Consider the following 56,843-nt stretch of genomic DNA (forward strand, 5'->3'; position numbering starts at 1 on the left):
GCGCCGATGTAGGAGCCGGTCACCCGGGCGATCCGCCCCGCCGACAGCAGCACCGCCAGGCCGGACTCCATCGCCCCGCAGTTGTTCGAGACGACCGACAGCCCGGACACGCCACGCTCGTACAACGCCTGGATCAGTACGTTCGGCACACCGCTCAGCCCGAAGCCACCGACCGCGAGCGATACGCCGTCGCCGACATCGGCCACCGCCTCCAGGGCCGTGGCGACCACCTTGTCCATCCGAGAAGCCCCATCTCTTCCGAGCTCCCAGCACCCGAATTAGTCAGGGCACTGATTATTTCCGCGAGGTTCTCCCTCACGCTGTCACTGGAGCGGGAAACCGTCAAGACCTCGGTAAATGTGAGGCCGTCAGGGTCGGAAGTGCCGCAGACAGTCATGGTCAGGTCAGGTATTGTTCAGTGCACCGACGAAAACGACCAGGGGAGCGCGCATGGCCGCCGTGGACCTCACCACCCACCCCGGGCACCTGGCCCGGCGGCTCCAGCAGGCGCACTACCTGCTGTGGAACACGATGGTCTCCGAGGAGATCACCTCGCCCCAGTTCGCCGTGCTCAACACCCTGGTGGCCGAGCCGGGCCTGGATCAGCGGACGGTGGGGGAGCGGGTCGGGCTCGACCGGTCCACCATCGCCGAGGTGATCAGCCGGCTGGGCCGGCGCGGGCTCCTCGACAAGGTCCGCGACCCCCAGGACGGCCGCCGCTTCCTGCTGCGCCTCACGGACGAGGGCCTGCGCACCCACAAGAAGCTGACCGTGCGCACGGCCCGGATGAACCAGGTCTTCCTGGCCCCGCTCTCCGCCGAGGAGCAGACGCTGTTCTTCGACCTGATCCGGCGTGTCGCGGACGCGGCCGAGGGGCTGCGCAACCCGGCGGAACCCCTCGTCGCACAGTCCTGATCCCGGCGCTCTGCGCGAAGCTCAGCGCGCCGTCGCGAACACCACCCACACCTGGCCGTGCTGGAAGTTCATCCGCTTGCCGTTGCTCGTCGTGAACGTCGTGCCGTCCGCGGCCTTCGGACGCTTCCACCTGACGTCGTAGGCGCGCCCGTCCCGCAGCACCCGCGCCTTCCCGGAGCCCACCGTCTCGGTGTACGGCGTGTAGTTGCCGAGCTTGTCGTGGAACGGGGACTTGCGCACCTTCACGTACTGCACGACGACCGTGCCGGCCATGACCCGCTTGCCGTCCGTCGTCGCGGCGGCCTTGCCGTCCATGCCGACCATCCAGCGGTCCCGGCTCTTGGACCAGGTGAACGAGTACTGGGCCGCCTTGAAGCGCACCGACTGTACGGCCGTGGTCTTCCCGCCCGCCGGGGCGGCGCCGAAGCGGAAGCCCGTCGTCAGGACGGACGTGCCCGGCGCGGTGGCCATCAGTCGCTGGGGCCGCAGATAGAGGTTGTGCGGCGCGGGCCGGAAATTGCCGCGGAAGTACGCGTCCTGCTCCTTCTCCGGCGGCGCCGCCTGCAACGGAGCCTTGTCGATCAGCGGCAGGAGCTTGCCCTGCGCCCCCGAGAAGGCGAGCACCGGCCGGTCGAACTGGCGTAGCAGCTCCAGATCGGTCTCGCGTGCGCTGCGCACCGGGCCGACGACCTTGGGCAGCTTCTGCGCGTACACCGCCATCAGGCGGCTGAGCCCGCCCTCGACCTGCTCGACGTACACGATGTCCGCCTCGTTCAGGCCGGTGTGGGGCCGTGCGGGGCGGGAGTTGTCGATCTTCACGGCGAGCACCGCGCCCTTCGCCCGGCTCTCGCCGTCGCCGGGCGCCGACGAACGCCCCTGGCCGCGGCCGTCGTCGCTGGCGCCGTCGGACGTCGTGCAGCCCGCGGCCAGGGCGGCCGCCACCACGGCGGCCAGCAGTCCGGTCATGGTCGTGGCGCGCCTTGTGCGCGCCGCTCGTCGTCTGCCCACCGTCGTCACCCGCAGCCACCCGCCCAGTTCATGTCATCAATTGTGCGCTTATCTGTTCATAGGTGCACATACCCGGTCGGTTCCGGTGCTCCTCGCGAATCCGTCGATCGGCCCTGGCGCCGACAACCGGTCGGCCCACACCGCGCACCGTCCGTCCCGGCGATTCGGCGGGGGAGCGCAGGGGTACCCGGGGCCCACCGTACGAGCGCCATGCGCGGGCGACCGGAGGGAGCGCGGGCGATGAGGGCAGTGACCTGGCAGGGCAAGCGGGACGTACGGGTGGAGAACGTGCCCGATCCCGGGATCCAGGAGCCGACGGACGCGGTCGTCCGCATCACCTCCACCGCGCTGTGCGGCTCCGACCTGCATCTGTACGAGGTGCTCACCCCGTTCATGACGCCGGGGGACATCCTCGGCCACGAGCCGATCGGCATCGTCGAGGAGGTCGGTGCCGGGGTGCCGGACCTTCAGGCGGGGGACCGGGTCGTGGTGCCGTTCCAGATCGCCTGCGGCAACTGCTGGATGTGCCTGACCGGGCTGCCCACGCAGTGCGAGACCACCCAGGTCACCGGCGAGGGCATGGGCGCCGCCCTATTCGGCTACACCCGCCTGTACGGCTCGGTGCCGGGCGCCCAGGCCGAGTACCTGCGGGTCCCGCAGGCGCAGTTCGGACCGATCAAGATCCCCGAGGGGCCGCCCGACGACCGGTTCGTGTACCTCTCCGACGTGCTGCCCACCGCCTGGCAGGCGGTCCAGTACGCCGAGGTCCCCGAGGGTGGCAGCATCGCCGTGCTCGGCCTCGGCCCCATCGGCGACATGGCCTGCCGCGTCGCCCAAGTGCGGGGCGCCGGGCAGGTGTTCGGAGTGGACCTGGTGACCGAGCGGCTGAAGCGGGCGCGCGAGCGGGGCGTCGAGACCTTCGACCTGAGGAGCTTCGACCACGAGAAGGAACTCGTCGCCGCCATCCGCGACCGGACCGCCGGACGCGGCCCCGACGCCGTGGTCGACGCGGTCGGTACCGAGGCCCACGGCAGCGCCGCCGCCCGGCTGGCGCAACAGGCCGCGGCGATGCTGCCCCGAAGGCTGAGCGCCCCCCTCGCCGAACGCCTCACCTTCGACCGGCTCGCCGCCCTGCACACCGCCATCGACCTGGTGCGGCGCGGCGGCACGATCTCGCTGTCCGGTGTCTACGGCGGCACCGCGGACCCGGTTCCGCTGCTCACCCTCTTCGACAAGCAGATCCAGATCCGGATGGGGCAGGCCAACGTACGCCGCTGGAGCGACGACATCCTGCCGTATCTGACGGACGAGGACCCGCTCGGCGTGGACGACTTCGCCACGCACCGCCTGTCCCTCAACGACGCCCCGCACGCGTACGAGATGTTCCAGCACAAGCAGGACGGCGCGGTGAAGGTGTTGATGAAGCCCTGACCCGCGCCCGCGCGAGACGCGCCGTCGGTCAGGCCTGCGGTCCGAAGATCGCCGCGAGGTCGTAGCGCACCGGCTCCTCCAGCTGGGCGTACGTGCAGCTGTCGGGGGTCCGGTCCGGGCGCCAGCGGCGGAAGCGGGCCGTGTGCCGGAAGCGCGCGCCGTTCTCCATGTGGTCGTACGCCACCTCGGCCACCCACTCCGGTCGGAGCGGCACCCAGGACAGGTCCTTCTTGCCCGACCAACGGCTCGGCGCGCCCGGCAGCCGGGCCGACTCGTGCGCCGCCTCGTCGGACCACGCCGCCCAGGGATGCCCGGCGGTCTCCGCCATACGCAGCGGCTCCAGCTCGTCGATCAGCTCGGCGCGCCGCTTCATCGAGAACGCGGCCGACACGCCCACGTGCTGGAGGGTGCCCCGGTCGTCGTAGAGGCCCAGCAGCAGGGAACCCACGATCGGTCCGCTCTTGTGCAGGCGGTAGCCCGCGACGACGACGTCCGCCGTGCGCTCGTGCTTGATCTTGAACATGGCGCGCTCGTCCTGGAGGTAGCGCAGCGTCAGCGGCTTGGCGATCACCCCGTCAAGACCGGCCCCCTCGTACTGCTCGAACCACCCCTGGGCCGTCGCGACGTCGGTCGTCGCCGGCGCCACATGCACCGGCTCCGTCACCCCGGACAGCGCCATGGTGAGCAGCGCCCGCCGGTCCGCGAGCGGAGTCTCCACCAGGGACTCGTCCGCCAGCGCGAGCAGGTCGAAGGCCACGAACGACGCCGGGGTCCGCTCGGCCAGCATCCGCACCCGGGAGTCGGCCGGGTGGATGCGCTCGGTGAGCGCGTCGAAGTCCAGCCGGCCCTCCCGCGCGATCACGATCTCCCCGTCCAGCACGCACCGCTTCGGCAGCCGCTCCTTCAGCCCCGCCACCAGCTCGGGAAAGTACCTGGTCAGCGACTTCGTGGTACGGCTGCCGAGCTCGACCTCGTCGCCGTCGCGGAACACGATCGCCCGGAACCCGTCCCACTTCGCCTCGTACTGCATGCCCGGCGGGATCTTCGCCACCGACTTGGCGAGCATCGGCTTCACGGGCGGCATCACCGGAAGGTCCATGGTCCGATTCTGCGCGCATAAGGCGGCCGCCGCCCAGTGTGCGCGGGGTGGACAGTGGGCCTACCGTGGCTCGCATGGGTGAAGCGGTGGAGCTGGAGGCGGGCGGCCGGAAGGTACGCCTGTCCAGTCCCGGCAAGATCTTCTTCCCGGAGCGGGGCTTCACCAAGCTGGACCTCGCCCAGTACTACATCGCCGTCGGCCCCGGCATCCTGCGCGCCCTGCGCGACCGCCCCACCACCCTGGAGCGCTACCCGGACGGCGTGACCGGCGAGAACTTCTTCCAGAAGCGGGCGCCCAAGAACATGCCCGACTGGATCCCCACCGCCCACATCACCTTCCCCAGCGGCCGCAGCGCCGACGAGATGTGCCCCACCGAGGAGGCCGCAGTCCTGTGGGCCGCCCAGTACGGCACGCTCACCTTCCACCCCTGGCCGGTCCGCCGCGACGACGTCGACAGCCCCGACGAACTGCGCATCGACCTCGACCCGCAGCCCGGCACCGACTTCGACGACGCCGTGCGCGCCGCCCACGAACTGCGTGCCGTCCTGGAGGAGTTCGGCGGCCTGCAGGGCTGGCCCAAGACGTCCGGCGGCCGCGGACTGCACGTCTTCGTGCCGATCGAGCCGCGCTGGACCTTCACCCAGGTCAGACGGGCCGCGATCGCCGTCGGACGCGAGCTGGAACGCCGGATGCCGGACCAGGTGACGATCAAGTGGTGGAAGGAGGAGCGCGGCGAGCGCATCTTCGTCGACTACAACCAGACGGCCCGGGACCGGACCATCGCCTCGGCGTACTCCGTACGGCCCCGCCCGCACGCCCCGGTCTCCGCCCCCCTGAGCTGGGACGAGGTCGGCGTCGCGCATCCCCAGGACTTCGACATCGCGACCATGCCCGCGCGCTTCGCCGAACTCGGCGATGTGCACGCGGGCATGGACGACCACCGCTTCTCGCTGGACGCGCTGCTGGAGCTGGCCAACAAGGACGAGCGCGATCACGGGCTCGGCGATCTGCCGTACCCGCCCGAGTATCCGAAGATGCCGGGGGAACCCAAGCGGGTACAGCCGAGCAGGGCCCGCAAAGAGGGACCTACAACTCCTTGATCCGGATGTCCCGGTAGGAGACCACGTCCGTCGTGCCGTGCACCTGGAGCCCGACGTAGCCGGAGGCGAACCGCCGCCCGTCCGTGCCCGGGTCGTCCGAGCGCGGCGGGACGAAGTCCTGGCCACCGGTGTTGTCGAACTCGTTGATCAGCACGCCGTTGCGGTAGACCGAGTAGTGCTGGTCGACCACCCGGATCTCGTAGTCGTTCCACGTCCCCTTCTGGGTGACGCCGGCACCGGCCAGCCCCACCCGGTCGAAGCCGTAGATCGAACCGGTCTTGTACATGTCGCCGTCGGGCCGGTCGAGCACCTGCACCTCGTGCCCGTACTTGATGGCGACCCACTCCGGCCGCGTCTCCTCGGGGTGGTCGTGCACCCAGGGGAACCGCACGAACACACCGGAGTTGGCGTTGCCGGTGCCCGGGGCGTCGTCACGCCACTGGAGCTTGAGGGAGAAGTCGCCGTACTTGCGCTCGGGGAACCACAGCATGCCCAGGCCGGCCTTGCTGGTGCCGCTCGTGATCGAGCCATCGGCGTTCTGCGCGAACGAACCGCCGCCCACCTGCTGCCACTTGGCGAACGACCCCGCGCTGCCGTCGAGGATCGTCCGGTAGCCCTCGGTCTGCCCGGGCGTGCCGATCCCGGACTCGCGGGCGGCCTTGCGGACGGCGTCGTACTCGCGCTGGTCGACGACCCCGTCCTTCAGGAGCTGGTCCAGGACCGTCTTCACATGCTTGAGGAACAGCGCCTGGGACGTCCACTCCTTCTCGTCCTCGATCAACTCGTTGATCCGGCACCGGCTGTTGGTGAGCCGGTTCGGGACCCCCGAGTCGACCGTGCCGACGATCACCGTCAACCGCTCGTCGAACTCCGGGCAGTTGGGCGCCGGGACCTGGCCGGTCACCACGGTGAAGGTCACCGTACGGGCCGCGGAGGTGTTGCCCGCCTTGTCCGTCGCCCGGTAGGCGAGTGTGTGCGTGCCCGCACGGTCGACGACCAGCGGGGCGCCGTACGCGAGGTACGGCCCGCCGTCGATCGAGTACTCGATCCGGTCGACGCCCGAGCCGTGGTGCTCGTCGGTCGCCGTGACGGTCACCTTGGCGTTGCCGACGTAGGCCCCGGACGAGTTCTTCGTGCCGTCGACGGTCACGCCCGTCACCGGCGCGGTCGTGTCCGGCTGGGGCGCCGCCACGACCGTGAACTGCACACTCTTCTCGGCGGCGACGTTCCCCGCCTTGTCGGTGGCCCGGTAACGCACCGTGTGAGCCCCGACCTCGTGCACCATCACCGGCGCGGTGTACGGCTGCCATGCCCCGGTGCCGATGGCGTACTCGATGGTGTTGACGCCGGAACCGGTGTCGGAGGCGGTCACGGTGACGGTCGCCATGTCGATGTACGTCCCGTCTGGGTTCTGCTCGCCGCTGACCGTCGCCGAAGTCTCCGGCGCGGTCGTGTCATCGGTCGGCGGCGCTACGACCGTGAACGTGGCGTTCTTCTCCGCCGAGACGTTCCCCGCCTTGTCGAAGGCGCGGTAGCGGATCTTGTGGTCGCCGACCTGGTCGACGACGACCGGGGTGGTGTACGGCGTCCAGGCGCCCGCGTCACCGACCGCGTACTCGACGCGGTCGACCCCGGAGCCGCCCTCGTTGTCGGTGGCATGGAGCGCCACGCTCGCCGAACCGACGTACTGGCCCTGCGAGTTCTGCGTCCCGCTCACGTGCGCCGACGCCTCGGGCGCCGTGGTGTCCTCGCCGCTGCCCTCGGTCACCACCAGGATGCCCTGCATCTGCCCGTGCCCGGGAATCGTGCAGTAGTAGCGGTAGCGGCCGGGGGTGAGCGTGACCTCGGCGGTGTGCTTGCCGCCCTGGTCGTCGTTCGGGTTGGCGAGGATGTTCAGCTGGACGTCGTTGTTGTACTCGGGGTCCGAGGTGTCGAACGTCAACGTGTGCGGCATTCCGGTGGTGTTGCCGGTCGCCGTGCTGTTCTCGAAGACGATCGTCGTCGCGCCCGCCACGGCCGTGGCGGGGGCCGAGGCGTACTTCGTGATGTCGTCGCCGGCCGTCCAGGTGAGGACCTGTGCGGCGGCCGCCTCCGGCTGTGGTTGCGGCTGCCCGGTCGCGGGCAGTGCCTGCAGCCCCAGCACCACCAGCAGTGCGGCCAGCAGGGCCGCCCACATTCTTCGTTGCCGTGTCACTGCGCCCCCTTCGCCAGCTGGTCGGCGGCCGGCGTCGGGCCGCCGCCCGTGTAGGTGACGCGCCACAGCGCAGACTTGGCGTCCGAGGTGAAGAAGCCCCGGCCGTAGTCGAGCACGTACAGCGCGCCGTCCGGACCGAACTTCCAGTCCATGAGGTTCTTGATGCCGTCGTTGCCGATCGGCACGATCTTCTTCAGCGACTCGGAGTGGACCGGAAGACCGCCGTCCCCGTGTGTCTTGGGGTCGGTGATCACCGCGTTGCGCGGCTGGTCGGCGTCGTAGAAGTCACCGACGAACCACTTGCCGTCCCAGTAGGCCAGCCACTTGGTCCCACTCGCGCTCGCCGCGTCGTACCGGTAGACCGGCCCGTTCATCGCGGCCTGCCCACCGCCCTTGAGCCAAGGCAGCCCGTACGTGGCCTCCTCCTGCTTGTACGACGGCACACCGTTCGCGTCGCGCGGGAAGTCCGGGGCGCCGCCCTGGGGCGAGTACCAGATGTTGTTGCCGGTGACCGGCGGGAGGTTGACGAGGCCGTCGTTGTTCGGCGACTCGTTCTTCGGGTGGTTGCAGTCGTACCAGCCCAGCGGCTTGCTCGGGTCCGGCAGATTGCGGTCGCGGTAGGGCTGCTTGTTGCCCATGCAGTACGGCCAACCCCGGTTGCCCGCCTTGGTGATGACGGCGAACGTGTCGTACTTGGCCGGACCCCAGGTCGTCGAGGGCGCGCCCGCGTCGGGGCCGACCCAGCCCGCGTACAGGGTGTCGGTCTGCCGGTCGACGAAGATGCGCGCCGGATTCCTGACGCCCATCACATAGATCTCGCCGCGCGTCTTGCCGCCGCCCTCGTCGGTCTCCCGGCCCGTGAAGAGGTTGCCGTCCGGGAGCGTGTACGTGCCGTCCGGCTCCGGGTGGATGCGCAGGATCTTGCCGTTGAGGTTGTTGGTGTTGCCGGCGGTGCGGCGCGCGTCGGCGAAGGACACGCCCTTGTAGTTGGGCTCGGGGTTGTTGCCCGAGTAACCGCCGCTGAACCCACTGGAGTTGTTGTCGCCGGTCGCGATGTACAGGTTGCCCTTGGAGTCCCAGGTCATCCCGCCGCCCGAGTGGCAGCAACTGTGCACCTGCACCGGCCACTTGAGCAGCACCTTCTCACTGCCCAGGTCCAGCTTGTCGGTGGCGAGATCGAGCGTGAAGCGGGAGACGCGCCGCTCGGCCATCCTCGTGTCGCGGTTGACCTGCGAGTGCGGGGTGTAGTGCAGATACACCCAGCCGTTCTCCTCGAAGCGCGGGTCGAGCTCGATGCCGAGGAGCCCTTCCTCGACCTTGATCAGCTCGTCGCCGCCGCCCTTGTTGCCGAAGACCGTCAACGCCCCGGCCAGGGTGACCTTCTTGGTCTTCGGGTCGTAGACATGGATCTCGCCCTTGCCCTTGCCGATGTCCGGGTTGTTCCAGTCGGTGACCACGGGCTGGGAGGAGTCGGCGCCGCCCCGGCCGATGTAGAGCACACGGCCGTCGGGGGCGGTGACCAGGCCGTGCGGTTCGCCGATCTGGTCGTTCTGGCCGGGCTGGTTGGCCTGGGTGAGCCGCTCGGCCTTGTAGTTGCCGGTGATGGTGGCCTTGCAGTCGGCCTGGACCAGCCGGGTCGTCCACAGCAGGGCGCCGCGCAGATGCGCACGGAAGTCGGTCTCGTCGTACGACGACGCCGTGCCGCCCATGCCCGTGTAGAAGGAACGGCCGCCGTCGTAGTCGCGGCACCAACTCACCGGGTGATCCCAGCCGTTGGCTCCCGACCCCGGCTGGTAGCTCGACTCCCGCACCCGGGCGACGGTGTGTACCGCACCCGACGGGTTCTTCACCCAGTTCAGCCACTTGTCCGGCCGCTTCCACTGAACCGGCAGATCCTTGGTGGCCGGATGCCGCCGGTCGCCGACCTCGACGACCGCTCGCTGGGCATTCGTCGGTCCGCCGGCCGCCGGGCGGGCGCCGACGAGGCCGGTGAACCAGTCCGAGTACGGCTCGGCGCGGGCCGCGTCATGGACGCCGACGAAACCGCCGCCCGCCTCCATGTAGGCCTCCAGGCCCGCCTCCTGCTCCGGATCCAGGACGTCGCCGCCACCGGTGAGGAAGACGATCGTGTGGAAACGGCCCAACCTGGTCTCATTGGTGAACACCGAGGCGTCGTTCGTGGCCTCGGTGCTGAAGCGCTGATCGGTCGGGCCCGACAGGCCGATCTTCTCGATCGCCTCGATGCCGGCGTTCACCACGGGCGACTCGTCGCCGCCGGCGGCCGACCCGTAGAAGACCAGCACCCGCACATTGGCGCCGCCCGGTGGCGACTTGATGGACATCGTTGTCAGGGGCGGCTCCGGGGCAGGGCGCGCGTCGGCCGCCGGGGCTGCCATCAGCCCGGCGGCGACGATCCCTGCCGTCACGGTGGCCACCCAAGTCTGTCTTCTCGTGCTCAACCCTCGTAAGTGCATGGGCACCTCCATGGTCACAGCAACAGCGAAAAGGAAGCTAGACCCCTTTGAACGACTCGCCAATACCTATGACCGCACTGGGACGAACTTTGTCCTCAGTGTGGAAAAACGGGAGAGTGGCCGGTACCGTCTCAGCGGTTCATCCCCGTAATTTCCGTACCGCCGTGGGGAGTTCGGCATGGACAGACGCAGCTTTGACCGACGTAGCTTCAACAGACGCGTACTGCTGGGCGGCGCCACCGTCGCGACATCGTTGTCGCTGGCATCGGTACCCGAGGCCGTGGGCGCTGACACACCACCGAGGACCGCCCCGGCCGGCGGCGAGGTCAGACGCATGAAGCTGTACGCCGAGAAGCTCGCCGACGGGCAGATGGGCTACGGCCTGGAGAAGGGCAAGGCGACCATCCCCGGCCCGCTGATCGAGCTCAACGAGGGCGACACGCTGCACGTCGAGTTCGAGAACGCGATGGACGTGCCGGTGAGCCTGCACGTCCACGGCCTCGACTACGAGATCACCAGCGACGGCACGAAGCTCAACAAGAGCGACGTCGAGCCCGGCGGCACCCGCACCTACACCTGGCGCACCCACGCCCCCGGTCGTCGGGGGGACGGCACCTGGCGGGCGGGCAGCGCCGGTTACTGGCACTACCACGACCACGTGGTCGGCACGGAGCACGGCACGGGCGGCATCCGCAAGGGGCTGTACGGGCCGGTGATCGTGCGGCGCAAGGGCGATGTCCTCCCGGACGCGACCCACACGATCGTCTTCAACGACATGCTCATCAACAACAAGCCCGCGCACAGCGGCCCCAACTTCGAGGCCACGGTGGGCGATCGCGTCGAGTTCGTGATGATCACGCACGGTGAGTACTACCACACCTTCCACATGCACGGTCACCGCTGGGCGGACAACCGCACCGGCATGCTCACCGGCCCGGACGACCCCAGCCAGGTCGTCGACAACAAGATCGTGGGCCCGGCGGACTCCTTCGGCTTCCAGGTGATCGCCGGTGAGGGCGTCGGGGCCGGTGCGTGGATGTATCACTGCCATGTGCAGAGCCACTCCGACATGGGGATGGTCGGGCTGTTCCTGGTGAAGAAGGCGGACGGCACGATTCCCGGTTACGAGCCGCATGAGCACGGTCATGAGGCGGCCTCGGGGACCGCGCACGAACACTGAGGGATCATGGACGGGTGACTCTCGTTCTCACGCGTAGTGATCTGGAAGCGGTGCTGGCGCCCGGGGCCTGTCTGGAGGTGCTGCGGGACGGCTTCCTGCGAGCGCGGGACGCGGCGGTCGCGGGGCAACGGGTGCGGACCGACCTGCCCTTCCCCGGCACCGCCACCGCGCTGATCCCCGGCGTGCTGCCCGGCATCGAGGCGTACACCGTGAAGGTCAACGCCAAGTTCCCGGGCGCCCGGCCCGCGCTGCGCGGGGTGATCTGTCTGCACAGCGGTCGGGACGGGGAACTGCTGGCGCTGCTCGACTCCGCCACGGTCACGGCATGGCGTACGGGGCTGGCGGCGGCGTTGGGGACGCATGCACTGGCCGGGCCGGGAGACGTCCTCGGGGTGGTCGGCGCGGGCGCCCAGGCCGAGCTGATGGTGCGGGGGCTGGCGCAGCTGCGGCCGTATCGCGAGCTCGTCGTCCATGACACGGACGCCGGGCGGGCCGAGGCGTTCGCCGCGCGGCACGCGGGCCGGGCCGTGGCCTCGGCGACGGAGGTCGCGGCGGCCGCGGACACGGTACTGCTGGCGACGTGGGCCCGTTCGCCGCTGCTGGGGCTGTCGGACACGCGGGAGGGCCAGCACTTCACGAGCCTGGGCGCGGACGAACCCGGCAAGCAGGAGCTGTCCGCCGATCTGCTGCGCGCCGCGCTGCTCGTCGTGGACGACCGTGAACTCGCCGCAAGCATGGGGGTGTTGGCGGCTGCGGAACTTCCGGCGTCCGCCGCCGATGCCACCCTGGCGGACGTGCTGCGGGGCGACCACCCGGGACGTGCGAGTACCGAGAGCCGTACCGTCTACGCGCCGGTCGGCCTCCCCTGGCAGGACCTGGCGCTGAGCTGGGCGGCCTATCGGGCGGCGGAGCGGGAGGGGTTGGGGCGGCGGGTGGATCTGCTGGGGTGACATTGCCGGATGCCGGATGCCGGATGCCGGTTACGGTCGTTGGTCGCCGCGCGTAAGGGACTTTCGCCGACGCGAGAGCGCTCTCACGTGCCGCTCGCCACGGGGCTATCCTGATCCGCAACCGTCGACGAGGAGCCGCGCAGTGACCGAGACCGCCCCGCGCCCCACCCTTGAGGCCGTCGCCGCGCGGGCCGGGGTCTCGCGGGCCACCGTGTCACGGGTGGTCAACGGCGGGGACGGGGTCCGGGAACCGCTCGTCGAGCGGGTTCGCAAGGCCGTGGAGGAACTCGGATACGTACCGAACCAGGCCGCCCGCAGCCTGGTGACCCGGCGGCACGACGCCGTGGCCGTCGTCGTCGCCGAACCCGAGGCCCGCGTCTTCGCCGACCCGTTCTTCGCGCTGCAACTCCGCGGCATCAGCAAGGAGTTGACCGCCCACGACAACCAGCTCGTGCTGCTGCTCACGGAGGGCCGGGACGACCATGCGCGCGTCGGCCGCTACCTCGCCGGCGGGCATGTCGACGGGGCGCTCGTCTTCTCGCTGCACCTCGACGACCCGCTGCCCGAGCTGATCCAGCGCGCCGGAGTGCCCACCGTGTTCGGCGGACGGCCCGGCTGGAGCGGCGACCGCCGCGGTGTGGTCTACGTCGACGTGGACAACCGCGGCGGTGCCCGCGACGCCGTACGGCACCTCGCCGGACTCGGCCGCACCCGGATCGCGCACATCACCGGCGCCCTCGACCAGACCTCGGCGGTGGACCGGCTCGACGGATACCGGGATGTCATGGTCGACGCCGATCCCCGGCTGATCGTCGAGGGCGACTTCACGCCGGCCGGCGGGGAGCGGGCGATGCGTGAGCTTCTCGACCGCTGCCCGGACCTGGACGCGGTGTTCGCCGCCAACGACCTCACCGCGGCCGGGGCGCTGCGGGTGCTGCGTGAGGCCGGGCGGCGGGTGCCGGACGATGTCGCCGTGGTCGGCTTCGACGACATGCTGCCGGTGACGGAGCGGAGCGAACCGCCGCTCACGACGATCCGTCAGGACATCGAGGAGATGGGCCGGCTGATGGCCCGGCTGCTGCTGCGCGGACTCGAGAGGAACGCCGCCGACCAGGGCATCGGCGCCGCGCCGTCCAGCGTGGTGCTGCCGACCACGCTGGTACGGCGGGCGTCCGCCTAGGCTCGGTTCGCGTCCTGTCAGCTCTGTACGGGTGCGCTCTTGATCACGGCGAAGCGGGCGCCGTACGGGTCGGTGAGTTTGGCGATGCGGCCGACGTCGGGCAGGTCCGTGGCGGGCATGCGGACCGCGCCGCCCAGCTCCTCGGCCTTGGCGACCGTGGCGTCCGTGTCGGTGACCTCGAAGTACGGCAGCCAGTACGCGGAGGCCTGCGCCTCGGCCGGGTCGTCGGCCTTGTCGACGACACCGCCGAACATGGCGTCCTCCCCCTGACCCCCGGGGCTGAACGTCGTGTACGTGCCGCCGTAGAAGTCGAGGGCGAAGGTCTCCATGCCGAGCGTCGCGTTGTAGAACCCCGCCGCGGCCGGCACGTCCGTCGTGTACAGCTCCAACCAGCACAGCGAGCCGGGCTCCTGGACGAGGTCGAGGCCCTTGTTGGTGCCGGGCTGCCACAGGCCGAAGGACACGCCCGCCTTGTCGGCGAGGATGGCCATGCGTCCCAGGTCCATGACGTCCATCGGCTGCACCAGCACCGAGCCGTGCGCCTGCTCGGCCGACTTCGCGGTGGCGTCCGTGTCCGGGGTCTGGAAGTACACCGTCCAGGAGGGCGGGCCCTGCTCCTCGGTGGTCTGCATACCCCCGGCCACCGTCTTCCCGTCGAGCTGGAAGAGGCCGTAACCGCCGGTCTCGGGTCCGCCCGGCTGGAACCGCCAGCCGAACAGGCCGCCGTAGAAGGAACCGGCGCCCTCGATGTCGGGTGTGCCGACGTCGATCCAGTTCGGCGCGCCGGTGACGAAACGGGTGGTGAGCATCATCGCCCTCCTCGGAAAGGTCCCGCTGTCTGCACTGCCGAGTCTTGCACCGCCCACTGACAATCGCTGCCGGAACGCCGCCGTCTGCTGGGGTGCTCGCCATGGTCACCGTCAGTGACGCGTGGGCTTCTCCCTGTTTTCGTCCGGTCCCGCGCGCCGCCGTGCGCCGCGGCGTGGCGAGGGGGACCATCGAGTCGGCCGGAGGCCCTGGGGCGCGGCGTTGATCCCGCGTTGATCGAACGTTTTTCGCCGCCCGGCACGATCCTGCGCATGCACATCGACACGATCACGATGATCACCTCGCCCGACCTGGCCTGGCAGGAGGAGGCGTTGTGCGCACAGACAGGGGCGGACTTCTTCTTCCCCGAGCCGGGCAGTTCCGTGCGCGAGGCGAAGCGGATCTGCGGCATGTGCCCGATCCGCTCCGCCTGCCTGGACTACGCCCTGGACAACGACGAGCGATTCGGCGTCTGGGGTGGCCTCTCGGAGAAGGAGCGCCTGGAGCTCAGGCGTACGGCACGCTGAACCGGCGGGTCGCGTACCGCGCCGGGCCGTCGATGATGCCCGCCTCAGGCGCGCGATGCGCGAAGCGTGCGTGCCGATGTAGTGCCACGCCACAGCGTTGAGTTCCGGATCGTCGTTCTCCAGGATCCGCAGCGTCACGGACGACGGCTCACGCAGGAGCGCGCGCACCGGAAAATGCGACGGCCGGCCCGCGCACTGGCGGACCGGCCGACGAAGACCTTGGGGGCGGCGGTCAGCCGGCCGCCCGGGCCGCCAGGCGGGCCTTGCGCGCCGCCAGCTTCTCGTCGAACTTCAGGGCCTCCGCGTCCAGGCCGTTCATGAACAGCCCCAGCTCCTCCTGCGCCTTCAGCCCCTCGGGGCCGAGGCCGTCGATCTCCAGGACCTTCAGGAAGCGCAGGACGGGCTGGATCACGTCGTCGTGGTGGATGCGCATGTTGTAGACCTCGCCGATCGCCATCTGCGCAGCGGCCCGCTCGAAGCCGGGCATGCCGTGGCCGGGCATTCGGAAGTTCACGATCACGTCGCGCACTGCCATCATCGTCAGGTCGGGCGCGAGCTCGAAGGCGGCCTTCAGCAGGTTGCGGTAGAAGACCATGTGCAGGTTCTCGTCGGTCGCGATGCGCGCCAGCATGCGGTCGCAGACCGGGTCGCCCGACTGGTGGCCGGTGTTGCGGTGCGAGACACGGGTCGCCAGCTCCTGGAAGGAGACGTAGGCCACCGAGTGCAGCATCGAGTGGCGGTTGTCCGACTCGAAGCCCTCGCTCATGTGGGCCATCCGGAACTGCTCCAGCTTGTCCGGGTCCACCGCGCGCGAGGCGAGCAGGTAGTCACGCATCACGATGCCGTGGCGGCCCTCCTCGGCGGTCCAGCGATGCACCCAGGTGCCCCAGGCGCCGTCCCGGCCGAAGAGCGAGGCGATCTCGTGGTGGTAGCTGGGGAGGTTGTCCTCGGTGAGCAGATTCACCACGAGGGCGATCCGGCCGAGCTCGGTGACCTTGGACTGCCCCTTCTCCCAGGCCTCGCCGTCCTCGAAGAAGCCGGGGAAGTTACGGCCGTCGCTCCACGGCACGTACTCGTGCGGCATCCAGTCCTTGGTGACCTTCAGATGCCGGTTGAGTTCCTTCTCGACGACTTCCTCCAACGCGTACAGCAGCTTGGCGTCGGTCCAGACGGAAGGGCTGCCGAGATGAGGGGAAGTGATCGTCACGGGAACTCCAGGGGGACGCACAAGACAGGAAGGGTGACCGGCGAGCGGTTGCCGGAACCTACGGGATCGTAGGCTACGAACCCGTAGGTTACGAAGCCGTAGGTTAAGAGGGGTGTAAAGACCGCTGATCAGCTGCCGTTCCGCCGGGAGTTCGCGGGTTTGCGAAATGCCCCAGGAGGCGCAGGTCCCGGGGCTGAAAAGGGGATCCGTTCAGCCGGTCAGGCGTACAGATCACGCATCCTCACCGAGAGACATGTCACACACCCTTCGAGCTTCTCGAACTCGCTGATGTCGACCAGTACGGGCTCGTGGCCGAGGTCGGCGAGCAGCTCCGCCGTCTTGGGCGCGCTCGCCGCCATGAGGAGCTTGTCGCCGCCGAGCAGCACCACATGTGCCCCGGACTCCTCCGGCACCGGCAGGAAGCGCGGGAACAGCGACGGGGCGTCCAGCTGGGGGATACGGCCCAGGATCGTTCCGTCGGGCAGCGCGGTGATCGCCGACTTCAGGTGCAGCACCTTGCTCACGGGGACGGCGACGACTCGCGCGCCCAGCGGCTCGAACGCGGCGCGCAGCTGCTGGACGCCGGCCGCATTGGTCCGCCCGCCGCGGCCGACGTAGATCGTGTCGCCGACCTTCAGGACGTCGCCGCCGTCCAGCGTGCCCGGCTCCCAGATCCAGTTCACCGAGCAGCCGAGCGAGGCGACGGCCTCCTCGACGCCCTCGATCTCGTCCCGCCGGGACTCGGCGCCGGGCCGGGTGATCAGCGCGACGTTGCGGTACATGACGACGGTGTCCTCGACGAACACCGAGTCGGGGCAGTCGTCGGCCGGGTCCACCTCGATGGTCTCCCAGCCATGGGTGCGCAGGGCCTCCGTGTACGTCTCCCACTGCTCGACCGCGAGATCGAGGTCGACCTTCTCGCGCTCGATGTGCGTGAGCAGCCCTTCGGCGAGGCGCGGGCTCGGGCGGCGGATGAGGGCCTTCTTGCTGGGCACGACGGGATCTCCGGGTCGATGGCTGGATTCGGTGCCCATGATGCATGGGGCACCGATCCGCCATCATGCAGGGCCGGTCCGCCCGGACAACACCCCCGCGGTCAGGCTGTAGCCCTCCTGAGATGCGCCGCGGTGAAGGAGTCGCGGACTTCGAGGAGCTTCCGTGGCGTTCCCTCGAAGCTCCCGCGACCACCGTCCTTGGGGTTGTTCTGCCTGGCTCCGGTGCGAGCTAGGCGGGATCTCCGACAGTTTCTGGCGTGATTTCCTTCAGCTCTCCTTCTTTCACCATCAGCCAGCGCGTGATGCCGATCGACTCCAGGAACGGCAGGTCGTGGCTGGCCACGATCAGCGCCCCCTCGTACGACTCCAGGGCCGAGGTGAGCTGCTGCACGCTCGCCATGTCCAGGTTGTTCGTCGGCTCGTCCAGCATCAGCAGCTGTGGCGCGGGCTCGGCCAGCATCAGTGCGGCCAGCGCCGCACGGAAACGTTCGCCGCCGGACAGCGTCGCCGCCTTCTGGTCGGCGCGGGCGCCCCGGAACAGGAAGCGGGCCAGCCGCGCCCGGATCCGGTTGTTGGTGGCGCCCGGCGCGAAGCGGGCCACGTTCTCGGCGACCGACAGCTCGTCGTCGAGGACGTCCAGCCGCTGCGGCAGGAAGCGCAGCGGGACATGCGCCGTCGCCTCGCCCGCCACCGGCTCCAGCTCACCGGCGATCGTGCGCAGCAGCGTCGTCTTGCCCGAGCCGTTGCGCCCGATCAGCGCGATCCGCTCCGGACCGTGCAGATCGAAGCCTGTGGCCACGCGTGCGCCGTACGCCAGCTCCAGGTCGCGCAGCGTGAGCACGCTGCGGCCCTGCGGTACGGCCGTGTACGGCAGGTCGACGCGGATCTCGTCGTCGTCCCGCACGGCCACCACCGCGTCGTCGAGCCGTTCCTTGGCCTCGGCGAGCTTCTCCTCGTGCATGATCCGGTGCTTGCCCGCGGACTCCTGCGCCGCCCGCTTGCGCGCACCCATGACGATCTTCGGCTCGCGCTTTTGGTCCCACATCTTCTGCCCGTACCGCTTGCGGCGGGCCAACTTGAGCTGGGCGTCGACCAGTTCGCGCTTCTGCTTCTTCAGATCGGCCTCGGCGACCCGCACCATGCGCTCGGCGGCCTCCTGTTCCGTGGCGAGCGCCTCCTCGTACGCCGAGTAGTTGCCGCCGTACCAGCTGATCTCACCGGAGCGCAGATCGGCGATCTGGTCGACGAGGTCCAGGAGTTCGCGGTCGTGGCTGACCACCACCATCACCCCTGGCCAGGACTCGACGGCCGCGTACAGCCGCCTGCGTGCGTACAGGTCGAGGTTGTTGGTGGGCTCGTCCAGCAGCAGGACGTCCGGGCGGCGCAGCAGCAGCGCGGCCAGGCGCAGCAGCACCGACTCGCCGCCGGACACCTCGCCGATCGTGCGGTCCAACTCGACGTGCCCGAGCCCGAGTTCGCCGAGGATGGCGAGGGCGCGCTCCTCCACGTCCCAGTCGTCGCCGAGGGTCTCGAAGTGCTCCTCGGCCACGTCGCCCTCCTCGATGGCGTGCAGCGCGGCCCGCTTGGCGGCGATACCGAGGGCCTCGTCGACCTTGAGGCGGGTGTCGAGTGTGACGTTCTGCGGGAGGTAACCGAACTCGCCCGCGACGCGCACGGCGCCGTCGGACGGAGCGAGTTCACCGGCGATGAGCTTCAACAGGGTTGATTTTCCGGACCCGTTGACGCCGACGAGCCCGGTCCTGCCGGGACCGAACGCGACGTCCAGGCCCTCGAAGACGGTGCCGGCGCCGGGCCAGGTGAAGGACAGGGAAGTAATGCTGATGGATGTAGGCATGGGGGCGCCTCCGCGGTTGCTCGAAACGATCAGGGGCAAACGCGTATCGAGACACCGGCGACCATCGGGCGGCGGGAGGCCCGGGGCATGAGAAAAGCCCTGTTCCGTGAGGACGGCTCGAACGCCGAGGTCGCACGCTGCGCACACACCTCAGGTGTGACGCGGTGTCTCAGACCTCAGACGAGCAACGTCCTTCTCCAATCGACGGCAACAGGACCGCTATACACCGTAGGTTGGGGCTGCGACGGTGTCAACGCAATTAGGGCCCGATGCGGGAACCGCAGCGAGAGGGCCCTACGGCTCGCCCGGCCGGGGAGGCCCGGCGGCCGGCCCCGTCAAGGGCGCCCGGCGGGAGGCCTCAGCAGGCGTCCCGCATCAGTTCCGCCAGGTCGCGGTCCAGGTCGAGCTGCAGGTGCTCCAGGCCGAGGGGCACCAGGTCGCTCGTGGCCTGGAGGAAACGGCGCACCTCGCCCGTGCGGATGTGCACGACCGCGGTGCCCTCGGGGGCGTGGAACTCCAGGACGGTCCGGTCGAAGCCGTACGGCCGCACCCGGACGTCGCCGTCGCCCTCGGGACCCTCGAGCCCGGCCAGGAGCAGCTCCCGGCTGAAGGTCCAGCAGACCTCGACACCCTCCAGGGTGGCCGGGGCGGGGAAGGTCATACAGACGGCGAACGGGTCGCTCCGGTCGTAGTGAAGGGTCGCGGGAATGCTCTGCATCCGCGGCGCGGCGGCGACAAGACGGGCCTCGACGGGCTGCTCGATGACAGTGGACAACGCCTTGCTCCCTTGTGACGGCTGGACGAACATCCGGGTGGACGAGACCGGGCACTCGTAGAGACGATGGAATCGGCCAATCCGTGCACCCCGATGGCGAGTGACCTCTGTCACCGCCTTCATGCACGGGAGTGGGGCGTTCGTCCTCCTGTGACCGGATGGTCTGCTGTGGCAGGTGCGGACATCTGGACGGCGCCGGTGCGGTGCACTAGCTTCGCCCGCCATGAGACGTTCGGGGAGCACGCGACGGGTGGGGCGTACGTTTCGGACAATGTCCGCCGGGATGGCGTGCGGGGCGGCGCTGGCCGCGCTGACGGCCGTACCCGCGCAGGCGCACGAGCCGCAGGGGCACGCGCCGCACTGGGAGCTCAAGGACAGCGGGACGCCCGAGGTGCGCTTCCGGGGCCTGTCCGCGGTCAGCCGCAGCACGGCATGGCTGGCCGGGACCGCGGGCACCGTCCTGCGTACCACCGACGGCGGCGCCACCTGGCGGAACGTCTCGCCGCCGGGCGCGGCCGAGCTCCAGTTCCGGGACATCGAGGCGTTCGACGCGCGGCGTGCCGTGGTGCTGGCCATCGGGGAGGGCGAGGCGTCGCGGGTGTACCGCACGGACGACGGCGGCGCGACCTGGACCGAGTCCTTCCGCAACACCGACACGCGGGCCTTCTACGACTGCCTCACCTTCCTCGACCGCCGGCACGGCCTGGCGATGAGCGACCCGGTCGACGGCAGGTTCCGCATCCTGTCGACGAGCGACGGCGGCCGCTCCTGGAAGGTGCTGCCGAGCGCCGGGATGCCCGCCGCGCTGGAGGGCGAGGCCGGGTTCGCGGCGAGCGGGCAGTGCCTGGTCGGCTCCGGACCGAAGGACGTCTGGCTGGCCACCGGCGGGGCGGCACACGCGCGTGTCCTGCACTCCGCCGACCGAGGGCTGACCTGGACGGCCACCGACACGCCGATCCCGGCCGGCGACCCGGCCCGGGGTGTCTTCGCCCTCGCCTTCCGCGACCGTACCCACGGGCTCGCGGTCGGCGGCGACTACCGCCCCGAGCAGGCCTCCCCGCAGGCGGCGGCCCGCACGGCCGACGCCGGGCGCGGCTGGACGTCCGCCGAGACGCCGCCGCCCGCCTACCGCTCCGGCGTCGCCTGGCTCCCGCACAGCCGCACCGCCGCCCTCGCGGTCGGCCCCACGGGCACGGACCTGACGACCGACGCCGGGCGCACCTGGCGGACGGTCGACAGCGGTTCCTACGACACGGTGGACTGCACGCCCGACCTGAGCTGCTGGGCCGCGGGGGAGAAGGGGCGGGTCGCGCGGCTGGAGAGGTGACCGGCGGATTGCGGGTACTCGGACGCCGACCGCGTGAGCAGTCCGCGAGAGGAGTGACGCACATGCCGGCCGGTTCGAGCCCGAAGCGGGAACGCCAGTACGAGCACATCAAGAAAAGCGCCCGGGACCGGGGCGAGAGCGTCTCGCGCGCCGAGGAGATCGCGGCGCGGACGGTGAACAAGGAGCGCGCCCGGTCCGGCGAGTCGAAGACCGCCGGCCGCACGTCCACCGAAGACATGTCCTCCGGCAGGCGGGGCGGCCTGCGCTCGGGCAAGGGCTCCCAGGGCCCCACTTACGACCAGCTGTACCAGGAGGCCAAGCAGCGCAACATCCACGGGCGTTCGGATATGAACAAGGGCCAACTCAAGCGTGCGCTGGGGAAGTGACCGAGCGGGCCCTCAGCCGAGCGTCTCGCGGTACCGCTCCAGGGCCGGCGCGGTCTTCGTGGCGACGAACTCGGTGATGCGGTAGGCGCAGACGCCGGCGCCGACGAACGGATCGGTCGCGGCGATCCCCTCGATCCGCGCACGGTCCTCGGCGACAGCCAGGATGACGCCACCGTCGCGGGGGTTCTTGCGCCCGGACGCGAGGAAGACCCCCTGCTCGTACTGCTCGTCGAGCCACGCCACATGGGCCTCCAGCACGGCGTCGACGTCCTCGATCGGTGCGGTGTAGGTCAGCTCCAGTACGAACATGATCGCGACCCTACCGCCGGGCCCGTACGCTCGTGCCCACCATGACGACCGTACGCATTCCCGCGGGCTGGCCCGCGACCGAGGAGGAGGCCCGCGCCGTCCAGGACGAGCTGCGGGAGCGAGTGGTGCTCGACGAGCCGGGGCCACCGCCCGGGTCCGGGCACGTGACCGGCGTGGACGTGGCCTACGACGACGATCGGGACGTGGTCGCCGCCGCGGCGGTCGTCCTCGACGCGGCGACCCTGGAGGTCGTGGCCGAGGCCACGGCCGTAGGCCGGATCTCCTTCCCGTACGTCCCCGGCCTCCTCGCCTTCCGCGAGATCCCCACGGTGCTGGCCGCCCTCGACGCCCTGCCCTGCCCGCCCGGCCTGGTCGTCTGCGACGGCTACGGCCGAGCCCACCCCCGCCGCTTCGGCCTCGCCAGCCACCTCGGCGTCCTCACCGGCCTGCCCACGATCGGCGTCGCCAAGAACCCGTTCACCTTCACCTACGACGCCCCCGCCACGCCACGCGGCTCCTCCACCCCGCTCATGGCCTCCGACGAGGAGGTCGGCCGCGCCCTGCGCACCCGCGACTCCGTCAAGCCGGTGTTCGTCTCGGTGGGCCACCGCACGAGCCTGACCAACGCCTGTGCCCACACGCTTGCACTGGCCCCCGAATACCGACTCCCGGAAACGACCCGGCACGCGGACTCGCTGTGTCGCCGGGCGCTGAAGGAGGCGACCGCTCCGAGGAAGGAGCTCGCGGACCGAGCGGCGGCAGACCCGACCCGTACGTGGGGGAGAGCTCTGTTCGAGCGCCAGGCCGATCCGGTGACCTGGGCCGGTCGAGTGCTCGAAGCGGCGGCCGGGCGCTCGGGGCGCACACCGGAGATCGAAGCGGCCCTGGCACTGGCGGCCGACTGTGACCGTTGGAGCCTGGGGCGCGGGGTGTTCGACCAGGTCCGGGGGCGCGCAGTCGCCGAGGGGGAGGGGCTCGCCGAGGAACGGTGCGCGCTCGGCCGCCTCGCCGAACTGGTCGCCAAGCTCGCCCACAACGCGGCCGCTCCGCCGCCGTTCTTCGACCACGATGCGGGCTGGCAGGTCGGGCCTCTCGCCGTCCGGCTCGCCGGGATCAGCCACGACCCTGCCGCACGGGACCGGATCGCCGAGGCGCTGGGGGAGTGGCCACCGGCTAGATCCGACGGCATGTCTCAACGAGCGGACTGAGTACGCCGACTGAGTACCCGTACGGATGCCCCAGCCATGCCGTGATCGGCAGGCTGGGACGCATGACGACGCACCGCTCCCCGAAGCCCCTCGCCAACCCCGACCGTCCCGTCGAGCGTGCCGTGACGGTTGCGCTGGTTCTGGCCACCTTGGCCGGGCTGGGGTGGATCGTCGGGATGATCTACACCATCGCGGGGTGGCCGCTGTAGGGCAGGCGGTTCAGCGGACGGCGGCCACCCGGAAGGTGATGCCCGCCGTGCGCAGGCGCTCGATCAGGGCGTCTCCCATCGCGACCGCCGTGGTGACCTGGCCGGCTGTCGGCGGCAGTTCGTCGAAGGCCAGGGAGAGGGCCGACTCGGCGAACATCTTCGCCGTCTCGCCGTAGCCGGGGTCGCCTCCGGCCACCTCCGTGAAGACCCGGCGGCCGCCGCCCTCGCCCACGAAGCGGACGGAGAACCAGCTCTTCGCGCGCTTCTCGGGGCCGGGACCCTCGCCCGGCTTGAGTCGGTCGGACAACCAGCGCCGGGCGGGCGGCAGTTGGGCGGCCGTGAAGAGCCCGCCCATCGCCGCGACGCCGCCGAGCACGACGGGGAGGTGCTTTACGGCGGCGTAGTGGCGGTAGCGGAAGTCGGGGCCGTAGCGGTCCAGGGCCCTCGCGGACCGCTTCACGATCTGCGGGTCGATCGTCGGCAAGGGCACCGCCCACGCTCCGACTTCCCCCGCGAACCGGGGCACGCCCGTGGGTGCCATCGCCCGGCGCCCCATCAGCCGCGGTTCATGGCGGGCCCGGTCGCGTGCGGCGGCGATCATCTGGGGGCCGCGCGCGAACTGGTTGAGCGCCGAAGCGAACGTACCGCCCGAGAAGGTGGCGTCGGCCGTCACGAAACCGTCCACCGACAGCGGCACGTCCTCCGGCAGCTGCTGGACCGTGAAATACGCGCCCAGGTCGTGCGGGATCGAGTCGAAGCCGCAGGCGTGCACCAGCCGCGCGCCCGTCTCACGCGCGCGTGCGTCGTGCCGGACGTACGTCAGGTCCACGAACTCCGGCTCACCGGAGAGGTCGAGATAGTCGGCGCCGGTGTCCGCGCAGGCCGCCACCAGGTCCTCGCCGTACTTCACGTAGGGCCCCACCGTGGACGCCACCACGCGCGCGTGCTCGGCGAGCCGGCGCATCGAGGCCGGATCGGCGACGTCCGCCTCCAGCACCCCGATCCCCTCGCCGCCCGGCAGCGACTCGCGCAGCCGCTCCAGCTTCTCCCTGCTGCGGCCCGCGATCGCCCAGCGCAGCCCCTCGGGCGCGTTCTCGGCGAGATACTCCGCGGTGAGTACCCCGACGAACCCCGTCGCTCCGAAGAGAACGATGTCGTACGGACGGTCCGTCCTGCTCAACCTGCTCATGACACCCCTCGGTCCCGCACCACGCGCCGTTGTCGGTGGCCGAGGCTAGCGTGAGGTGTGCGGAGCCCGACGACGAGCCCGGAGGTATGCGGTGGCCGTGCCCAGAACTGCCCTGAAGAAGTGGGAAAAAGTACGTGAGTTCGCCCTCGGGATGCCTGGCGCCGTCGAGGAGTTCCCCTGGGGTGAGACGGTCGCGAAGGTCAACAAGAAGGTGTTCGTCTTCCTGGGCGTCGACGACGGCAGCTATCCGATGGGCGTCACCGTGAAGCTCAAGGACGAGTCGGCCCACGCCCACGCCCTGACCTGTCCGGGCGCCGAGCCCGCCGGATACGGCCTCGGGAAGGCCGGCTGGGTCAGCATCCCGCTGGAGCAGAAGGACGCCCCGACGGCGGAGCTGCTGTGCGACTGGGTGGAGGAGAGCTACCGCACGATCGCGCCGAAGCGGCTGATAGCGGAGCTCGACGCGCGCTGATTGCGACGGGGCGGGTTCGCGGTCCGACTTCCGGCGGGTAACTTCCTAAGCGCTTGCTCTTGTGTCCGTCGGCGCATCTTCTTAGCATCACTGGTGTTACAGCAGTAGTGTCATACCCCTGGGGGCAGGATGGCGACGATGCCAGGACAGGGCCCGCTCACCGGCGTGCGCGTGGTCGAGCTGGCCGGAATCGGGCCCGGCCCGTTCGCCGCCATGCTCCTCGCCGACCTGGGCGCCGACGTGGTGCGCGTGGACCGGCCCGGCGGCACGGGGCTGGCCGTCAACACCCGGTTCGACATCACCAACCGCAACAAGCGCTCGGTGATCGTCGACCTGAAGTCCCCCGACGGCCCCGCGCGCGTACTCGACCTCGCCGCCCGCGCCGACATCCTCATCGAGGGCTACCGCCCCGGCGTCGCCGAGCGCCTCGGCGTCGGCCCCGAAGCCTGCCACGCCCGCAACCCGAAGCTGGTCTACGGCCGCATGACGGGCTGGGGCCAGGAGGGGCCGCTGGCCCACCGTGCCGGGCACGACATCGCCTACATCGCGGTCACCGGCACCCTCGGCATGATCGGCGGCCCCGACGAACCGCCCGCCGTCCCCGCCAACCTGGTCGGCGACTACGCGGGCGGCTCGCTCTACCTCGTCGTCGGCATCCTCGCCGCCCTCCATCACGCGCGCGCGACCGGCACCGGCCAGGTCGTCGACGCCGCCATCGTGGACGGCACCTCCCACCTCTCCGCGATGATCCACGGCATGCTCGCGGCCGGCGGCTGGCAGGACCGGCGCGGTGCGAACCTCCTGGACGGCGGCTGCCCGTACTACGGCACCTACGAGACGGCAGACGGCCAGTACATGGCGGTCGGCGCCCTTGAACCCCAGTTCTACGACGAGTTCCTGCGACTCCTCGGCGTCGAGGACTTCGCCTCCGCCCGCAAGGACATCGCGCGCTGGGGCGAGCTGCGAGAGGTGGTCGCGGCCCGCTTCAAGTCCCGTACGAGGGACGAGTGGACGGCCGTCTTCGAGGGCTCCGACGCCTGTGTGGCCCCCGTCCTGTCCCTGCGCGAGGCGCCGCAGCACCCGCACCTCGCCGCCCGGGGCACCTTCACCGACCACGGCGGCATCACCCAGCCCGCCCCGGCGCCCCGGTTCTCGGCGACCCCCACCGCCGTACGCACCGGCCCGGCACAACCCGGCGCCGACACCGCGGGCGTGGCCCGCGACTGGGACGTACCCGATCTCCTGAAGGGCCTGGACACGGACGGCCCCGCGACGAAGAGCCTCGACGCGAAGGACGCTGACATGAAGGGCCTCGCATGAAGCGGCAGATCTTCGCCCCCGAGCACGACGCGTTCCGCGCGACCGTGCGCAGCTTCCTGGACAAGGAGGTGCTGCCGTACTACGAGCAGTGGGAGAAGGACGGCATCGTCTCCCGCGACGCCTGGCGCGCGGCCGGCAAGCACGGTCTGCTCGGCATGGCCGTGTCCGAGGAGTACGGAGGCGGCGGCACCGACGACTTCCGCTACAGCGCGGTCCTCGCCGAGGAGTTCACGCGTGCGGGCGCCCCGGGACTCGCCCTCGGCCTGCACAACGACATCATCGGCCCGTACCTCACCTCGCTCGCCACCGACGAGCAGAAGCGCCGCTGGCTGCCGGGCTTCTGCGACGGCTCGCTGATCACGGCCATCGCCATGACCGAACCGGGCGCCGGCTCCGACCTCCAGGGCATCCGCACCCACGCCGAGGACCGCGGCGATCACTGGGTCCTGAACGGCTCGAAGACGTTCATCTCCAACGGCATCCTCGCCGACCTGGTGATCGTGGTCGCGAAGACGACCCCCGAGGGCGGCGCGCACGGGCTGTCGCTGCTCGTTGTCGAGCGCGGCATGGACGGCTTCGAGCGCGGCCGCAACCTCGACAAGATCGGCCAGAAGTCGCAGGACACGGCCGAGCTGTTCTTCAACGACGTCCAGGTGCCCAAGGAGAACCTCCTCGGCGAGCTCAACGGCGCGTTTATCCACCTGATGACGAACCTCGCGCAGGAGCGCCTGAGCATCGCCGTCTCCGCGATCGCCGCCGCCGAACACCTGCTGGAGATCACCACCGAGTACGTCAAGGAACGCGAGGCCTTCGGCCGGGCCCTCGCCACCAAGCAGCACATCCGGTTCGAGATAGCCGAGATGGCCACGGAGTGCGCCGTCACCCGCACGTTCCTCGACCGCTGCATCGAGGATCACTCGAACGGAGAGCTCGACGCCGTCCACGCCTCCATGGCCAAGTGGTGGGCGACCGAACTCCAGAAGCGGGTCGCCGACCGCTGCCTGCAACTGCACGGCGGCTACGGCTACATGAGCGAATACCCGGTCGCCCGTGCCTTCACCGACGGCCGTATCCAGACCATCTACGGCGGGACGACCGAGATCATGAAGGAGATCATCGGCCGTTCCCTGCTGGGCTGACCCTCACCCTCGAAAGGCTTACCAGTGAGCACCGAAGCGTACGTGTACGACGCGATCCGCACCCCGCGCGGCCGCGGCAAGGCGAACGGCGCCCTGCACGGCACCAAGCCCATCGACCTGGTCGTCGGCCTCATTCACGAGATCCAGGGCCGCTTCCCGGCCCTCGACCCGGCCGCCATCGACGACATCGTGCTCGGCGTCGTCGGCCCGGTCGGCGACCAGGGCTCCGACATCGCCCGCATCGCCGCGATCGCCGCCGGGCTGCCGGACACGGTCGCGGGCGTCCAGGAGAACCGCTTCTGTGCGTCGGGTCTGGAGGCCGTGAACATGGCCGCCGCCAAGGTCCGTTCGGGCTTCGAGGACCTCGTCCTCGCGGGCGGCGTCGAGTCCATGTCCCGGGTGCCGATGGCCTCGGACGGCGGCGCCTGGTTCAACGACCCGATGACCAACCTCTCCGTCAACTTCGTGCCGCAGGGCATCGGCGCCGACCTCATCGCCACCATCGAGGGCTTCTCGCGCCGGGACGTCGACGAGTACGCGGCGCTCTCGCAGGAGCGGGCGGCGACGGCCTGGAAGGAGGGCCGCTTCGACCGCTCCGTCGTCCCGGTCAAGGACCGCAGCGGCCTCGTCGTCCTCGACCACGACGAGCACATGCGCCCCGGCACCACCGCCGACTCCCTCGCCAAGCTGAAGGCGTCCTTCGCGGACATCGGCGACCTGGGCGGCTTCGACGCCGTCGCCCTGCAGAAGTACCACTGGGTCGAGAAGATCGACCACGTCCACCACGCGGGCAACTCCTCCGGCATCGTCGACGGTGCCTCGCTCGTCGCGATCGGCAACAAGGAGGTCGGCGAGCGCTACGGCCTCACCCCGCGCGCCCGCATCATCGCCGCCGCCGTCTCCGGCTCCGAGCCCACCATCATGCTCACCGGCCCCGCGCCCGCGACCCGCAAGGCGCTCGCCAAGGCCGGGCTGACCATCGACGACATCGACCTCGTCGAGATCAACGAGGCGTTCGCGGCGGTCGTCCTGCGCTTCGTACGGGACATGGGCCTGTCCCTGGACAAGGTCAACGTCAACGGCGGCGCCATCGCCCTCGGCCACCCCCTCGGCGCGACCGGCGCGATGATCCTCGGCTCGCTCGTCGACGAACTGGAGCGCCAGGACAAGCGGTACGGCCTCGCCACGCTGTGCGTGGGCGGCGGCATGGGCATCGCCACCATCGTCGAGCGCATCTGACCCCCTCCCGACGGATCACACGGAGCACCTCCCCATGAGCACTGAATCCACCACCATCCGCTGGGAACAGGACCGCGAAGGCGTCGTCACGCTCGTCCTCGACGACCCCAACCAGTCCGCGAACACCATGAACCAGGCGTTCCGCGACTCGCTCGCCGTGGTCGTCGACCGCCTGGAGGCGGAGAAGGACACCATCCGCGGTGTCATCATCACCTCCGCCAAGAAGACCTTCTTCGCGGGCGGCGACCTGCGCGACCTGATCCGGGTCACCCCGGAGACCGCGCAGGACCTCTTCGAGGGCGGCATGGCGATCAAGCGCCAGCTGCGGCGCATCGAGACCCTGGGCAAGCCGGTCGTCGCCGCGATGAACGGCGCCGCCCTGGGCGGCGGTTACGAGATCGCGCTCGCCTGCCACCACCGCATCGCCCTCGACGCGCCCGGCTCCAAGATCGGCTGCCCCGAGGTCACCCTCGGCCTGCTGCCGGGCGGAGGCGGCGTCGTCCGCACCGTCCGCCTCCTCGGCATCGCCGACGCCCTGCTGAAGGTCCTCCTCCAGGGCACCCAGTACAACCCGCAGCGCGCCCTGCAGAACGGCCTGATCGACGACGTGGCCACCACACAGGACGAACTGCTCGCCAAGGCACGCGCGTTCATCGAGGCCCACCCCGAGTCGCAGCAGCCCTGGGACAAGCCGGGCTACCGCATCCCCGGCGGCACGCCCGCCAACCCCAAGTTCGCGGCGAACCTGCCCGCCTTCCCGGCCAGCCTGCGCAAGCAGACGGGCGGCGCGCCCTACCCGGCGCCGCGTAACATCCTCGCGGCCGCCGTCGAGGGCTCCCAGGTCGACTTCGAGACCGCTCAGGTCATCGAGGCCCGCTACTTCGTGGAGCTGGCCGCGGGCCAGACCTCCAAGAACATGATCCAGGCGTTCTTCTTCGACCTCCAGGCCGTCAACTCCGGCGCGAACCGCCCCAAGGGCATCGAGCCGCGCAAGGTCCGCAAGGTCGCCGTCCTGGGCGCCGGGATGATGGGCGCCGGCATCGCCTACTCGTGCGCCCGCGCGGGCATCGACGTCGTCCTGAAGGACGTGTCGGCGGAGGCCGCCGCCAAGGGCAAGGCCTACTCGGAGAAGCTGTGCGCCAAGGCGGTCTCCCGGGGCCGTACGACGCAGGAGAAGGCCGACGCGCTGCTCGCCCGCATCACACCCACCGGCGACCCGCAGGACGTGGCGGGCTGCGACGCGGTCATCGAGGCCGTCTTCGAGAACCCCGAGCTCAAGCACAAGGTCTTCCAGGAGATCCAGGGGATCGTGGAGCCGGACGCGCTGCTGTGCTCCAACACCTCGACGCTGCCGATCACCGTCCTCGCCGAAGGCGTGGAGCGCCAGGCCGACTTCATCGGACTGCACTTCTTCTCGCCCGTCGACAAGATGCCGCTCGTCGAGATCATCAAGGGCGAGCGGACCGGTGAGGAGGCGCTGGCCCGCGCGTTCGACCTGGTCCGGCAGATCAACAAGACGCCGATCGTCGTCAACGACTCCCGCGGCTTCTTCACCTCCCGTGTCATCGGCAACTTCATCAATGAGGGCGTGGCGATGGTCGGCGAGGGCATCGAGCCCGCGTCGGTGGAGCAGGCGGCGGCGCAGGCCGGCTACCCGGCCAAGGTCCTGTCCCTGATGGACGAGTTGACGCTCACGCTGCCGCGCAAGATCCGGGGCGAGTCCAAGCGGGCCGTCGAAGAGGCGGGCGGCACCTGGACGGCCCACCCCGCCGAGGTCGTCATCGACCGCATGGTCGACGAGTTCGACCGCCCCGGGCGCAGCGGGGGAGCCGGCTTCTACGACTACGACGAGAACGGCAAGCGGGCGGCCCTGTGGCCGGGCCTGCGCGAGCACTTCACCCGTGAGGGCGCGGAGATCCCCTTCCGGGACATGCAGGAACGCATGCTCTTCTCCGAGGCCCTGGACACGGTCCGGCTCCTGGAGGAGGGGGTGCTGACGTCGGTCGCCGACGCCAACATCGGCTCCATCCTCGGCATCGGCTTCCCCGGCTGGACCGGCGGTGTCCTGCAGTACATCAACGGCTACGACGGCGGCGTCGCCGGGTTCGTGGCACGCGCGCGTGAGCTGGCCGAGACGTACGGGGAGCGGTTCGCGCCGCCCGCCCTGCTGGTGGAGAAGGCCCAGAAGGGGGAGACCTTCGGCGACTGACGCAGGGTCCCGCCCCGCCCTCGCCGTGCTGGACATCCTGCGCGGCGAGGGCGAGGTGGCCCTGTCAGGCAGATCCGCGTTCTGCTGCGGTGCCGCCCAGCCACTCCCGAAGTTCCGCGCGCAACGACCGCTGAAAGGTCGTCAACAGGGCCTGAACGATCACGGGTTGCATGTAGGCGGACAGCGACTTCACGTCCTGAGCGGCGCGTTCCGACACCTCGCCGCGGAAGAGCTGCGACAGCTCGTGCGCGGCGGCACGCGAGTGTTCGACGAGGACCGTGCGCGCCGCCAGGATCGCCTCCTGCGAGAGCGGCACGTCCAGCAGGCCGACGCCGAGCCGCAGCAGCCCGAGGTCGACGCGGTATCCGTCGTCGCCGGCCGCCCCGATCACTCCCATCGCGACCAGCCGCTCCACGTCGTCGTCGCCGAGTGCCCGCCCGGCCCGCCGCTCCAGTTCCGCCCTGGTGACCGTCTCGATGGCATCCGGCGCCCAGGAGGCCACGACCGCCCGGTGAAGGGCGAGGTCATGGGCGTCCAGATCCGGCGGCAGCTGCTGCAGATAGCGCTCGATGGCCGCCAGCGTCATGCCCTGCTGCTGAAGCTCATCGATCAGCGCCAGCCGGGCCAGATGCTCCCGCCCGTAGTGCCCCACCCGGCGCGGTCCGATCACCGGAGGCGGCAGTAGCCCCTTGGTGCCGTAGAACCGCACCGTGCGGACCGTCATACCCGCCCGCGCGGCCAGTTCGTCGATCGTGAGGGTGGGTTCCTCGGTGCCGGTCGTCATGTGCAGCAGTATCGCTGTCTCACCACTGCTGTGACACCACTTGCGACCGACCTGGCGAGGGTGGGACCGCCGTGTGAGAAGTAACGCTCTGTGACATACGCCACCGCGTGAGTCGCGTTCCGTGGGGGAAGGTGGCCCCTTGGTCTGTGCCTTTTACGGAAGGCGCAGGCCATACGTTCGTCCGGACACCCGAGCGCGACCCGCTCGGGCGCACCAGAGAGTGGTACCACCCGTGAGCAAGGACGCCGTGAACACGGCAGTGGCCGCATCCCGCACCGACGCGGCCCAGGTGCCCGCGGACGCGGGCGACGCCGGTTACAGCAAGGACCTCAAGGCCCGCCACGTCAACATGATCGCCATCGGCGGTGCGATCGGCACCGGCCTCTTCCTCGGCGCCGGCGGTCGCCTCCACAACGCGGGCCCGGCGCTGGCGATCGCCTACCTGGTCTGCGGTGTATTCGCCTTCTTCGTAGTGCGGGCGTTGGGCGAGCTCGTCTTGTACCGCCCGTCCTCCGGCTCCTTCGTGTCGTACGCGCGCGAGTTCCTCGGCGAGAAGGGCGCGTACGTCGCCGGATGGATGTACTTCCTGAACTGGTCGACGACCGGCATCGCCGACATCACCGCGATCGCGCTCTACACGCACTACTGGAGTCTGTTCACCGACATCCCGCAGTGGGTGCTGGCCCTGATCGCGCTGGCGGTCGTGCTGGCGGTGAACCTGATCTCGGTGAAGATCTTCGGCGAGATGGAGTTCTGGTTCGCGATCATCAAGGTCGCCACGCTGGTGGCCTTCATGTTCGTCGGCATCTTCCTGCTGGCCACTCAGCACGAGGTGGGCGGCACGACGCCCGGCCTGAGCGTGATCAGCGACAACGGCGGTGTCTTCCCGCACGGCCTGATGCCCGTCGTCCTGGTCATGCAGGGCGTGATCTTCGCGTACGCCGCCCTGGAGCTGGTCGGCGTCGCCGCGGGTGAGACCGCGGAGCCGGAGAAGGTCGTCCCGCGCGCGGTGAACTCGATCATGTGGCGCGTCGGCCTCTTCTACGTCGGCTCCGTCGTCCTCCTCGCCCTCCTCCTCCCCGGCTCGGTCTACTCGGCCGACCAGAGCCCCTTCGTCACGGTCCTGTCGAAGATCGGCGTCCCTGCGGCGGGCGACGTGATGAACCTGGTCGTCCTCACGGCCGCGATGTCCTCCCTCAACTCCGGCCTCTACTCCACGGGCCGCATCCTGCGCTCCATGGCCATGGCGGGCTCGGCCCCGAAGTTCACGGCCCGCATGAACCGCAGCCAGGTCCCCTACGGCGGCATCCTGCTCACCTGCGCGGTGTGCGTGCTCGGCGTCGGCCTGAACTACCTCATGCCCAGCCAGGCCTTCGAGATCGTGCTGAACGTGGCCTCGCTCGGCATCATCTCGACCTGGGTGATCATCATGGTCTGCCACCTGGTCTTCGTCCGCCGGGCCAAGGCGGGACTGCTGGACCGCCCCTCCTTCCGCCTCCCCGGCAGCCCGGTCACGGAGATCGCCACGGTCGTCTTCCTGCTGGCCTGCCTCGCCATGATGTGGAACGACCCCGAGGTCGGCCGCAAGACCCTCCTCCTCATCCCGGTCATCGCCCTGATGCTGATCGCCGGCTGGTACGCGATCCGCCGCCGGGTCAACCGCACGGAGGACCAGGAGCTGACCGAGCTCACGAAGTAGTTCCGAGGCCGTTGTCAGTGGCGGCCTCTACGGTGGCGTCATGTCGGAGATCACTTACGTCCGGGGTGACGCCACTGTCCCTTCGGTGAAGGGCGTCAAGGTGATCGCCCATGTCTGCAATGACATCGGGGGATGGGGAAAGGGCTTCGTCCTGGCCGTGTCCCGCCGTTGGCCGGAGCCGGAGAAGTCCTACCGGACATGGCACCGGGAGCGCGCCTCGAACGACTTCGGGCTGGGCGCGGTCCAGTTCGTCCAGGTCGAGCGCTACCTCTGGGTGGCCAACATGGTCGGCCAGCGCGGCATCCGCACGGGCAGCAAGGGTGTTCCCGTGCGCTACGAGGCAATCGGCGCGGCGCTGGAACGGCTGGGCGACAAGGCGGCCGACCTCGGCGCGTCCGTGCACATGCCCCGGATAGGCTGCGGCCTGGCCGGCGGCAAGTGGTCCCGTGTCGAGCCGCTGATAACCGAGCGGCTGGTGAAGCGGGGGATCGCCGTCATGGTCTACGACCATGGGGAGGGCGGAAGTTGAGCCGCGACATCGACGTGCTCGTGCTGGGCGGCGCGGGCGTCGACACCATCGTGTACGTGCCGCAGCTGCCGTTGCCGTACGCCGACAGCTACATGATCGACTCGGGAATCCGTACCCGCGCCGGGCAGACCGGCGACTTCGTCGCCCTGGGCCTGGGCGCCCTCGGCCTGCGGGTCCACCACCTCGACATGCTCGGCGACGACCCCGAGGGCGTCCTGGTCCGCGCCCTGCACCGGGAGAAGGGCATCGCGCTCACGGCGATCCCGCAGCCCGCCGGGACGAAGCGTGCGGTCAACCTCGTCGGCCCCGACGGCAGACGACTGTCGCTGTACGACACCAGCCGCACCCACCCCGACGACCGCTTCCCGGAAGCCATGGTGCGTGAACTGGCCGGCGCGAGCCGCCACGTCCACGTCACCATCACCCAACCCTGCGTCCATTCCCTGCCAGTGCTGCGCGAGTCGGGCGCGACGCTCTCCACCGACCTGCACGACTGGGACGGCGAGAATCCGTACCACGAGCCGTTCGCGTACGCGGCGGACGTCGTCTTCCTGTCCACCACCGCCCTGGCCGACCCCGAGCGGACGATGCGCCGGATCACCGATCGGGGCCGGGCCGAGGTGGTCGTGGCCACGGCAGGCGCGAAGGGCGCGTACGTACTGTCCGACGACGAGCTGACCCGCCTGCCCGCCGTGACGCCGCCCGCGCCGGTGGTGGACTCCAACGGCGCGGGCGACGCCTTCGCCGCCGCGTTCCTCTACGCCTGGCTGAACCGGGAGACACCCCGACGCAGCGCCCTGTACGGCACGATCGCCGGCGCCCACGCGTGCACGGTGCCATCGACGGAAACGGACGCGATAGGCCTGAACCAATTGATCGGGCGAGCCGCAACGCCCTAAGGGGCGCGGGGAACTGCGCGATCAACCACGGCGCACCCGCAGCCGCCCGACAGCATGTCGTGGCAGACCCAATGGCGCACTCAGTGCTCGTGCACGCCATTCGTCGCGGCGATCTTCTTCCACGACTTCGGCTGCGCAGGAACTCCGGACACCTTCGCGATCGAAGCCGCCCGCGCCGTGGCCGCCGCCGGCTTCGACGCCTGGAACAGCCACGTGTCGAACACCGCAGCCAGCGGCTTCCCGGACACCTCCTCGGCGTACCGCACGAAGTCGGCCACCGAGGCGTTGCCGTGGGCGTACTTCTGCGGCCACCCCTTCAGGATGGCGAAGAAGGCCTCGTCCCCGATCTCGTTGCGCAGCGCCTGCAGGGTCAGCGCACCCCGGTCGTACACGGCGATGTGGAACTGGTTCTCCGGCCCGGGGTCACCGGGCTCGACCGTCCAGAACGGATCGTCGGCCGCGCGCGAGGCGTACACGTAGTCGGCGATCTCCTGCGCCGTCCCCTCGCCCTCGTGCTCCGACCACAGCCACTGCGCGTACCGCGCGAAGCCCTCGTTGATCCAGATGTCCTTCCAGCCCTTGACGGACACCAGGTCGCCCCACCACTGATGGGCCAGCTCATGGACGACGACGGAGGTGTTGGACCCGTTGGCGAAGTTCGCCGGGCTGTAGAACGGCCGGGTCTGTGTCTCCAGCGCGTACCCGGTGTTGGTGTTCGGCACATACCCGCCGAGCGCGTTGTACGGATACGGTCCGAAGTACTCGCTCAGCCAGTCCGCGATCTCCCCGGTCCGCTCGATGCTCGCCCGTGCGGCCCCCGCCTTGTCGCCGAGGTCCTTGCTGTAAGCATTGATGACCGGAATTCCACTCTCGGACGTCCCCGTGGTGACGTCGAACTTCCCCGCCGCGAACGTGGCCAGATAGGTGGCCTGCGGCTTGTTCGAACGCCAGTTGTAGCGGGTCCAGCCGGCCCGCGAACTCGTCGACTGGAGCGTTCCGTTGGAGAGGAACTGCGTGCCGTTCGGCACCTGCACCGACACGTCGAACGTCGCCTTGTCGCGCGGGTGGTCATTGCTCGGGTACCACCACCAGGACCCCTCGGGCTCACCCGCGGCGACCCCGCCGTCCGCCGTGCGCAGCCACGCGTTGAAGCCGTACGCCTCCTTCGTCGACGGCACCCCGCGATAGCGCACGACCACGGTGACGTCCGAGCCCTTGGCCAGCGGCTTCTTCGGCGTGATCTCCAACTCGTGCTCGCCCGAGGTCGCGAACGACGCCTTCACGCCATTCACCCGCACCTCGCTGACGTCCAGCAGGAAGTCCAGGTTGAAACGGGACAGGTCCTGCGTGGTCTTCGCCAGCAGGGTCGCCGTACCCTCCAGCACGTCGGTGGCCGGCTGGTACTTCAGCCGGAGGTCGTAGTGGGAGACGTCGTAGCCGCCGTTGCCGTAGGCCGGGTAGTAGGGGTCGCCGATGCCCGGAGTGCCGGGGGAGTGGCTCGCCGCCGACGCCGGGATCGCCAGCATCAGGGAGGCCGCTGCCAGTGCGCCCGGCGCCATGATTCTGCGGTGCACGAAAGCTCCAAGTCGTAGGGGCCGAAGTCTTTTCGGAGCCTATTGAGTACCTGTGCCCCCTGCGTGTCCATGACCACCCGTGTCACACGATCGCCATTCGGCCGACATGAGCGGATCCGCCACAAGGGTGTTTATCGGCCATCTGTGGCCTCATGCGGCGTCAGTCGCCCTCTTCTGCACAGGAGTTGACCGATGTACCGTCCGCGCATGCCCAAACGCATGCGCTTCATGATCTGGAGACCGCTCGCGACGGCGGCCGCGGCCGCCCTGATGGCCGCGTTCCTCGTGCCCACAACGGCACAGGCCGGCCCGCGGGAGAGCACACCCGTCTACTCCTACGACAACGCCGTCCGCGAGGCCGTTTGGGTGGACACCGGACTCGACCTCGACCGCGACGGGAAGCACGACCGCGTCGCCGTCGACATCGTCCGGCCCCGCGAGGCGGCCGCGCAAGGCCGCAAGGTGCCCGTCATCATGGACGCCAGCCCGTACTACTCCTGCTGCGGACGCGGCAACGAGAGCCAGAAGAAGACGTACGACGCCGACGGCGAAGTCGTCCAGATGCCGCTGTTCTACGACAACTACTTCGTACCCCGCGGCTACGCCTTCGTCGGCGTCGACCTCGCCGGAACCAACCGCTCCGACGGCTGCGTGGACGTCGGCGGACGTTCCGACATCCTCTCCGCGAAGGCCGTCGTCGACTGGCTGAACGGACGCGGCAAGGCCTACACGACCCGCACCGGCGCCACCAAGGCCAAGGCGACCTGGACCAACGGCCGCACCGGCATGATCGGCAAGAGCTGGGACGGCACCATCGCCAACGGCGTCGCCGCGACCGGCGTCGAGGGACTGAAGACCATCGTCCCGATCAGCGCCATCTCCTCCTGGTACGACTACTACTTCCAGCAGGGCGCCCCGCTGTACGACTCCGGCCCGGACTGGCTCTCCGACTACGTCGACAGCCCCGATGCCCGCGCCAAGTGCGCCGCCGTCCAGCAGACGCTCGTCGACGGCGCGCCGCGCACCGGTGACTGGACGCCGCTGTGGACCGAGCGCGACTACGTCAAGGACGCGCGCAAGGTGAAGGCGAGCGTGTTCCTGATCCACGGCATGCAGGACCTCAACGTCCGTATGAAGCACGTCGGCCAGTGGTGGGACGCCCTCGCCAAAAACGGCGTCGAGCGCAAGATCTGGCTCTCCCAGACCGGCCACGTCGACCCCTTCGACTTCCGTCGCGCCGACTGGGTGAAGACCCTGCACCGCTGGTTCGACCACGAACTCCTCGGCTACGACAACGGCATCGACCGCGAGCCGATGGCCGACATCGAGCGCCACCCCGACCAGTGGGTCACCTCCCAGGCATGGCCGCCGCGCGGCACCGACACCACCACCCTGCGCCCCGCCAAGGGCGCCGAGGCGGGCGTCGGCACCCTCGGCCTGAACAAGGGCAACGGCACCGAGACCTTCACCGACGACCCGCAGCACAGCGAGACCGACTGGGCCGCGCACATCGACCGGGCCACCCCCGACAAGGCGGGCTTCGTGACGAAGCCGCTCACCCGCGACCTGCGTCTGTCCGGCTCCTCCGAGGTCACCGTCACCGCCACCCCGAGCACCTCGACGGCCCACCTGTCCGCCGTCCTCGTCGACCTCGGACCCGACACCATCCGCGACTACGCGGCCAGCGGCGAGGGCATCAGCACGCTCACCGACCGCACCTGCTGGGGCGCGAGCACCTCCGGCGACAGCGCCTGCTTCAAGGAGACCAAGGCCAAGACCGCCGACGTCGACTACACGGTCGTCAGCAGGGGTTGGGCCGACCTGGGCAACTACGCCTCCGACCGCAAGGGCGTGCCGCTCACCCCGGGCAAGGCGTACACGATCACCCTCGACCTCGCGGCCACCGACCATGTCGTCCCGGCCGGTCACCGCCTCGCCCTGATCGTCGCGGGCACGGACAAGGACCTGATCGACCCTCCGTCGACCAAGCCGACGCTCACCCTCGACCTCTCCCGCACGAAGGCCCGCGTTCCGCTGGTCGGCGGCGCCCCCGCCTACGCCCGCGCCACCGCCGGCACACCGACCGCCACGCCCGAGGCGAAGCGCCTCGACGGTGTGACGAGCGCGCCGCGCCCCGTCCACCGCATCCCGGAGGGAGGCCAGTGACCCGTATACGAACCCTCACCGTGACCGCGGCGGCCATCGCCGCGTCCCTCGTGGCCGTACCGGCCCAGGCAGCCGACTCGCCGCCCCGCACCGGCTTCGAGGAATCGAACGGCGCCCGCTGGACCAGCCAGCCCGAGGAACAGACCTTCCTGGCCGCCGTCGACAAGGCGAGCGACCGGGTGTCGGTGGCCCGGATCGGGACGACGAAGCAGGGCCGGCCGCTCCAGCTGGTCCGGATCGGTGAACGCCCCGCGCCGAACAAGGTGTTGCTCGTGTGCAGCCAGCACGGCGACGAACCCTCCGGCCGCGAGGCCTGCCTGTCCACCGTCCGTGACCTGGCGTACGCCAAGGACCGCCAGACCCGGCGCTTCCTGGAGCGCACCACCCTGCTGGTCGTGCCCACGGCCAACCCGGACGGCCGGGCCGCCGACACGCGCGGCAACAGCGACGGGGTGGACATCAACCGCGACCACATCGCGCTCCAGACCGCCGAGGGGCGCGCCATGGCCGCGGTCGTCCGCGACCAGCGCCCGGACGTCATCTACGACCTGCACGAGTACGGCGCCACACCCCCGTACTACGACAAGGACCTGTTCGACCTGTGGCCGCGCAACCTCAACACCGACGCGCACGTCCACGACGAGGCACAGACCCTGTCGCAGTCCTACGTGCGCCCGGCCGCCGGGGACGGCGGCTACTCGACCGGCACGTACGGCATCTGGACCGACCCCGGGACGGGCGATCCGATCAAGCAGGTCGCCGGTGACGGGCAGGAGCGCATCCTGCGGAACATGTCCGGCGTCAAGCACTCGGTCGGCCTGCTCATCGAGAGCCGTGTCGATCCGCTCACCGAGGCGGAGAAGGCGGACGCGGCCCTGAACAACCGGCGCCGGGTGCACTCCCAACTCGCGGCGCTCGGGGGGCTGTTCGACTTCACCGACGACCGTCGAGGACGGATCGAGGCGGCGACCGGCCTGGCCCGCCTCACGGGCTACGCCGACACCGGCCCCGTGCACGTCGGCGGCGCCGACAACGACCCGCCCGAACCGGCCGAGGTGATCCAGGACCCGCCCTGCGGCTACCGGCTCACCCCGGAGCAGTACGCGCTGGTGAAGGACGAACTCGCCCTGCACGGAGTGCGGACACACGGCACCTACGTCCCGCTCCGCCAGTCCCTGCGCGCCCTCGTGCCGCTGCTTCTCGACGAGCGCGCCCCGTACCACCTCACGATCGCGGAGCCCGACACCGACTGCTGAAGCGGCTGTGATCTGCGGGATCTGTGGTAGGTCCTGGGAAACGACGTGGATACCGGCGTACCCACCGTTTTCAGGGGAAGGTGCCGCAGATGACTGACGATCTGAAGCAGAGGGGTGGCGGCCGGGAAGGTCCTGCCGACGTTTCCGGCCGCCCCACCGACCCAGTGGTGTTCGGGGTGACCGCCGCCATCACCGTGGCGTTCGTGATCTGGGGCTGGGCGGCCACGGACTCGCTGGAGAGCGTGTCCACGAAGATGCTCAACGGCCTGATCCACAACGGCGGCTGGGCCTTCATGCTGGCCGCCTCCGGCTTCGTGGTCTTCGCGCTCTGGCTCGCGATCAGCCGCTACGGCCGTATCCACCTGGGCGCCGAGGGCGAGGAGCCCGAGTTCCGCACCGTCTCCTGGGTCGCGATGATGTTCAGCGCCGGCATGGGCATCGGTCTGATGTTCTACGGCGTCAGCGAGCCGCTCGCGCACTACACGACCCCGCCGCCGGGCACGAACCCCACGAACCCCGGGGAACGCATGGAGACGGCGATGGCGACCACCCTCTTCCACTGGACGCTGCACCCCTGGGCGATCTACGCGGTGGTCGGACTCGCCATCGCCTACAGCACCTTCCGCAAACGCCGGCGCCAGACCATCAGCGCGGTGTTCACCCCGCTGATCGGGGAGAAGCACGCCAACGGCGCCGCGGGACGGGTGATCGACATCCTCGCGATCATCGCCACGGTCTTCGGCTCCGCGGCCTCCCTGGGCCTCGGCGCGCTGCAGATCGGCTCCGGCTTCCAGGAGCTGGACTGGATGGACGACGTGAGCGAGGGCCTGCTCGTCGCCATCATCGCCGTACTGACCCTGGCCTTCGTCGCCTCGGCGGTCTCCGGCATCGAGCGGGGCATCCAGTGGCTGTCCAACATCAACATGGTGCTCGCCCTGATCCTCGCGGTGTTCGTCTTCATCGCGGGCCCGACGATCATCGTGCTCGACCTGGTGCCGACCTCGATCTTCTCCTACCTCGGCGACCTGCCCCAGCTCGCCGGCCGCACCGAGGCCAGCGGAGGCGAGGGCGTCGCCGACTGGCTCGGCAGCTGGACCGTCTTCTACTGGGCCTGGTGGATCTCCTGGACGCCCTTCGTCGGCATGTTCATCGCCCGCATCAGCCGCGGCCGCACCATCCGGCAGTTCGTCGGCGGCGTCATCCTGGTGCCCAGCACCGTCAGCCTCGTCTGGTTCGCGATCTTCGGTGGTACGGCCATGAAGCTGAAGGAGGGCGGCGGGCTCGGCGGCGAGGAGACCCCCGAGGGCCAACTCTTCGGCCTCCTGCAGGAGTTCCCCGTCGCGACCGCCAGCAGCCTGCTCGTGATGATCCTGGTCGGCATCTTCTTCGTCTCCGGAGCCGACGCCGCGTCGATCGTGATGGGCACGCTCTCCCAGAAGGGCGCGCTCGAACCCGGCCGCTTCGTCATCGTGTTCTGGGGTGTGGTGACCGGCGCCGTCGCCGCCATCATGCTGCTCGTCGGCAGCGGGCAGGGGGACGCGCTCACGGGTCTGCAGAACCTCACGATCCTGGCGGCCGCGCCCTTCGTCCTCGTGATGATCGGCATGTGCTTCGCCCTCATGCGCGATCTGCGCCGCGACCCGGTCATCGTGCGCGGCGAGATGGGCTCCGAGGCCGTCGAGCTCGCGGTGATCGCGGGTCACAAGATCTACGACGGCGAATTCGAGATCAAGGTCGGTCCGGGCCCGGGGACCGAGGCGGAGGGAGACCCGCTGGGGCACGACCACGGCTGAGTGGCGTACGCACGCACGCGTCCCGGCAATCTGTTCGTTTCTCATGCCGGGACGTAGCGGAATATGTCATGCCGCGCTCATATCGGTCTCGCTCTGGGGATACTCACAGCATGTCTGCCGAGTACGCGACCTTCGGCCTGGCACCGGCGATGCGTGCCGGTGGCGTCCTCGCCAACGGTGGCTTCCAGGTGCACCGGGACTTCGTGGACTTCATCGTCGACGGACGCCCGCTGCTGTTCCAGCTCTCCGACCTCGACGCCGTCTCCCCGCTCGCCTCCGACGTCCCGCCCGCCATCTTCACCGCACAGGTACGCGGCCTGCTGCTGGAGGCGGAACCCCCGCTTCCAGGCGGCCGGTACGTCATATACGGCTGCCCCGAATGCGCGGACCTCGCCTGCGGCGCCGTCACCGCGGTCATCGACAAGGAGGGTGACGACTACATCTGGCGGGACTTCGCCTGGCAGACCGACGATCACGCCGACCTGGAGCTCAACGGCTACCACGGCATCGGGCCCTTCCGCTTCCAGGCCGCCGAGTACCGCGCGGCGCTCGGCTCCCTGCTCGACCAGTCCGCCGAGCCACCCCGCCGCAGGGTGCTCCTCATCGGCGCCCGGGTCGCCCTCCTCGCCAAGCTCGCCGCCGCCCTGCGCACCATCGGCATCGGCGCCGAGATCACCCATGACCTGAGCGGCGTGCCCGCCGACGAACTGCGCACCTACGGCGCCGTCGCCTTCGGCCGCGCGGTTGCCCAGGAGCAGCGCGCCGCCGTACGCCGCGCCTTCACGGACGCCTCGGTGGAGGTGGCGTACGTCGACGGCCTCGCGCCGATCGTGCCGCTGCTGGTCGCGCAGATCGAACACGCCCTGGACCGCAGCCCGGTCGAACAGCGCCGCCTGACCCGCCTGGTGGCCGCCGACGGCGAGGCGGGCGTCGAGGTCACCTCCCCCTGCCGGGTACGCCTCACCGCGTACCGCCTCGACCGTCTGTACCGCACCCACACCCACGAGGTCTTCGACGGCATCCTGGAAGCGGGCCGCCACCGCATCGCGCTGGACGCGAAGGCGGTGAAGGGGGAGTCGTTCGTGGTGGCGCGGACGTCGGGCAGCGTGCTGGTGGAGGCGATGGCTCGGTAGCGCTCCGCTGGGTGCCGCGGTATGCCGTCGGTCGTCTGCGGCCTCGTCGTGGCTGGTCGCGCAGTTCCCCGCGCCCCTTGAGGGGGCGCCTAGCGTCCGGCCCGACGCCGCCGCCGCGCGGCTACTAGGATCGCTCCCTGTGACTGCCACCCTCGTCGTCAAGAACCTCGCCGCCGGCCACGGTGACCGCTCCCTGTTCAGCGGGCTCGACCTCGTCGTCGCGCCCGGAGACGTGATCGGCCTGGTCGGAGCCAACGGCGCGGGCAAGTCCACGCTGCTCCGACTGCTCGCCGGGCTCACCGCTCCGGAGGAGGGCGAGCTGCGGCTGTCCCCGCCGACGGCGACCGTCGGTCACCTCCCGCAGGAGCCGGAGCGGCGCCCCGGCGAGACCGTACGGCAGTTCCTGGCCCGCCGCACCTCAGTCGCCGAGGCCCAGCGGACCATGGACGAGGCGACGCAGGCCCTGGTCGACGGGGCGCCCGGCGCGGACGACGCCTACGCGACGAGCCTGGAGCGCTGGCTGGACCTGGGCGGCGCCGACCTCGACGAGCGGGCGGAGGAGGTCGCCGACTCGCTGGGCCTCGCCGTGGACCTGGACCAGCCGATGACGTCCCTGTCCGGCGGCCAGGCGGCCCGCGCGGGACTGGCCTCGCTGCTGCTGTCGCGCTACGACGTCTTCCTGCTGGACGAGCCGACGAACGACCTCGACCTGGACGGCCTGGAACGCCTCGAAGGGTTCGTCTCGGGCCTGCGCGCCGGCACGGTCGTCGTCAGCCACGACCGCGAGTTCCTCACCCGGACGGTCACCAAGGTCCTCGAACTCGACCTCGCCCAGCAGCAGATCAACCTCTACGGCGGCGGCTACGAGGCCTACCTGGAGGAGCGCGAGGTGGCCCGCCGGCACGCCCGCGACGACTTCGAGGAGTACGCCGACAAGAAGTCCGCCCTCCAGGACCGGGCGCAGATGCAGCGCTCCTGGATGGACAAGGGCGTCAAGAACGCCCGGCGCAAGGCGAACAACGACAACGACAAGATCGGCCGCAAGTTCCGCAGCGAAGCCAGCGAGAAGCAGGCCGCGAAGGCCCGCCAGACCCAGCGCATGATCGAGCGCCTGGATGTCGTCGACGAGCCGCGCAAGGAGTGGGAACTGCGCATGGAGATCGCCTCGGCCCCTCGCTCGGGAGCCGTGGTCGCGACCCTGCGGGACGCCGAGCTGCGCCGCGGCGACTTCACCCTCGGGCCGGTGTCCCTCCAGATCGACTGGGCGGACCGGGTGGCAGTCACCGGTGCCAACGGCGCGGGCAAGTCGACACTGCTGGCCGCCCTGCTGGGCCGCGTCCCGCTGACCGCGGGCCAGGCGTCGCTCGGCTCCGGTGTGCTGATCGGTGAGGTCGACCAGGCCCGCAAGCTGTTCCACGGCGAGGAGTCCCTGCTGGACGCCTTCTGCGCGGCCGTCCCGGACACCGAACCGGTCGAAGTGCGCACCCTCCTGGCCAAGTTCGGCCTGAAGCGCGATCACGTCCTGCGCTCCGCCGCCACCCTCTCCCCGGGCGAACGGACCCGCGCCGCCCTCTCCCTCCTCCAGGGCAGTGGCGTCAACCTCCTGGTCCTCGACGAGCCCACCAACCACCTCGACCTGCCGGCCATCGAGCAACTGGAGTCGGCCCTGGACGCCTACGAGGGCACCCTGCTCCTGGTCACCCACGACCGGCGCATGCTCGACGCGGTCCACGTCACCCGCCGCCTGGAGGTCGCCGACGGCAAGGTGACGGAACGCTAGGACGGATCCGTCAGCCCCGGACCCGAACACCGGACCCCGGTCAGCGCAGCAGGGCGCAGACGAAGTTCTCCTGCACGACCCGCAGGCGGGCCAGCAATCCGGGCTTCATGGTCCGGTTGATCTGGGTGGTGGTGGAGAAGGTCAGCGACCGGCGCCCGTCCGGCGTGGCCGCGATCAGCTGCGTGTAGCCCGGTGTGTTGCCGGTGTGCCCCAGCACCACCCCGCACCGGGTCGTGTACCGGAAGATGCCGAGCCCGGCGTCGTTGCGGCCCGGCCCGGCCGGCTCGGACGCGCCCCCGGGGATCCACCGCCGCTGCTCCCGTACGACACGGTGGCCGTACAGCCGGCCCCCGGCGTAGCCGCGCACGAAACGGGTCATGTCGGCGGGCGTGGAGACGATGCCGCCCGAGGCCCACACGCCGGACATGCTGAGGGCCTCACTGATGTCCTCCGGCGGTGCGGGCGGGGTCACTTCGTAGCCGTGCAGATAGGGCACCGGCAGCCGGTAGCCCTGCGGCAGGCTGGTCCGGCGCAGGTCCAGCGGCCGGTACACCAGCTCGTCCAGCAGCCGCTCGTACGGCACGCGGGTGGCGGCCTCCGCCATCAGGGCGACGGCGATGTTGTCGGAGTTGGAGTACTGGTACCGGGTGCCGGCCCGGAACCGCAGCGGCCGGTCGGCGACGTAGTCGAGCAGCCGACGGGAGTCGAAGTGGTGCCGGGGGTTCGCGCTGAGCGTCGCCAGGAATGTCGGGTCCTCGGTGTAGTCGGGCAGGCCGCTCGTGTGGTTCAGCAGCTGGCGCAGCGTCACGGAACCCCAGGCCCGCGGCAGCCTGGGCAGCCGCTCGCGCAGGGTGTCGTCGAGCCGCAGGTAGCGCCGGTCCACGAGGGACAGCGCCACCGCCCCGCTGAACGCCTTGGCCGTACTGGCGACGCGCATGTGGTCGTGCGGCTCGGGCCGGCGGGCGGTGCCCAGTTCCGCGACACCGGCCCGGACGACCCGGCTGCTCCGGCCGTCCTGCAGGACGGCGATGACACCGGGTGGGCCGCCAGGCGCGCGGACCAGTTGCTCCAGCTGCTGCTGGAGTGAGTCATAAGGGTGCGGCCGGGGCTGCGTGGTGGCGCCCGCGACGGCCGGGGACAACAGGATCAGGCAGAGGGCGACGAGGCAGGACGCCCGCGTACGGGGCACGAGCGGGGGACGGCGGCGGGGCGAGGGGGCGGTCGGCATCGGCTCTCCCGGAGCGGCGGCGGGCACGCGGACCTGGGGGTCCGCCTGTCCACATGTGCCCGCCCGGAGCCGATCAGCCCCGCGTGCTACTGCACATGGCGCAACGGCCCGCGCCCCGCGGCTCAGCCGAGCCGCGTGGCCAGCCCCGGATAGTCGACGACGAAGCCGTCGTCGTCGAACCGGATGTCCCTGCGGAAGTCGCCGGAGACGAAGCGGGTCCGGCCCGGCCCCAGGTGTGTGTACGTCTGCCGGGAGGCGACCGGGGTCAGATTCGGCACCGACACCCACGCCATCAGCAACTCCTGCTCCCCGGGCGTCCGATGGAGCCCGTGCCGCAGCACCGGCATCGTGTTGGTGAGCGGGCACAGGCCGAGGTCGCAGTCGAGTGCGCCGTCGATGTCGGCCCGGTGCTCACCGTTCGCCGTCCACCGGCCCGCCCCGTCGTGCCGCAGGTCGAGCGTGCGCACGCCGTCCGCCGACTCGGCGGTGACATGCAGCCGACGTGTCACGAAGGCGTCGGCCGTGTCGAGTTCGTACGAGATCCAGTACGGCTCCGGAACCGTGCCGACCGCTCTGCCACGCGCCCGGAGGGTGTCGGCGCCGAGCTCGATCCAGGCGGTCTCGACGCCCTTGCTCCCCGACACTTCCCAGGTGATGACGTGCGACGTCGGCATGGCGTCACCCTACGGGCGAACCGGCCCGGACCCTCCGTGTCGTACCGGAGAGTCCGGACCCGCGTGCCGGCTCAGCGCTTGCCCTTCTTCGGGTCGAGCAGACCCGCGCGGCGCAGTGCGTCGGCCATGGCGCTGTTGGCCGGCGGCGGCGCCTGACGCGAACCGCCACCACCACCGCCACCGCCGCCACCGGTGCGACCCTGCCGCTGCTGCGGCGGACGCCCGCCCCGCTGCCGGCGCTCGCCGCCGCCCCCGCCCTGCTGGCCCTGCGCAGCCGCCTCGTCGTCGAGCCTGAGAGTGAGGGAGATCCGCTTGCGCGGGATGTCGACGTCGAGGATCTTCACCTTGACGATGTCACCGGGCTTCACCACGTCCCGCGGGTCCTTGACGAAGGTCTTCGACAGCGCGGAGACATGCGCGAGACCGTCCTGGTGGACGCCGATGTCGATGAACGCCCCGAACGCCGCGACGTTCGTCACGACGCCCTCCAGGACCATCCCGGACGCCAGGTCGGAGATCTTCTCCACGCCCTCCTTGAAGGTGGCCGTCTTGAAGGCGGGACGCGGGTCGCGGCCGGGCTTCTCCAGCTCCTTGAGGATGTCCGAGACGGTCGGCAGACCGAAGGTCTCGTCCACGAAGTCGTTCGGCTTCAGCGAGCGCAGCACGCCCGTGTTGCCGATGAGCGAGGCCACCTCCTGACCCGACGTCTTCACCATCCGCCGCACGACCGGATACGACTCGGGGTGCACGCTGGAGGAGTCCAGCGGGTCGTCGCCGCCACGGATGCGCAGGAAGCCCGCGCACTGCTCGTACGCCTTCGGGCCGAGCCGCGCCACGTTCTTCAGCTGCGAGCGGGACGTGAACGGGCCGTTGGAGTCCCGGTGGGTCACGATGTTCTCGGCGAGCCCGGAGGTGATGCCGGAGACGCGGGAGAGCAGCGGCGCGGAGGCGGTGTTGACGTCGACCCCGACGCCGTTCACACAGTCCTCCACCACCGCGTCCAGCGAACGCGACAGCTTCACCTCGGACAGGTCGTGCTGGTACTGGCCGACGCCGATCGACTTCGGGTCGATCTTCACCAGCTCGGCGAGCGGGTCCTGGAGCCGGCGCGCGATGGAGACCGCGCCGCGCAGCGAGACGTCCATGTCGGGCAGTTCCTGGGACGCGAAGGCGGAGGCCGAGTACACCGAGGCGCCGGCCTCGGACACCATCACCTTGGTGAGCTTCAACTCCGGGTGCTTGGTGATGAGTTCACCGGCGAGCTTGTCGGTCTCGCGGGACGCCGTGCCGTTGCCGATCGCGATCAGCTCGACCGCGTGCTCCTTCGTCAGGCGCGCCAGCTTGGCGATCGCCTCGTCCCACTTGTTCGCCGGGACGTGCGGGTAAATGACGTCCGTCGCGACGACCTTGCCGGTCGCGTCGACCACGGCGACCTTCACGCCCGTACGGAAACCGGGGTCCAGGCCCAGCGTCGAGCGGGTGCCGGCCGGTGCGGCGAGCAGCAGGTCGCGCAGGTTCTTCGCGAACACGTCGACCGCCTCGTCCTCCGCGGCGGTGCGCAGCCGCAGCCTGAGGTCGATGCCGAGGTGCACCAGGAGCCGGGTCCGCCAGGCCCAGCGGACGGTGTCCGTCAGCCACTTGTCGGCCGGACGCCCGCGGTCGGCGATCGCGAACTTGTGAGCCACGATCCCTTCGTACGACGACGGACCCTCGGTCGGCTCCTCGGGCTCCAGGACGAGATCGAGGACCTCCTCCTTCTCGCCGCGCAGCATCGCCAGGATCCGGTGCGAGGGCAGCTCGGTGAACGGCTCTGCGAAGTCGAAGTAGTCGGCGAACTTCGCGCCGGCCTCCTCCTTGCCGTCCCGCACCTTGGCGGCCAGCCGTCCCCGCACCCACATGCGCTCACGCAGCTCACCGATCAGGTCGGCGTCCTCCGAGAACCGCTCCGTGAGGATCGCCCGGGCGCCATCCAGGGCGGCCTGCGGATCGGCCACGCCCTTGTCGGCGTCCACGAACGCCGCGGCGGCGGCCAGCGGCTCGACCGTCGCGTCCCCGAGCAGTCCCTCGGCCAGCGGCTCCAGCCCGGCCTCCCGGGCGATCTGCGCCTTGGTCCTGCGCTTGGGCTTGTACGGGAGATAGATGTCCTCCAGCCGCGCCTTCGTCTCCGCGCCGCGGATCTGGGCCTCCAGCTCCTCGGTCAGCTTGCCCTGCTCGCGCACCGAGTCGAGGATCGCCGTGCGCCGCTCCTCCAGCTCGCGCAGATAGCGCAGCCGCTCCTCGAGCGTGCGCAGCTGCGCGTCGTCGAGCATCTCGGTCGCTTCCTTGCGGTAGCGGGCGATGAAAGGCACCGTCGAACCGCCGTCGAGCAGCTCCACGGCAGCCTTCACCTGCCGCTCCCGTACGCCGAGCTCCGCGGCGATCCTGCCTTCGATGGACCCTACGAGGGGTGTCGTCACGATCCCGTCCCGCCTTCTCACTGAGGTTGCGCGGCAATTGTGGCAGGTGACACCGACAACCGGGGATCAGGGCACCAACCCGGCCGGTCGCGCCGCCCCTCAGCCCGTCCGGCGGTTGAGGACGAGGCCGTTCAGGCCGACGGGGGTCCAGGGGGCGGAGCCCCCTGGTGGGGTCGAAGGGGCGAAGCCCCTTCAGGATGGGACGGGTAGGGGCGGCGGGGGCGAAACCCGTCGGGGCTCACCCCTTGCCGAGCAGATCCGCCGGAAACGCCCCCGCAGCCACCACCGCCCCGGCAAACCCCGCACCGAGCTCGGTCAGCCGAGCAACCCCCTCCGCCCCGAGATGCTCGTACGGCGCCCGATCCAGCCGGTCCGTCTCGGACTCGATCTCCGCACGCAGGGCAACCCCCTCCGCCGTCAGCTCACCCGCACCGTCCAACACCCCGCGCCCCCGCAGCCGCTCACACGCCGCGTCCCAGTCCTCCTGCGTCCAGCCCCGCGTGGAGAACACCCACTTCGGCGTCATGCCCTTGCCGGTCGCCGTGTGGGTGACCACCGCCTCCAGACCGTCGAGCCCGGCGGACATCAGCACACCGAGATGCCCGTCACCGCGGTGCTCGCGCAGCAGCGTCGTGGCGTGGAAGAACGCCAGATGCGGCTCCTCGGGCACCGGCAGGTCCGCGTGCGCCGAGTACAGCGGCCGGGCGCTGCGCGAACAGGCCTCGGTCGCCCGCAGCGCGAGCCGCGCGGCCTCCGCCATCTCCGCGGACGCCGGCGCCTCCTCGCCGAGCAGCCGCCGCAGCGCGCTGTCGACCGCACGCGCGCGTGCCGCCAGCACGTCCTCGGGCGAGGCGATCGCCCAGACCGCGGGGACGTGCCGGGCGACCAGCTCGTGCTTGTAGTTGTAGAACGTCGCCGTCACCGCACCCGCACCCACCGGACCCAGCGCGGCAGCGCGCACCGCGAAGTTGACGGCCCTGGGATGCGTGATCCCGAGAGCGGCCAGTTCCCTGCCCAGCTCGGGAGCGAAGTACGACGTCGCGTGCAGGGAGTTGAGCATGTTGTGGCAGCGGCGGCCGGCACGGGGCTCAAGGGCGGCAGTAGTCATGCCCGGCAGGTTACCAACCGCTTGGTACGTCGCCCCTGCCCGCGCGCATCATGGCAGGAAAGGTGGGGACCTCGTCATTGCGGCCACCCCGTCGGCCCCGAAGAATCGATGTCATGGCGCAGCACACCGTTCTCTTCGTCCTCTTCGACGCAGTGCAGAGCCTCGATGTCACCGGGCCGCTGGAGGTCTTCGCGGGGGCCGAGAAGCACAGTCCGGGCACGTACCGCATCCGCACGGCCTCCCTGGACGGCGCTCCCGTACGCACCTCCAGCGGCTTGACCGTCGCACCGGACCAGGCTCTCGGCAACCGGCTCGACGCGCACACCCTCGTCGTCCCCGGCGGCGAGGGCACCCGCACCCCGGACCCCGGCCTGGTCGGGTGGCTGCGCGAGCACGGCCCCCGCGCCGAGCGCCTGGTCTCCGTCTGCACGGGCGCGGTCCTGCTCGCCGCCGCGGGCCTGCTGGACGGCCGCCGCGCCACGACCCACTGGGCGTACTGCGACAAGCTGGCTCGCGACCACCCGGCCGTCGAGGTCGACCCGGACCCCATCTATGTGCGCGACGGACATGTCGCCACCTCCGCGGGTGTGACCTCGGGCATCGACCTCGCCCTCGCCCTGGTCGAGGAGGACCTGGGCCGGGAGGTGGCCCTGGACATCGCGCGCCACCTGGTCGTCTTCCTGCGACGGCCCGGCAATCAGGCCCAGTTCAGCGCCCAGCTCGCCGCCCAGACCGCCCGGCGTGAGCCCCTCAGGGAGGTCCAGAGCTGGATCACCGAGCACCCCGACGCCGACCTGACCGTCGAGTCGCTCGCCGCCCGCGCGAGCCTCTCACCACGCCACTTCGCCCGCGCCTTCCAGACCGAGACCGGCATGACCCCCGGCCGCTACGTCGACCTGGTCCGCCTCGAACACGCCCGCCGCCTCCTGGAGGACACCACCGACGGCATCGAGGAGATCTCCCGGGCAAGCGGCTACGGCACCCCGGAGGCCATGCGCCGGGCCTTCGTCAAGGCCCTCGGGGCGGCCCCGGCCGAGTACCGCCGCCGGTTCCGCCCCGCACCGGCCCACTGAACCCACGAACCGACCCGACACAGGGAACCGAGACCGAAAGGCAGACCCACCCATGCAGATCGCGATGGTCCTCTACGACCGCTTCACCGCCCTCGACATCGTCGGGCCCTACGAGGCACTGAGCCGGATCCCGGACGCGCAGGTGGACTTCGTCGCCGAGACCGCGGGGCCCGTGCGTGCCGACACCGGGTTCCTGGCCCTCACGGCCGACAAGGCCCTGGCCGAGGTGCCGCACCCCGACATCGTCGTGGTGCCCGGCGGCCCGGGCACCTTCGACCAGATCGAGAACGAGACGCTCCTGGACTGGCTGAGGACCGCCGACATCACGAGCACCTGGACGACCTCGGTCTGCAGCGGCTCGCTGCTCCTGGCCGCCGCGGGCCTCCTCGAGGGCCGCCGCGCCACGACCCACTGGCTCACGCTCGACTTCCTGTCGCAGTACGGCGCCGAGCCCACGGGCGAGCGGGTCGTGCCGGACGGCAAGTACGTCACCGCGGCCGGCGTCTCCGCCGGCATCGACATGGGTCTGACCCTGGTCGGGAAGATCGCCGGCGACGAACACGCCCAGGCCGTACAGCTGCTGACCGAGTACGACCCGCAGCCGCCCTACGACGCCGGCTCCCCGCAGAAGGCGCCCGCGCACCTCGTCGAGGAGTTCCGCACGAACAGCCGGTTCAGCCTGGCGTAGGCACGTTCCAGCCGAAGCGCGGCTGCCTGCGCTCCAGGAAGGCGGCGACCCCCTCCGCGGTGTCGCCGCTGCCGCGCGCCTGCTCCGCCCAGTGGGCGTTACGGTCGGTGCGCCCGTTCGCGAACTCCTTCGCCGCGGCCTGCGTCAGCTGCGAGCGCGACGCGAGGATCCGGGTGAACTCCGCGACCCGCTTGTCGAGTTCGCCCTCGGGCAGGACCTCGTCGACCAGGCCCGTGCGCAGCGCCCGCGCCGTGTCGATCAACTCGCCCGAGAACAGCAGGTACTTGGCGGCGGCCGGCCCCACCAGCGACACCAGCCGCCGGGTGGAGGACGCCGGATACACGATCCCGAGCTTCGCCGGCGTCACCCCGAACAGCGACCCTTCCGCGGCGAACCGCAGATCACAAGCCGCCGCGAGCTGCGATCCGCCGCCCACACAGTGCCCCCGGATCGCCGCCAGCGTCGGCTTGGGGAAGGCGGCCAGCGCCTCCTCGGCGGCCACGGCCAGCTCCTGCGCCTCCTGCGGCGACCCCTGGAGCGTGGAGATGTCGGCGCCCGCGCAGAACGTGCCGCCCTCGCCGGTCAGCACCAGCACCCGTACGGCCGGATCGGCGGCCAGCGTGTCGAGCAGCGGCGGCAGCGCGCGCCACATCGGGGCCGTCATCGCGTTGCGCTTGGCCGGATGGTGGACGACGACGGTGGCGACCGAGTCGGCGACGCGGTGCAGCAGCTGGGGCTCCATGCGGCGGATGCTATCCGCTTGCGCCGAACGGCCGATCAGGAAGGGTCCGACGGCCGATCACGTCCCAGGGTTCGAAAGGAGGGGCAGAAGGAGACGACCGATCCGGGAGGCGCCGATGGCCAGGTCCACCAAGCCAACGGGAGACGCGGCGAAACTGCGGCGCGGCATCGGCTGGCTTGCCGCCCTCGGTGTGCTGCTGGTCCTCGGCGGGCTGGTCGGGCTGATCTACACCGCATTCGCGACGCTGACCTCGATGCTGCTGTTCGGCTGGCTGCTGCTGATCGGCGGCTTCGTCGGCCTGCTGCACGCGGTCCAGGCGCGCGGCACCAATTTCTTCTGGCTCGGTGTGGTGGTCGCGGCCCTGAACATCGCCGCCGGCGTGGTGGTGATCCGCAGACCGGAGGCGGCGGCCGAGGCGCTGGCCATGTTCGCCGCGCTGCTGTTCCTCACGGGCGGGTTGTTCCGGCTGGTCGGCAGCCTGGTCGTGCGCGGTCCGCAGATGGGCTGGACCCTGCTGCAGGGTGTCTTCGACCTGTTCCTCGGCATCCTGGTGCTGAGCACATGGCCCAGCAGCCGATACGTCATCGGCACGCTCTTCTCGCTCGCCCTGCTCTTCGACGGCCTCGGCCTGCTGGCGACGGGCTTCGGCGGCCGCCGGGTGGTCGGCATGGTCACTGAGCGTGCGGACGAAGGGGGCTCCGGGCACGGATCGGGCAAGGGCGCCACCAAACCCGTACAACCCGAATAGTTCGCCAAGTCGGCACGAGCGGCACAGGAGCGGTCCCACAACTGACCGTGTCATAAGCCAACGGTCAGAAACGCTCGATACCTGCTGACTTCTGTTCAGTTCCACGGCCCGGACCTGTGCGTTACCAACACTCGACATGTGGTGACAATCGAGCGCGAGGGTGGCGACCGGACGATGGAGAACCACGGGCGCGGGTCCGGCCCACGCCCAGCAGGCGGTGCGAACGAGCCCCTCGATCCGCGGCCGCCGAATCCACTGCCTTACGAGGGCGTCTGGCGGTTCACCGCCCCCGCCGTGGACGCCTCGGTCCCGCAGGCCCGGCACGCCGTCCGGGACCTGCTGTACCGGCAGGGTGTGCCGGTCTCGGACGACCTGGTCCAGGGTCTGCTGCTGATCGTCTCGGAGCTGGTCACGAACGCCGTCCGGCACGCGGCGCTGCTGTCGCCGATGCTCGCCGTGGAGGTCGCCGTCGGCTCCGAGTGGCTGCGGGTGTCCGTGGAGGACAACCACCCCTACCGCCCGACCGCACTGGAGGCCGACCACGGTCAGACCGGCGGCCGGGGGCTGCTCCTGGTGCGCGAGGTGGCCAAGGAGGCGGGCGGGGTGTGCGACGTCGAGCACACGGCGAGCGGAGGCAAGGTGATCTGGGCCGCAGTACCGCTCAAGCCCGTGCAGGTGCCCTAGGTGTGCAACTGACGGAGGCCTATGACAGTGGGTTCTGGGCTTTCTGCCGGAGTCGTTCGTAGGGTGTTTGGCCGGTGAGCGCGCCGTGAGGGCGATCGTAGTTGTAGTAGTCCTCCCACTCCTGAAGCTTGATGTTGAACAGGTTGACGTCGTCGATGACCTGTCCCTCCAGGAGGCGGTAGAACTCTTCGGATTTAGACCTAGGGCGTGTGCTGCGGATCGCCCGGCGTCCGCAGGACACGTCCCGGATCGTTCACCAGCCGGCCGACGGACCCGTCAACTCGCGGATGGCGGGACGGGCCGCGTCGAGCACCGTCATGAACCAGGCCGAGAAGGTGTCCTTCGCGTGCCGCTCGGCCAGCTCGGCCGGCGTCACGAAGGCCGTCGTACCGACCTCCTCCGGGTCCGGGCGCAGCGGCGACTGCACCATGCCGACGAAGAGGTGGTTGTACTCCTGCTCCACCAGGCCCGAGGCCGGGTCCGGGTGGTTGTAGCGGACGGTGCCCGCCTCGGCGAGCAGCGACGGGGAGACGCCGAGTTCCTCGTACGTCCGCCGGGCCGCGGCCGCGAAGGGCGCCTCGCCGGGGTAGGGGTGGCTGCAGCAGGTGTTGGACCAGACGCCGGGGGAGTGGTATTTGCTGAGCGCGCGCTGCTGGAGCAGCAGCCGGCCCTGCTCGTCGAAGAGGAACACCGAGAAGGCGCGGTGCAGTTGTCCCGGCGGCTGATGCGCGGCGAGCTTCTCCGCGGTGCCGATTGTCACACCGTTCTCGTCGACGAGTTCCAACAAAATCGCGTCAGCGGTGCCTTTCGACGAACTGTGCGTCGTGGTGGCAGGTGTGATCGACATACCCATCCTTCACATCGGTCTTGCGCCCCAAGTGTGCCGTACGAATCCGGCACTCCCGGCAGTTGATCGTGCCCGGCGCGGCGGGTACGGAACCCCCTGCGGGCCGCTGTGAGCATGAGGACGCGACCGGCCACCGGATCGCTGCATTCCGTCCGTACTGGCGTTTTATAGGACCGTACGGATGTTTCAGTGGCAGAGTCTGGCCTCGTGCTCGGCGTGCCCGATCGGCTCCAGCTGGAAGGTGCAGTGCTCCACGTCGAAGTGGTCGCCGAGGCAGCCCTGGAGTTCGTGCAGCATCTTCTCGTGGCCGATCGCGTTCAAGGCGTCCGAGCGCACCACCACATGGGCCGACAGCACCGGCATGCCCGATGTGATGGTCCAGGCGTGCAGGTCATGGACGTCCTCCACACCGTCCAGGGCGAGCATGTGGGCCCGCACCTGCGCCATGTCGACGTCCTTGGGGGCCGACTCCAGCAGTACGTCGAGGGTCTCGCGCAGCAGCTTGAAGGTACGCGGCACGATCATCAGGCCGATGACCAGCGAGGCGATCGGGTCGGCGGTCTGCCAGCCGGTGAGCAGGATCACCGCCGCCGAGATCAGCACCGCGAGGGACCCCAGCGCGTCCGCGGCGACCTCCAGGAACGCCCCGCGCACATTGAGGCTTTCCTTCTGGCCCCGCATCAGCAACGTGAGCGAGATCATGTTCGCGACCAGGCCGATCGCGCCGAACACGATCATCAGGCCGCCCTCGGTGTGGGCGGGCGTGAAGAACCGCTGGATCGCCTCGTACAGCACGTAGCCGCCGACGCCCAGCAGGAGCAGACAGTTGGCGAGGGCGGCGAGGATCTCCGCGCGGGCAAAGCCGAAGGTGCGCTTCGTGCTCGGCGGACGGTTCGCGAAGTGGATCGCGAGCAGGGCCATGCCCAGGCCCAGCGCGTCCGTCGCCATGTGTGCCGCGTCCGCGATCAGCGCGAGCGAGTCCGCGGCCACCCCGCCGACGATCTCGACCACCATGACGGCGAGCGTGATCGACAGCGCGACGCGCAGCCTCCCGCGGTACGCGGCCGCCGCCGTACCGGTCGTGGGCGCGTGCGAATGCCCGTGATCGTGCCCAGCCCCCATGAAATGCCGCCCTTCTGTGTCCGTCGGACGATCGGAATTTCCGTCCCGGGATCACAGTGAACTACGGGTGGGGGGTATCCGGCAACGCGGCACTGAACACCGTTGTCATGTGCCCTGACCTGCGGAAACGATCCGCAGGTCAGGGTCCTGCGCATGATCCACGGCGCTGCTCAGCGGCCGTGGTGCAGCTGCCAGCCCCGCCATGCCGACTCGACCATCTCGCGTACCCCGCGCCGGGCCCTCCAGTCGAGCGTCTCGGCGGCCAGCGCGGCCGAGGCGACCGCGCGCGGCGCGTCCCCGGGACGCCGGGCCTCGACGACGGCGGGGCGCCGGTCGCCGGTCACCTCGCCGATGACGGTGATCAGCTCGCGCACGGAGACGCCCTCGCCGCTGCCGATGTTGACCGTCAGATCACCGCTCGTGTCCGGCTCGGAGAGGTGCCGGGCCGCCGCCAGGTGCGCCTCGGCGAGATCGGCGACATGGATGTAGTCACGGACGCAGGTGCCGTCCGGCGTCGGATAGTCGTCGCCGAAGATCCGCGGGGCCTCGCCGCGGGTGAGCCGGTCGAAGACCATGGGGACGATGTTGAAGACGCCCGTGTCGGCCAGCTCGGGCGAGGCGGCGCCCGCGACGTTGAAGTAGCGCAGACATACGGTGGAGATGTTGTGCGCCCGGCCCGCCGCCCGCACCAGCCACTCCCCGGTGAGCTTGGTCTCGCCGTACGGGTTCACCGGCGCGCACGCGGTGTCCTCCGTGATGAGATCCACATCCGGGTTGCCGTAGACGGCGGCGGACGAGGAGAACAGCAAGCGCTCGATCCCCGCCTCCGCGACCGCGTCCAGCAGCGTGGTGAGACCGCCCACGTTCTCCCGGTAGTAACGGGTGGGCTGCGCCACTGACTCGCCGACCTGCTTGCGCGCCGCGAGATGCACCACACCGGTCACCGCGTGCTCGGCGAACACCCGCTTGAGCAGGTCGCCGTCCAGCGAGGAGCCCTCGACCAGCGGGACGTCCGCAGGGAGCCGCGCGGGAAACCCGGCCGAGAGGTCGTCCAGTACGAGCACACGTTCCCCGGCACCGGTCATGGCCCGCGCCACATGTGCCCCGATGTAGCCGGCTCCGCCTGTGATCAGCCATGTCATGGTCGCCCACCCTA

At 70.5% G+C, this 56,843-nt stretch carries 50 protein-coding genes and 1 pseudogene (1 of these 51 running past the window's edge); 28 read left to right on the forward strand and 23 right to left on the reverse strand.

Annotated elements, in window-relative coordinates:
* On the reverse strand, positions 1-239 hold the 5' end (the start) of the coding sequence (locus tag OG254_RS42230) for a CoA transferase subunit A (protein ID WP_405592877.1). 541 nt of this gene lie to the left of the window's left edge; 239 of the gene's 780 nt are visible here — the first part of the coding sequence; the start codon lies at positions 237-239; the stop codon falls past the left edge of the window.
* A 211-nt stretch (positions 240-450) separates the two neighbouring features.
* Here OG254_RS42230 and OG254_RS42235 point away from each other — a divergent pair, with 211 nt between their 5' ends.
* Positions 451-915: a MarR family winged helix-turn-helix transcriptional regulator gene (locus OG254_RS42235; RefSeq protein WP_405592879.1), complete on the forward strand. Its 465-nt coding sequence runs from the start codon at positions 451-453 to the stop codon at positions 913-915.
* Between the two features lie 21 nt (positions 916-936).
* Here the strand turns inward: OG254_RS42235 and OG254_RS42240 are convergent, their stop codons facing one another.
* Entirely contained in the window at positions 937-1,881 is a 945-nt protein-coding gene (locus OG254_RS42240) for a DUF3048 domain-containing protein (RefSeq protein ID WP_405592881.1), read from the reverse strand.
* A gap of 282 nt (positions 1,882-2,163) precedes the next feature.
* On the opposite strand from OG254_RS42240, the gene OG254_RS42245 reads away from it, so the two are divergent.
* Positions 2,164-3,354 carry a zinc-dependent alcohol dehydrogenase gene (locus OG254_RS42245; RefSeq protein WP_405592883.1) on the forward strand — a complete coding sequence of 397 codons (1,191 nt, stop codon included), beginning with the start codon at positions 2,164-2,166 and terminating at the stop codon, positions 3,352-3,354.
* A gap of 28 nt (positions 3,355-3,382) precedes the next feature.
* Here OG254_RS42245 and OG254_RS42250 read toward each other — a convergent pair whose 3' ends face one another.
* Positions 3,383-4,453, reverse strand: coding sequence for an ATP-dependent DNA ligase (locus OG254_RS42250; protein WP_405592885.1), 1,071 nt, complete (start codon positions 4,451-4,453; stop codon positions 3,383-3,385).
* Between the two features lie 74 nt (positions 4,454-4,527).
* Here OG254_RS42250 and ligD point away from each other — a divergent pair, with 74 nt between their 5' ends.
* Positions 4,528-5,553 (forward strand): non-homologous end-joining DNA ligase, encoded by a 1,026-nt coding sequence (ligD, locus tag OG254_RS42255; RefSeq protein ID WP_405592887.1) that lies wholly within the window; start codon positions 4,528-4,530, stop codon positions 5,551-5,553.
* On the opposite strand, the gene OG254_RS42260 is transcribed toward ligD, so the two are convergent.
* The gene (locus tag OG254_RS42260; RefSeq protein WP_405595526.1) at positions 5,540-7,729 is read right to left on the reverse strand and encodes an OmpL47-type beta-barrel domain-containing protein; all 2,190 of its coding nucleotides are present in this window, start codon (positions 7,727-7,729) and stop codon (positions 5,540-5,542) included. The two genes, ligD and OG254_RS42260, sit on opposite strands and share 14 nt — an antisense overlap.
* Before the next feature lie 14 nt (positions 7,730-7,743).
* Positions 7,744-10,221 (reverse strand): ThuA domain-containing protein, encoded by a 2,478-nt coding sequence (locus tag OG254_RS42265; RefSeq protein ID WP_405592889.1) that lies wholly within the window; start codon positions 10,219-10,221, stop codon positions 7,744-7,746.
* Positions 10,222-10,399: 178 nt separating this feature from the next.
* Here OG254_RS42265 and OG254_RS42270 point away from each other — a divergent pair, with 178 nt between their 5' ends.
* From OG254_RS42270 to OG254_RS42280, 3 genes are all read left to right on the forward strand, one after another.
* Positions 10,400-11,401: a multicopper oxidase domain-containing protein gene (locus OG254_RS42270; protein WP_351192251.1), complete on the forward strand. Its 1,002-nt coding sequence runs from the start codon at positions 10,400-10,402 to the stop codon at positions 11,399-11,401.
* A 14-nt stretch (positions 11,402-11,415) separates the two neighbouring features.
* Positions 11,416-12,351 (forward strand): ornithine cyclodeaminase family protein, encoded by a 936-nt coding sequence (locus tag OG254_RS42275; RefSeq protein ID WP_405592892.1) that lies wholly within the window; start codon positions 11,416-11,418, stop codon positions 12,349-12,351.
* 142 nt (positions 12,352-12,493) lie between these two features.
* Entirely contained in the window at positions 12,494-13,531 is a 1,038-nt protein-coding gene (locus OG254_RS42280; protein WP_405592894.1) for a LacI family DNA-binding transcriptional regulator, read from the forward strand.
* A gap of 17 nt (positions 13,532-13,548) precedes the next feature.
* Here OG254_RS42280 and OG254_RS42285 read toward each other — a convergent pair whose 3' ends face one another.
* The gene (locus OG254_RS42285; protein ID WP_351199895.1) at positions 13,549-14,340 is read right to left on the reverse strand and encodes a VOC family protein; all 792 of its coding nucleotides are present in this window, start codon (positions 14,338-14,340) and stop codon (positions 13,549-13,551) included.
* A gap of 270 nt (positions 14,341-14,610) precedes the next feature.
* On the opposite strand from OG254_RS42285, the gene OG254_RS42290 reads away from it, so the two are divergent.
* Complete coding sequence (locus OG254_RS42290; RefSeq protein WP_405592896.1) at positions 14,611-14,865, forward strand: WhiB family transcriptional regulator; 255 nt, start codon at positions 14,611-14,613, stop codon at positions 14,863-14,865.
* A gap of 232 nt (positions 14,866-15,097) precedes the next feature.
* Here the strand turns inward: OG254_RS42290 and OG254_RS42295 are convergent, their stop codons facing one another.
* From OG254_RS42295 to OG254_RS42310, 4 genes are all read right to left on the reverse strand, one after another.
* Positions 15,098-16,072 carry an acyl-ACP desaturase gene (locus OG254_RS42295; RefSeq protein ID WP_405592898.1) on the reverse strand — a complete coding sequence of 325 codons (975 nt, stop codon included), beginning with the start codon at positions 16,070-16,072 and terminating at the stop codon, positions 15,098-15,100.
* Between the two features lie 218 nt (positions 16,073-16,290).
* Complete coding sequence (ddaH, locus tag OG254_RS42300) at positions 16,291-17,067, reverse strand: dimethylargininase (protein WP_405592900.1); 777 nt, start codon at positions 17,065-17,067, stop codon at positions 16,291-16,293.
* Between the two features lie 229 nt (positions 17,068-17,296).
* Positions 17,297-18,922 (reverse strand): ABC-F family ATP-binding cassette domain-containing protein, encoded by a 1,626-nt coding sequence (locus tag OG254_RS42305; RefSeq protein WP_405592902.1) that lies wholly within the window; start codon positions 18,920-18,922, stop codon positions 17,297-17,299.
* Positions 18,923-19,280: 358 nt separating this feature from the next.
* The gene (locus OG254_RS42310; protein WP_351199886.1) at positions 19,281-19,697 is read right to left on the reverse strand and encodes an SsgA family sporulation/cell division regulator; all 417 of its coding nucleotides are present in this window, start codon (positions 19,695-19,697) and stop codon (positions 19,281-19,283) included.
* A 271-nt stretch (positions 19,698-19,968) separates the two neighbouring features.
* Between OG254_RS42310 and OG254_RS42315 the strand changes: the two genes are divergently transcribed.
* Both OG254_RS42315 and OG254_RS42320 read left to right on the forward strand, forming a co-directional pair.
* On the forward strand, positions 19,969-21,024 hold the full coding sequence (locus OG254_RS42315) for a WD40/YVTN/BNR-like repeat-containing protein (RefSeq protein ID WP_405592904.1): 1,056 nt from the start codon (positions 19,969-19,971) through the stop codon (positions 21,022-21,024).
* Between the two features lie 62 nt (positions 21,025-21,086).
* Positions 21,087-21,410, forward strand: coding sequence for a plasmid stabilization protein (locus OG254_RS42320; RefSeq protein ID WP_405592906.1), 324 nt, complete (start codon positions 21,087-21,089; stop codon positions 21,408-21,410).
* A gap of 12 nt (positions 21,411-21,422) precedes the next feature.
* On the opposite strand, the gene OG254_RS42325 is transcribed toward OG254_RS42320, so the two are convergent.
* Entirely contained in the window at positions 21,423-21,719 is a 297-nt protein-coding gene (locus OG254_RS42325) for a YciI family protein (RefSeq protein ID WP_405592908.1), read from the reverse strand.
* A gap of 41 nt (positions 21,720-21,760) precedes the next feature.
* Here OG254_RS42325 and OG254_RS42330 point away from each other — a divergent pair.
* Both OG254_RS42330 and mmpA read left to right on the forward strand, forming a co-directional pair.
* Positions 21,761-22,447: pseudogene (locus tag OG254_RS42330) on the forward strand (endonuclease V); the annotation flags it as partial.
* A 542-nt stretch (positions 22,448-22,989) separates the two neighbouring features.
* On the forward strand, positions 22,990-23,136 hold the full coding sequence (mmpA, locus tag OG254_RS42335; protein WP_405592910.1) for a morphogenic membrane protein MmpA: 147 nt from the start codon (positions 22,990-22,992) through the stop codon (positions 23,134-23,136).
* A 10-nt stretch (positions 23,137-23,146) separates the two neighbouring features.
* Here mmpA and OG254_RS42340 read toward each other — a convergent pair whose 3' ends face one another.
* Complete coding sequence (locus tag OG254_RS42340; protein WP_405592912.1) at positions 23,147-24,325, reverse strand: saccharopine dehydrogenase family protein; 1,179 nt, start codon at positions 24,323-24,325, stop codon at positions 23,147-23,149.
* A gap of 91 nt (positions 24,326-24,416) precedes the next feature.
* On the opposite strand from OG254_RS42340, the gene OG254_RS42345 reads away from it, so the two are divergent.
* The 5 genes from OG254_RS42345 (at position 24,417) to OG254_RS42365 (ending at position 30,704) form a co-directional block, all read left to right on the forward strand.
* Positions 24,417-24,797, forward strand: a complete 381-nt coding sequence (locus OG254_RS42345) for an MmcQ/YjbR family DNA-binding protein (protein ID WP_147993045.1) — start codon at positions 24,417-24,419, stop codon at positions 24,795-24,797.
* A gap of 129 nt (positions 24,798-24,926) precedes the next feature.
* Positions 24,927-26,117: a CaiB/BaiF CoA transferase family protein gene (locus OG254_RS42350; protein WP_405592914.1), complete on the forward strand. Its 1,191-nt coding sequence runs from the start codon at positions 24,927-24,929 to the stop codon at positions 26,115-26,117.
* Complete coding sequence (locus OG254_RS42355; RefSeq protein WP_405592916.1) at positions 26,114-27,256, forward strand: acyl-CoA dehydrogenase family protein; 1,143 nt, start codon at positions 26,114-26,116, stop codon at positions 27,254-27,256. The genes OG254_RS42350 and OG254_RS42355 overlap by 4 nt, the downstream gene beginning before the upstream one ends.
* 24 nt (positions 27,257-27,280) lie before the next feature.
* Positions 27,281-28,495: an acetyl-CoA C-acetyltransferase gene (locus tag OG254_RS42360; RefSeq protein ID WP_405592918.1), complete on the forward strand. Its 1,215-nt coding sequence runs from the start codon at positions 27,281-27,283 to the stop codon at positions 28,493-28,495.
* Between the two features lie 34 nt (positions 28,496-28,529).
* Complete coding sequence (locus OG254_RS42365) at positions 28,530-30,704, forward strand: 3-hydroxyacyl-CoA dehydrogenase NAD-binding domain-containing protein (protein ID WP_405592920.1); 2,175 nt, start codon at positions 28,530-28,532, stop codon at positions 30,702-30,704.
* Positions 30,705-30,768: 64 nt separating this feature from the next.
* On the opposite strand, the gene OG254_RS42370 is transcribed toward OG254_RS42365, so the two are convergent.
* Complete coding sequence (locus OG254_RS42370; protein WP_405592922.1) at positions 30,769-31,488, reverse strand: MerR family transcriptional regulator; 720 nt, start codon at positions 31,486-31,488, stop codon at positions 30,769-30,771.
* A gap of 232 nt (positions 31,489-31,720) precedes the next feature.
* Here OG254_RS42370 and OG254_RS42375 point away from each other — a divergent pair, with 232 nt between their 5' ends.
* The 3 genes from OG254_RS42375 to OG254_RS42385 are packed head-to-tail and all read left to right on the forward strand — an operon-like array spanning position 31,721 to position 34,615.
* Positions 31,721-33,187: an amino acid permease gene (locus OG254_RS42375; protein WP_405592924.1), complete on the forward strand. Its 1,467-nt coding sequence runs from the start codon at positions 31,721-31,723 to the stop codon at positions 33,185-33,187.
* A 40-nt stretch (positions 33,188-33,227) separates the two neighbouring features.
* Positions 33,228-33,716 (forward strand): macro domain-containing protein, encoded by a 489-nt coding sequence (locus OG254_RS42380; RefSeq protein WP_405592926.1) that lies wholly within the window; start codon positions 33,228-33,230, stop codon positions 33,714-33,716.
* Complete coding sequence (locus OG254_RS42385) at positions 33,713-34,615, forward strand: PfkB family carbohydrate kinase (protein WP_405592928.1); 903 nt, start codon at positions 33,713-33,715, stop codon at positions 34,613-34,615. Before OG254_RS42380 ends, OG254_RS42385 begins: the two co-directional genes overlap by 4 nt.
* An 80-nt stretch (positions 34,616-34,695) precedes the next feature.
* Here the strand turns inward: OG254_RS42385 and OG254_RS42390 are convergent, their stop codons facing one another.
* Positions 34,696-36,189, reverse strand: a complete 1,494-nt coding sequence (locus tag OG254_RS42390) for a M1 family metallopeptidase (RefSeq protein ID WP_405592930.1) — start codon at positions 36,187-36,189, stop codon at positions 34,696-34,698.
* A gap of 207 nt (positions 36,190-36,396) precedes the next feature.
* Here OG254_RS42390 and OG254_RS42395 point away from each other — a divergent pair, with 207 nt between their 5' ends.
* The 5 genes from OG254_RS42395 (at position 36,397) to OG254_RS42415 (ending at position 44,317) form a co-directional block, all read left to right on the forward strand.
* Positions 36,397-38,355 carry a Xaa-Pro dipeptidyl-peptidase gene (locus tag OG254_RS42395; protein WP_405592932.1) on the forward strand — a complete coding sequence of 653 codons (1,959 nt, stop codon included), beginning with the start codon at positions 36,397-36,399 and terminating at the stop codon, positions 38,353-38,355.
* Complete coding sequence (locus tag OG254_RS42400; RefSeq protein ID WP_405592934.1) at positions 38,352-39,611, forward strand: M14 family metallocarboxypeptidase; 1,260 nt, start codon at positions 38,352-38,354, stop codon at positions 39,609-39,611. The genes OG254_RS42395 and OG254_RS42400 overlap by 4 nt, the downstream gene beginning before the upstream one ends.
* A gap of 89 nt (positions 39,612-39,700) precedes the next feature.
* The gene (locus OG254_RS42405) at positions 39,701-41,404 is read left to right on the forward strand and encodes a BCCT family transporter (RefSeq protein WP_405592936.1); all 1,704 of its coding nucleotides are present in this window, start codon (positions 39,701-39,703) and stop codon (positions 41,402-41,404) included.
* Positions 41,405-41,514: 110 nt separating this feature from the next.
* Positions 41,515-42,537, forward strand: a complete 1,023-nt coding sequence (locus OG254_RS42410) for an oxidoreductase (RefSeq protein ID WP_405592938.1) — start codon at positions 41,515-41,517, stop codon at positions 42,535-42,537.
* 139 nt (positions 42,538-42,676) lie between these two features.
* Positions 42,677-44,317, forward strand: a complete 1,641-nt coding sequence (locus tag OG254_RS42415; RefSeq protein ID WP_405592940.1) for an ABC-F family ATP-binding cassette domain-containing protein — start codon at positions 42,677-42,679, stop codon at positions 44,315-44,317.
* A 40-nt stretch (positions 44,318-44,357) separates the two neighbouring features.
* On the opposite strand, the gene OG254_RS42420 is transcribed toward OG254_RS42415, so the two are convergent.
* From OG254_RS42420 to OG254_RS42435, 4 genes are all read right to left on the reverse strand, one after another.
* Positions 44,358-45,545, reverse strand: a complete 1,188-nt coding sequence (locus OG254_RS42420; RefSeq protein WP_405592942.1) for a serine hydrolase domain-containing protein — start codon at positions 45,543-45,545, stop codon at positions 44,358-44,360.
* A gap of 122 nt (positions 45,546-45,667) precedes the next feature.
* Positions 45,668-46,219, reverse strand: a complete 552-nt coding sequence (locus tag OG254_RS42425) for a putative glycolipid-binding domain-containing protein (RefSeq protein ID WP_405592944.1) — start codon at positions 46,217-46,219, stop codon at positions 45,668-45,670.
* Positions 46,220-46,290: 71 nt separating this feature from the next.
* On the reverse strand, positions 46,291-48,675 hold the full coding sequence (locus OG254_RS42430) for a Tex family protein (protein WP_405592946.1): 2,385 nt from the start codon (positions 48,673-48,675) through the stop codon (positions 46,291-46,293).
* A 238-nt stretch (positions 48,676-48,913) separates the two neighbouring features.
* Positions 48,914-49,783 (reverse strand): SCO6745 family protein, encoded by an 870-nt coding sequence (locus OG254_RS42435; protein ID WP_405592948.1) that lies wholly within the window; start codon positions 49,781-49,783, stop codon positions 48,914-48,916.
* Between the two features lie 113 nt (positions 49,784-49,896).
* Here OG254_RS42435 and OG254_RS42440 point away from each other — a divergent pair, with 113 nt between their 5' ends.
* On the forward strand, positions 49,897-50,856 hold the full coding sequence (locus tag OG254_RS42440) for a GlxA family transcriptional regulator (protein ID WP_405592950.1): 960 nt from the start codon (positions 49,897-49,899) through the stop codon (positions 50,854-50,856).
* A gap of 52 nt (positions 50,857-50,908) precedes the next feature.
* Positions 50,909-51,544, forward strand: a complete 636-nt coding sequence (locus tag OG254_RS42445) for a DJ-1/PfpI family protein (protein ID WP_405592952.1) — start codon at positions 50,909-50,911, stop codon at positions 51,542-51,544.
* Here the strand turns inward: OG254_RS42445 and OG254_RS42450 are convergent.
* On the reverse strand, positions 51,531-52,286 hold the full coding sequence (locus tag OG254_RS42450) for an enoyl-CoA hydratase/isomerase family protein (RefSeq protein ID WP_405592954.1): 756 nt from the start codon (positions 52,284-52,286) through the stop codon (positions 51,531-51,533). The genes OG254_RS42445 and OG254_RS42450 overlap by 14 nt on opposite strands.
* Before the next feature lie 115 nt (positions 52,287-52,401).
* On the opposite strand from OG254_RS42450, the gene OG254_RS42455 reads away from it, so the two are divergent.
* Both OG254_RS42455 and OG254_RS42460 read left to right on the forward strand, forming a co-directional pair.
* Positions 52,402-53,034, forward strand: coding sequence for an HdeD family acid-resistance protein (locus OG254_RS42455; RefSeq protein WP_405592956.1), 633 nt, complete (start codon positions 52,402-52,404; stop codon positions 53,032-53,034).
* A gap of 174 nt (positions 53,035-53,208) precedes the next feature.
* The gene (locus OG254_RS42460; protein WP_147993164.1) at positions 53,209-53,718 is read left to right on the forward strand and encodes an ATP-binding protein; all 510 of its coding nucleotides are present in this window, start codon (positions 53,209-53,211) and stop codon (positions 53,716-53,718) included.
* 19 nt (positions 53,719-53,737) lie between these two features.
* Here the strand turns inward: OG254_RS42460 and OG254_RS42465 are convergent, their stop codons facing one another.
* The 4 genes from OG254_RS42465 to galE form a co-directional block, all read right to left on the reverse strand.
* Entirely contained in the window at positions 53,738-53,959 is a 222-nt protein-coding gene (locus OG254_RS42465) for an integrase core domain-containing protein (protein WP_405592958.1), read from the reverse strand.
* A gap of 12 nt (positions 53,960-53,971) precedes the next feature.
* Positions 53,972-54,565: an isopentenyl-diphosphate Delta-isomerase gene (gene idi / locus OG254_RS42470; RefSeq protein WP_405592960.1), complete on the reverse strand. Its 594-nt coding sequence runs from the start codon at positions 54,563-54,565 to the stop codon at positions 53,972-53,974.
* Between the two features lie 186 nt (positions 54,566-54,751).
* Positions 54,752-55,687, reverse strand: coding sequence for a cation diffusion facilitator family transporter (locus OG254_RS42475; RefSeq protein WP_405592962.1), 936 nt, complete (start codon positions 55,685-55,687; stop codon positions 54,752-54,754).
* Positions 55,688-55,857: 170 nt separating this feature from the next.
* Positions 55,858-56,829: a UDP-glucose 4-epimerase GalE gene (gene galE, locus OG254_RS42480; RefSeq protein ID WP_405592964.1), complete on the reverse strand. Its 972-nt coding sequence runs from the start codon at positions 56,827-56,829 to the stop codon at positions 55,858-55,860.
* Positions 56,830-56,843 lie beyond the last annotated feature (14 nt).

The organism is Streptomyces sp. NBC_01092, assembly GCF_045039535.1.
In the GTDB taxonomy this organism is placed as follows: domain Bacteria; phylum Actinomycetota; class Actinomycetes; order Streptomycetales; family Streptomycetaceae; genus Streptomyces.

What these genes read in the sequence shown, in the direction of transcription:
- OG254_RS42380 (WP_405592926.1), top strand. Translation starts at nt 33,228, where the DNA reads ATGTCGGAGATCACTTACGTCCGGGGTGACGCCACTGTCCCTTCGGTG.
- OG254_RS42270 (WP_351192251.1), top strand. Translation starts at nt 10,400, where the DNA reads ATGGACAGACGCAGCTTTGACCGACGTAGCTTCAACAGACGCGTACTG.
- OG254_RS42355 (WP_405592916.1), top strand. Translation starts at nt 26,114, where the DNA reads ATGAAGCGGCAGATCTTCGCCCCCGAGCACGACGCGTTCCGCGCGACC.
- idi (WP_405592960.1), bottom strand. Translation starts at nt 54,565, where the DNA reads ATGTCGATCACACCTGCCACCACGACGCACAGTTCGTCGAAAGGCACC.
- OG254_RS42460 (WP_147993164.1), top strand. Translation starts at nt 53,209, where the DNA reads ATGGAGAACCACGGGCGCGGGTCCGGCCCACGCCCAGCAGGCGGTGCG.
- OG254_RS42435 (WP_405592948.1), bottom strand. Translation starts at nt 49,783, where the DNA reads ATGACTACTGCCGCCCTTGAGCCCCGTGCCGGCCGCCGCTGCCACAAC.
- OG254_RS42240 (WP_405592881.1), bottom strand. Translation starts at nt 1,881, where the DNA reads ATGACCGGACTGCTGGCCGCCGTGGTGGCGGCCGCCCTGGCCGCGGGC.
- OG254_RS42315 (WP_405592904.1), top strand. Translation starts at nt 19,969, where the DNA reads ATGTCCGCCGGGATGGCGTGCGGGGCGGCGCTGGCCGCGCTGACGGCC.
- OG254_RS42260 (WP_405595526.1), bottom strand. Translation starts at nt 7,729, where the DNA reads ATGTGGGCGGCCCTGCTGGCCGCACTGCTGGTGGTGCTGGGGCTGCAG.
- ligD (WP_405592887.1), top strand. Translation starts at nt 4,528, where the DNA reads ATGGGTGAAGCGGTGGAGCTGGAGGCGGGCGGCCGGAAGGTACGCCTG.
- OG254_RS42305 (WP_405592902.1), bottom strand. Translation starts at nt 18,922, where the DNA reads ATGCCTACATCCATCAGCATTACTTCCCTGTCCTTCACCTGGCCCGGC.
- OG254_RS42350 (WP_405592914.1), top strand. Translation starts at nt 24,927, where the DNA reads ATGGCGACGATGCCAGGACAGGGCCCGCTCACCGGCGTGCGCGTGGTC.
- OG254_RS42340 (WP_405592912.1), bottom strand. Translation starts at nt 24,325, where the DNA reads ATGAGCAGGTTGAGCAGGACGGACCGTCCGTACGACATCGTTCTCTTC.
- OG254_RS42455 (WP_405592956.1), top strand. Translation starts at nt 52,402, where the DNA reads ATGGCCAGGTCCACCAAGCCAACGGGAGACGCGGCGAAACTGCGGCGC.
- OG254_RS42425 (WP_405592944.1), bottom strand. Translation starts at nt 46,219, where the DNA reads ATGCCGACGTCGCACGTCATCACCTGGGAAGTGTCGGGGAGCAAGGGC.
- OG254_RS42245 (WP_405592883.1), top strand. Translation starts at nt 2,164, where the DNA reads ATGAGGGCAGTGACCTGGCAGGGCAAGCGGGACGTACGGGTGGAGAAC.
- OG254_RS42250 (WP_405592885.1), bottom strand. Translation starts at nt 4,453, where the DNA reads ATGGACCTTCCGGTGATGCCGCCCGTGAAGCCGATGCTCGCCAAGTCG.
- galE (WP_405592964.1), bottom strand. Translation starts at nt 56,829, where the DNA reads ATGACATGGCTGATCACAGGCGGAGCCGGCTACATCGGGGCACATGTG.
- OG254_RS42370 (WP_405592922.1), bottom strand. Translation starts at nt 31,488, where the DNA reads ATGACGACCGGCACCGAGGAACCCACCCTCACGATCGACGAACTGGCC.
- OG254_RS42410 (WP_405592938.1), top strand. Translation starts at nt 41,515, where the DNA reads ATGTCTGCCGAGTACGCGACCTTCGGCCTGGCACCGGCGATGCGTGCC.
- OG254_RS42320 (WP_405592906.1), top strand. Translation starts at nt 21,087, where the DNA reads ATGCCGGCCGGTTCGAGCCCGAAGCGGGAACGCCAGTACGAGCACATC.
- OG254_RS42405 (WP_405592936.1), top strand. Translation starts at nt 39,701, where the DNA reads ATGACTGACGATCTGAAGCAGAGGGGTGGCGGCCGGGAAGGTCCTGCC.
- OG254_RS42365 (WP_405592920.1), top strand. Translation starts at nt 28,530, where the DNA reads ATGAGCACTGAATCCACCACCATCCGCTGGGAACAGGACCGCGAAGGC.
- OG254_RS42440 (WP_405592950.1), top strand. Translation starts at nt 49,897, where the DNA reads ATGGCGCAGCACACCGTTCTCTTCGTCCTCTTCGACGCAGTGCAGAGC.
- mmpA (WP_405592910.1), top strand. Translation starts at nt 22,990, where the DNA reads ATGACGACGCACCGCTCCCCGAAGCCCCTCGCCAACCCCGACCGTCCC.
- OG254_RS42450 (WP_405592954.1), bottom strand. Translation starts at nt 52,286, where the DNA reads ATGGAGCCCCAGCTGCTGCACCGCGTCGCCGACTCGGTCGCCACCGTC.
- OG254_RS42265 (WP_405592889.1), bottom strand. Translation starts at nt 10,221, where the DNA reads ATGCACTTACGAGGGTTGAGCACGAGAAGACAGACTTGGGTGGCCACC.
- OG254_RS42445 (WP_405592952.1), top strand. Translation starts at nt 50,909, where the DNA reads ATGCAGATCGCGATGGTCCTCTACGACCGCTTCACCGCCCTCGACATC.
- OG254_RS42420 (WP_405592942.1), bottom strand. Translation starts at nt 45,545, where the DNA reads ATGCCGACCGCCCCCTCGCCCCGCCGCCGTCCCCCGCTCGTGCCCCGT.
- OG254_RS42235 (WP_405592879.1), top strand. Translation starts at nt 451, where the DNA reads ATGGCCGCCGTGGACCTCACCACCCACCCCGGGCACCTGGCCCGGCGG.
- OG254_RS42325 (WP_405592908.1), bottom strand. Translation starts at nt 21,719, where the DNA reads ATGTTCGTACTGGAGCTGACCTACACCGCACCGATCGAGGACGTCGAC.
- OG254_RS42285 (WP_351199895.1), bottom strand. Translation starts at nt 14,340, where the DNA reads ATGCTCACCACCCGTTTCGTCACCGGCGCGCCGAACTGGATCGACGTC.
- OG254_RS42395 (WP_405592932.1), top strand. Translation starts at nt 36,397, where the DNA reads ATGCCCAAACGCATGCGCTTCATGATCTGGAGACCGCTCGCGACGGCG.
- OG254_RS42475 (WP_405592962.1), bottom strand. Translation starts at nt 55,687, where the DNA reads ATGGGGGCTGGGCACGATCACGGGCATTCGCACGCGCCCACGACCGGT.
- OG254_RS42290 (WP_405592896.1), top strand. Translation starts at nt 14,611, where the DNA reads ATGCACATCGACACGATCACGATGATCACCTCGCCCGACCTGGCCTGG.